Annotated in this window: 45 protein-coding genes and 2 riboswitches; of the genes, 29 read left to right on the top strand and 16 right to left on the bottom strand. The window is 61.6% G+C overall.

The genetic code is table 11. From position 1 onward, the window contains the following. On the top strand, positions 1–745 hold a 745-nt coding region (locus ACQ4WP_RS24830), incomplete at its 5' end, for a methyl-accepting chemotaxis protein (protein WP_436525317.1). Here ACQ4WP_RS24830 and ACQ4WP_RS24825 read toward each other — a convergent pair. From ACQ4WP_RS24825 to mgtA, 3 genes are read right to left on the bottom strand one after another with little or no spacing between them, the layout of a single operon-like run. After that, a complete protein-coding gene (locus tag ACQ4WP_RS24825) occupies positions 742–1,254 on the bottom strand; it encodes a ribonuclease HI family protein (RefSeq protein WP_436525315.1) in 513 nt (170 codons plus the stop codon). The two genes, ACQ4WP_RS24830 and ACQ4WP_RS24825, sit on opposite strands and share 4 nt — an antisense overlap. Further along, positions 1,251–1,604, bottom strand: a complete 354-nt coding sequence (locus ACQ4WP_RS24820) for a hypothetical protein (protein ID WP_436525313.1) — start codon at positions 1,602–1,604, stop codon at positions 1,251–1,253. The genes ACQ4WP_RS24825 and ACQ4WP_RS24820 overlap by 4 nt, the downstream gene beginning before the upstream one ends. 36 nt (positions 1,605–1,640) lie before the next feature. After that, a complete protein-coding gene (gene mgtA / locus ACQ4WP_RS24815; RefSeq protein WP_436525311.1) occupies positions 1,641–4,325 on the bottom strand; it encodes a magnesium-translocating P-type ATPase in 2,685 nt (894 codons plus the stop codon). Positions 4,326–4,844: 519 nt separating this feature from the next. Between mgtA and ACQ4WP_RS24810 the strand changes: the two genes are divergently transcribed. Beyond that, positions 4,845–5,198: a hypothetical protein gene (locus tag ACQ4WP_RS24810; protein WP_436525309.1), complete on the top strand. Its 354-nt coding sequence runs from the start codon at positions 4,845–4,847 to the stop codon at positions 5,196–5,198. Between the two features lie 205 nt (positions 5,199–5,403). After that, the gene (locus ACQ4WP_RS24805; protein WP_436525307.1) at positions 5,404–5,535 is read left to right on the top strand and encodes a hypothetical protein; all 132 of its coding nucleotides are present in this window, start codon (positions 5,404–5,406) and stop codon (positions 5,533–5,535) included. 101 nt (positions 5,536–5,636) lie between these two features. Here ACQ4WP_RS24805 and ACQ4WP_RS24800 read toward each other — a convergent pair whose 3' ends face one another. The 5 genes from ACQ4WP_RS24800 to ACQ4WP_RS24780 form a co-directional block, all read right to left on the bottom strand. Further along, a complete protein-coding gene (locus ACQ4WP_RS24800) occupies positions 5,637–6,731 on the bottom strand; it encodes a S41 family peptidase (RefSeq protein WP_436525305.1) in 1,095 nt (364 codons plus the stop codon). A 69-nt stretch (positions 6,732–6,800) separates the two neighbouring features. Continuing rightward, positions 6,801–7,550, bottom strand: coding sequence for a LytR/AlgR family response regulator transcription factor (locus ACQ4WP_RS24795; RefSeq protein WP_436525303.1), 750 nt, complete (start codon positions 7,548–7,550; stop codon positions 6,801–6,803). After that, on the bottom strand, positions 7,547–8,581 hold the full coding sequence (locus ACQ4WP_RS24790) for a sensor histidine kinase (protein WP_436525301.1): 1,035 nt from the start codon (positions 8,579–8,581) through the stop codon (positions 7,547–7,549). The genes ACQ4WP_RS24795 and ACQ4WP_RS24790 overlap by 4 nt, the downstream gene beginning before the upstream one ends. Before the next feature lie 394 nt (positions 8,582–8,975). Next, positions 8,976–9,587, bottom strand: coding sequence for a TetR/AcrR family transcriptional regulator (locus ACQ4WP_RS24785; RefSeq protein ID WP_436525299.1), 612 nt, complete (start codon positions 9,585–9,587; stop codon positions 8,976–8,978). 22 nt (positions 9,588–9,609) lie between these two features. Then, positions 9,610–10,827, bottom strand: a complete 1,218-nt coding sequence (locus tag ACQ4WP_RS24780; RefSeq protein WP_436525297.1) for a Bcr/CflA family efflux MFS transporter — start codon at positions 10,825–10,827, stop codon at positions 9,610–9,612. 161 nt (positions 10,828–10,988) lie between these two features. Here ACQ4WP_RS24780 and ACQ4WP_RS24775 point away from each other — a divergent pair, with 161 nt between their 5' ends. Further along, a complete protein-coding gene (locus ACQ4WP_RS24775; RefSeq protein WP_436525295.1) occupies positions 10,989–11,147 on the top strand; it encodes a hypothetical protein in 159 nt (52 codons plus the stop codon). A 77-nt stretch (positions 11,148–11,224) separates the two neighbouring features. Here ACQ4WP_RS24775 and gcvP read toward each other — a convergent pair whose 3' ends face one another. The 3 genes from gcvP to gcvT form a co-directional block, all read right to left on the bottom strand. Continuing rightward, on the bottom strand, positions 11,225–14,125 hold the full coding sequence (gene gcvP, locus ACQ4WP_RS24770) for an aminomethyl-transferring glycine dehydrogenase (protein WP_436525293.1): 2,901 nt from the start codon (positions 14,123–14,125) through the stop codon (positions 11,225–11,227). A gap of 101 nt (positions 14,126–14,226) precedes the next feature. Continuing rightward, on the bottom strand, positions 14,227–14,607 hold the full coding sequence (gene gcvH, locus ACQ4WP_RS24765) for a glycine cleavage system protein GcvH (protein ID WP_436525291.1): 381 nt from the start codon (positions 14,605–14,607) through the stop codon (positions 14,227–14,229). Between the two features lie 80 nt (positions 14,608–14,687). Further along, positions 14,688–15,809 carry a glycine cleavage system aminomethyltransferase GcvT gene (gene gcvT, locus ACQ4WP_RS24760; protein WP_436525289.1) on the bottom strand — a complete coding sequence of 374 codons (1,122 nt, stop codon included), beginning with the start codon at positions 15,807–15,809 and terminating at the stop codon, positions 14,688–14,690. 79 nt (positions 15,810–15,888) lie between these two features. After that, positions 15,889–15,994, bottom strand: a riboswitch (glycine riboswitch). 26 nt (positions 15,995–16,020) lie between these two features. Continuing rightward, positions 16,021–16,107: riboswitch (glycine riboswitch) on the bottom strand. 169 nt (positions 16,108–16,276) lie between these two features. Here gcvT and ACQ4WP_RS24755 point away from each other — a divergent pair. The 7 genes from ACQ4WP_RS24755 (at position 16,277) to def (ending at position 26,318) form a co-directional block, all read left to right on the top strand. Continuing rightward, a complete protein-coding gene (locus tag ACQ4WP_RS24755; RefSeq protein WP_436525287.1) occupies positions 16,277–16,849 on the top strand; it encodes an ATP-dependent Clp protease proteolytic subunit in 573 nt (190 codons plus the stop codon). A gap of 146 nt (positions 16,850–16,995) precedes the next feature. Beyond that, positions 16,996–17,631, top strand: a complete 636-nt coding sequence (locus ACQ4WP_RS24750; protein WP_436525285.1) for a phosphatase PAP2 family protein — start codon at positions 16,996–16,998, stop codon at positions 17,629–17,631. A gap of 179 nt (positions 17,632–17,810) precedes the next feature. Continuing rightward, on the top strand, positions 17,811–21,338 hold the full coding sequence (gene smc / locus ACQ4WP_RS24745; RefSeq protein WP_436525283.1) for a chromosome segregation protein SMC: 3,528 nt from the start codon (positions 17,811–17,813) through the stop codon (positions 21,336–21,338). Continuing rightward, positions 21,335–22,501 carry a cell division protein ZipA C-terminal FtsZ-binding domain-containing protein gene (locus ACQ4WP_RS24740; protein ID WP_436525281.1) on the top strand — a complete coding sequence of 389 codons (1,167 nt, stop codon included), beginning with the start codon at positions 21,335–21,337 and terminating at the stop codon, positions 22,499–22,501. Before smc ends, ACQ4WP_RS24740 begins: the two co-directional genes overlap by 4 nt. Before the next feature lie 14 nt (positions 22,502–22,515). Beyond that, complete coding sequence (ligA, locus tag ACQ4WP_RS24735; RefSeq protein WP_436525279.1) at positions 22,516–24,867, top strand: NAD-dependent DNA ligase LigA; 2,352 nt, start codon at positions 22,516–22,518, stop codon at positions 24,865–24,867. 24 nt (positions 24,868–24,891) lie between these two features. After that, the gene (galU, locus tag ACQ4WP_RS24730; protein WP_436525277.1) at positions 24,892–25,785 is read left to right on the top strand and encodes a UTP--glucose-1-phosphate uridylyltransferase GalU; all 894 of its coding nucleotides are present in this window, start codon (positions 24,892–24,894) and stop codon (positions 25,783–25,785) included. After that, a complete protein-coding gene (gene def / locus ACQ4WP_RS24725; RefSeq protein ID WP_436525275.1) occupies positions 25,782–26,318 on the top strand; it encodes a peptide deformylase in 537 nt (178 codons plus the stop codon). The genes galU and def overlap by 4 nt, the downstream gene beginning before the upstream one ends. Before the next feature lie 81 nt (positions 26,319–26,399). Here the strand turns inward: def and ACQ4WP_RS24720 are convergent, their stop codons facing one another. From ACQ4WP_RS24720 to map, 4 genes are all read right to left on the bottom strand, one after another. Then, positions 26,400–27,164 carry a flagellar brake protein gene (locus ACQ4WP_RS24720; RefSeq protein ID WP_436525273.1) on the bottom strand — a complete coding sequence of 255 codons (765 nt, stop codon included), beginning with the start codon at positions 27,162–27,164 and terminating at the stop codon, positions 26,400–26,402. Positions 27,165–27,311: 147 nt separating this feature from the next. After that, positions 27,312–28,061, bottom strand: a complete 750-nt coding sequence (locus ACQ4WP_RS24715) for a pseudouridine synthase (RefSeq protein WP_436525271.1) — start codon at positions 28,059–28,061, stop codon at positions 27,312–27,314. Positions 28,062–28,103: 42 nt separating this feature from the next. After that, positions 28,104–30,671, bottom strand: a complete 2,568-nt coding sequence (locus tag ACQ4WP_RS24710) for a [protein-PII] uridylyltransferase (RefSeq protein ID WP_436525269.1) — start codon at positions 30,669–30,671, stop codon at positions 28,104–28,106. A 45-nt stretch (positions 30,672–30,716) separates the two neighbouring features. Beyond that, on the bottom strand, positions 30,717–31,529 hold the full coding sequence (map, locus tag ACQ4WP_RS24705) for a type I methionyl aminopeptidase (protein ID WP_436525267.1): 813 nt from the start codon (positions 31,527–31,529) through the stop codon (positions 30,717–30,719). Positions 31,530–31,943: 414 nt separating this feature from the next. On the opposite strand from map, the gene rpsB reads away from it, so the two are divergent. The 17 genes from rpsB (at position 31,944) to ACQ4WP_RS24620 (ending at position 48,784) form a co-directional block, all read left to right on the top strand. Beyond that, on the top strand, positions 31,944–32,696 hold the full coding sequence (gene rpsB / locus ACQ4WP_RS24700; protein WP_096235109.1) for a 30S ribosomal protein S2: 753 nt from the start codon (positions 31,944–31,946) through the stop codon (positions 32,694–32,696). A 158-nt stretch (positions 32,697–32,854) separates the two neighbouring features. Next, positions 32,855–33,766: a translation elongation factor Ts gene (gene tsf, locus ACQ4WP_RS24695; RefSeq protein ID WP_332858776.1), complete on the top strand. Its 912-nt coding sequence runs from the start codon at positions 32,855–32,857 to the stop codon at positions 33,764–33,766. Between the two features lie 147 nt (positions 33,767–33,913). Beyond that, on the top strand, positions 33,914–34,630 hold the full coding sequence (pyrH, locus tag ACQ4WP_RS24690) for a UMP kinase (protein ID WP_071077758.1): 717 nt from the start codon (positions 33,914–33,916) through the stop codon (positions 34,628–34,630). Between the two features lie 120 nt (positions 34,631–34,750). After that, entirely contained in the window at positions 34,751–35,311 is a 561-nt protein-coding gene (gene frr, locus ACQ4WP_RS24685) for a ribosome recycling factor (RefSeq protein ID WP_102122155.1), read from the top strand. Positions 35,312–35,409: 98 nt separating this feature from the next. Beyond that, the gene (gene uppS, locus ACQ4WP_RS24680; protein WP_426072878.1) at positions 35,410–36,177 is read left to right on the top strand and encodes a polyprenyl diphosphate synthase; all 768 of its coding nucleotides are present in this window, start codon (positions 35,410–35,412) and stop codon (positions 36,175–36,177) included. Beyond that, the gene (locus ACQ4WP_RS24675) at positions 36,177–37,010 is read left to right on the top strand and encodes a phosphatidate cytidylyltransferase (protein WP_436525263.1); all 834 of its coding nucleotides are present in this window, start codon (positions 36,177–36,179) and stop codon (positions 37,008–37,010) included. The genes uppS and ACQ4WP_RS24675 overlap by 1 nt, the downstream gene beginning before the upstream one ends. A gap of 8 nt (positions 37,011–37,018) precedes the next feature. Next, positions 37,019–38,203, top strand: a complete 1,185-nt coding sequence (gene ispC / locus ACQ4WP_RS24670) for a 1-deoxy-D-xylulose-5-phosphate reductoisomerase (RefSeq protein WP_436525261.1) — start codon at positions 37,019–37,021, stop codon at positions 38,201–38,203. Next, the gene (gene rseP, locus ACQ4WP_RS24665; RefSeq protein WP_436525259.1) at positions 38,200–39,561 is read left to right on the top strand and encodes an RIP metalloprotease RseP; all 1,362 of its coding nucleotides are present in this window, start codon (positions 38,200–38,202) and stop codon (positions 39,559–39,561) included. The genes ispC and rseP overlap by 4 nt, the downstream gene beginning before the upstream one ends. Positions 39,562–39,644: 83 nt before the next feature. Further along, positions 39,645–41,981, top strand: a complete 2,337-nt coding sequence (bamA, locus tag ACQ4WP_RS24660) for an outer membrane protein assembly factor BamA (protein ID WP_436525257.1) — start codon at positions 39,645–39,647, stop codon at positions 41,979–41,981. A gap of 52 nt (positions 41,982–42,033) precedes the next feature. Next, positions 42,034–42,552, top strand: a complete 519-nt coding sequence (locus tag ACQ4WP_RS24655) for an OmpH/Skp family outer membrane protein (RefSeq protein ID WP_219135450.1) — start codon at positions 42,034–42,036, stop codon at positions 42,550–42,552. 25 nt (positions 42,553–42,577) lie between these two features. Then, positions 42,578–43,633 (top strand): UDP-3-O-(3-hydroxymyristoyl)glucosamine N-acyltransferase, encoded by a 1,056-nt coding sequence (gene lpxD / locus ACQ4WP_RS24650; RefSeq protein ID WP_436525255.1) that lies wholly within the window; start codon positions 42,578–42,580, stop codon positions 43,631–43,633. Then, positions 43,630–44,124: a 3-hydroxyacyl-ACP dehydratase FabZ gene (gene fabZ, locus ACQ4WP_RS24645; RefSeq protein ID WP_071324018.1), complete on the top strand. Its 495-nt coding sequence runs from the start codon at positions 43,630–43,632 to the stop codon at positions 44,122–44,124. Before lpxD ends, fabZ begins: the two co-directional genes overlap by 4 nt. Further along, positions 44,124–44,915 carry an acyl-ACP--UDP-N-acetylglucosamine O-acyltransferase gene (gene lpxA / locus ACQ4WP_RS24640; protein ID WP_436525252.1) on the top strand — a complete coding sequence of 264 codons (792 nt, stop codon included), beginning with the start codon at positions 44,124–44,126 and terminating at the stop codon, positions 44,913–44,915. Before fabZ ends, lpxA begins: the two co-directional genes overlap by 1 nt. Beyond that, positions 44,899–46,083, top strand: a complete 1,185-nt coding sequence (gene lpxB, locus ACQ4WP_RS24635) for a lipid-A-disaccharide synthase (protein WP_436525250.1) — start codon at positions 44,899–44,901, stop codon at positions 46,081–46,083. The genes lpxA and lpxB overlap by 17 nt, the downstream gene beginning before the upstream one ends. A gap of 44 nt (positions 46,084–46,127) precedes the next feature. Then, positions 46,128–46,766: a ribonuclease HII gene (gene rnhB, locus ACQ4WP_RS24630; RefSeq protein ID WP_436525248.1), complete on the top strand. Its 639-nt coding sequence runs from the start codon at positions 46,128–46,130 to the stop codon at positions 46,764–46,766. Beyond that, the gene (locus ACQ4WP_RS24625) at positions 46,763–47,548 is read left to right on the top strand and encodes a TrmH family RNA methyltransferase (RefSeq protein ID WP_436525246.1); all 786 of its coding nucleotides are present in this window, start codon (positions 46,763–46,765) and stop codon (positions 47,546–47,548) included. The genes rnhB and ACQ4WP_RS24625 overlap by 4 nt, the downstream gene beginning before the upstream one ends. 21 nt (positions 47,549–47,569) lie before the next feature. Then, the gene (locus ACQ4WP_RS24620; protein WP_436525244.1) at positions 47,570–48,784 is read left to right on the top strand and encodes an aminotransferase class V-fold PLP-dependent enzyme; all 1,215 of its coding nucleotides are present in this window, start codon (positions 47,570–47,572) and stop codon (positions 48,782–48,784) included. Between the two features lie 48 nt (positions 48,785–48,832). Here the strand turns inward: ACQ4WP_RS24620 and ppsR are convergent, their stop codons facing one another. Further along, positions 48,833–49,681: a posphoenolpyruvate synthetase regulatory kinase/phosphorylase PpsR gene (gene ppsR, locus ACQ4WP_RS24615; protein WP_436525242.1), complete on the bottom strand. Its 849-nt coding sequence runs from the start codon at positions 49,679–49,681 to the stop codon at positions 48,833–48,835. A 152-nt stretch (positions 49,682–49,833) separates the two neighbouring features. Between ppsR and ppsA the strand changes: the two genes are divergently transcribed. Then, a complete protein-coding gene (gene ppsA, locus ACQ4WP_RS24610) occupies positions 49,834–52,266 on the top strand; it encodes a phosphoenolpyruvate synthase (RefSeq protein WP_436525240.1) in 2,433 nt (810 codons plus the stop codon). The last annotated feature ends 164 nt before the right edge of the window (positions 52,267–52,430 follow it).

Genomic DNA, 52,430 nt, shown 5'->3' with positions numbered 1-52,430 from the left:
GCTGGAAGAAACAGCCTCCTCGATGGAAGAGCTGACGTCGACCGTGAAACAGAATGCGGACAATGCGCGCCAGGCGAATCAATTGGCCGCGTCGGCGGCGCAAGTGGCCGTCAAGGGTGGCGCCGTGGTGGCGCAGGTGGTGGGCACCATGCAATCGATTAATACGTCCTCGAACAAGATCGTCGACATCATTTCCGTCATCGATGGCATTGCCTTCCAGACCAACATTTTGGCCCTGAATGCGGCCGTGGAAGCGGCGCGCGCGGGCGAGCAGGGCCGCGGCTTTGCCGTCGTGGCGTCCGAAGTGCGCAACCTGGCGCAGCGCTCGGCTTCTGCGGCAAAAGAGATCAAGACCCTGATCGGCGCGTCGGTGGAGCAGGTCAACGCGGGCAGCATGCTGGTGGCGCAAGCCGGCTCGACCATGAACGACATCGTCGACAGCGTGCAGCGCGTGAGCGACATCATCACGGAAATCACGGCAGCGAGCAGCGAGCAAAGCGTGGGCATCGACGAGATCAACCGTGCCATCGGCCAGATGGATGCCGTGACGCAACAAAATGCGGCGCTGGTGGAAGAATCGGCGGCCGCCGCCGAATCCATGCAGCACCAGGCGCACAATCTGGCGCAAGTGGTCAGCGTCTTCAAATTGCATGGACAGCAGGCCACGGTCAGCGGTTTGAAGGGTGTAAAACGTCCGGCAAGCAAGGAAGCCAAGGCTAGCTTGCAGATCGGCCGCGCCGCTTAATCTTCCTCTGTCCAGCCGCTGATCGCCAGCTGCGATAGCCGGTCCGCCTCGCCATTCCTGTGGCGCGGCAGCCAGCGCAAGCTCACATCATTGAATTGTTCCAGCAGGGCTACTACGGTGGCCCTCTGCGTTTCCAGTCCCTTGGCGCCCTGCGGCGTCGTTCCCAGCACGTCATTGATCACCACCTGGCTGTCGCCGTACAGCAGCAGTTGCACGGGCAGCGGGCGTACGCTGAGTGCCGCCTGCAGCACGGCCGTCAGCGCCGCATATTCCGCGTCGCTGCTGCTGCCATGGCCGGCCGCCTGACTCACTTCGATGCGCTCGCCGTCCGGTCCCAGCAGCAGGGCGCCTATGCCCAGCTTGCCCGGGTTCGGATGGGCGGAGCCGTCGAACCAGCCGCGCCAGGCCTGCGGGCCGCCGTGATCCTGGCGCCTGAGCGCTAGCTGGGCGCGGTGCGCCTGCATCTTTGCTTCCTTGCGTGCTTTGCGCGCGTCTGCTTCCGCCGTCATGGCTTGATGAGCAGGGTGTCGATCAGGCTGCCGATCCAGCACGCCACCAGCACGCCCACGGCCACCGTCATGGCGGGGCCGTCATTGGCGGAGAGCCGCTCCACTTTTTCCATGATCAGCTGCACGTCGAGAGGCAGGGCGCCACTGTCGATCTGTGCCATAACTTGCTCCAAGCGTGCCATGATCTGGCGCAATACGAGCACCAGGGCGATTAGGGCTGGCACGAGGAACAGGCAGCCACGTGTCTTGCGTCCGAGCAAGAAATGTCCGCTGCCGGGAAACACCAGCGCCGACAGCAGCAGGGCCTGATGACGTTTGGGTATTGATGAAGATGAGGGGGAGCCGCTCATGCGCGCCTTTTGTAGGGGGAGGAGCGTTTCATCATACTATTGCCAGCCGAATTTGCGCAGGTACACGCGTTTCATGAACGTCGTCAGCACGGTGTAGCAGACCAGGATGCCCAGCAGCCAGGGGAAATAGCCCAAGGGCAAGGCTTGCAGCTTGAAATAGGTCGCCAGCGGTCCCATCGGCAGGAAGACGCCCACGGCCATGATGGCAGTGGTGGCCACCAGCAGGGGCACGGACGCAATGCTGTCGATGAAGGGCAGCTTGGGTGTGCGGATCAGGTGCACGATCAGGGTTTGCGTCAGCAAGCCCACGACGAACCAGCCCGATTGGAACAGGGTCTGCTGTTCCGGTGTATTCGCGCCAAACACATGCCACATCAAGATAAAGGTGCTGATATCGAAGATCGAGCTGATGGGGCCGAAAAACACCATGAAGCGGCCGATGTCGCGCGGGTTCCAGGTCAAAGGCTGCTGGATCAGTTCGGCGTCCACATTGTCGAACGGGATGGCGATCTGCGACACGTCATACAGCAGGTTTTGCACCAGCAAGTGCAGCGGCAGCATCGGTAAAAACGGCAGAAAGGCACTGGCCACCAGCACGGAAAACACATTGCCGAAGTTCGAGCTGGCCGTCATGCGGATGTATTTGAGCATGTTGCTGAAGGTGCGGCGGCCCTCCAGCACGCCTTCTTCCAGCACCATCAGGCTTTTTTCCAGCAGGATGATGTCGGCCGCTTCCTTGGCGATATCGACGGCTGAATCGACGGAAATGCCGATGTCGGCCGCGCGCAGGGCGGGCGCGTCGTTGATGCCGTCGCCCATGAAGCCGACGATATGGCCATTCCCGCGCAGGGCGCGTACCAGGCGCTCCTTGTGCAGAGGGCTGAGCTTGGCAAACACGGTATTGTCTTCGGCTGCTTGCGCCAGGGTGGCGTCGTCCATGTCGTCCAGTTGCGGGCCTTGCAGCACGCCGTGCACGGCCAGACCCACTTCGCGGCAAATCTTCGCCGTCACCAGGTGGTTGTCGCCCGTCAAGACTTTCACGGTGACGCCATGTTCCGCCAGCGCGCGCAGGGCGGGCGCCGTCGATTCCTTTGGCGGGTCGAGAAACGCGACGTAGCCGATCAGGGTCAGCGCCGTTTCATCGGCCACGCCGTACACGGTTTTATGCGGTGGCACTTCCTTGACGGCCACGGCCACCACGCGCAAGCCTTCCGTATTGAGACCATGCGTGGTTTCCAGCACCTTGTCCAGCAGGGTGGTATCGAGCGCAATATTCACGCCGCCCAGGCGCAGGTGGCTGCAGGCGGCGAGGATTTCCTCGACGGCGCCCTTGCAGATCAGTTCATGGTGGTCATTCTTTTCGGAAACGACGACGGACATGCGGCGGCGCACGAAATCGAAGGGGATTTCATCGACTTTGACGTAATCGCGCGCCAGCTGCATTTCCATCTGCAATTCCACATGGTCGAGTACGGCGCGGTCCAGCAGGTTTTTCAAGCCCGTCTGGTAGTGGCTGTTCAGGTAGGCAAATTGCAGCACTTCATCGGAGGGCTGGCCAAACACGTCCGTATGGCGCTCGAGCACGATCTTGTCCTGCGTCAAGGTGCCTGTCTTGTCCGTGCACAGCACATCCATGGCGCCGAAGTTCTGGATGGCATCCAGGCGTTTCACGACGACTTTCTTTTTCGACAGTTTTACGGCACCCTTGGCCAGGGTGCTGGTGACGATCATGGGCAGCATTTCCGGCGTCAGGCCCACGGCCACGGACAGGGCGAACAAAAACGCTTCCATCCAGTCGCCCTTGGTCCAGCCATTGATCAGGAACACCAGCGGCGCCATCACGAGGGCGAAGCGGATCAGCAGCCAGCTGACGCTGTTCACGCCCGCTTCAAAGGCCGTCGGCGTGCGCTCGGTGGCCGTCACGCGCGTGGCGATGGTGCCGAAGTAGGTGCGGTTGCCGGTGGCCAAGACCAGCGCCGTGGCTGCGCCCGAGATCACATTCGTGCCCATGAATAGCAAATTGGCCAGTTCCATGGGGTCTTTGCCATGGGCATCGGCCAGTTCGGCCATCTTTTCCACCGGCAAGGATTCGCCCGTCATGGCCGCCTGGCTGACGAACAGGTCTTTCGCGGAAAGCAAGCGGCAATCGGCGGGGATCATGTCGCCAGCCGACAGCACGATGATGTCGCCCTGCACCAGTTGGCGGATGGGCAGCTCGATCTGCTGGCCATTGCGCAGCACGGTGGCCGTATTGCTGACCATGGCTTTCAGGCGCTCGGCGGCGCGGTTCGAGCGGCCTTCCTGCACGAAGCGCAGCAGGGTCGACAAAATCACCATGGTGCCGATGACGATGGTCGCCTTCGGATCTTCCGTCAGGTAGGAAACAATCGCCAGCACAGTGAGCAGCAGGTTGAACGGATTCTTGTAGCACAGCCACAGGTGCTGGTACCAGGCCAGCGGTTTTTCATGCTCGACTTCATTCGGGCCCGTTTGCGCGCCGATGACTTGCGCCTCGGCATCGCGCAAGCCTTCCAGGCGCGTATGCAGGCGGTTCAGGGCGCTGTCCAGGTCTTCATGGGCGGCGGCCAGCAGCTGGCGCGCCAGATGGTCGGGCACGGGGCGGGCCGTGCTGTTTTCCAGCGGCATGGCGCGGCGGCGGAAATGGCCGGCCGTATGGCGCTTGCGCAGGAACGATTCGAATAAGCGGGTGAAGAGATTCATGCTCTTCCTTTCACGACGAGGTGTTGACGGGCGGCGCAGCCGCAGGCAAGACTTGCGTGCTGCCAACGCGCATGACAAAGCATGGCGCTGGCGGGCAATCCGGGTCAGTAGCCGGTCGCGATCGGAAAGAGGGGGAAGGGCGCGCAGCCAGACTGGCCGCGCGACACACCGCACCTTGCTCAGCAAGGCACGGAGGAAAGGAAGTTCCGCGTTGCTTGCTGTTTAGCTGCCGAGGCAATCACCGATACAAGATCGGCTACTGTCACTAGAACAAGTACCCACGTGGGACTCCGTAAATGAATAATGGGGGCATCTTATGCACGTGCTGCGAGGGTGTCAACTGAAGAAATCTTAGGTTTCCAAAGTGTAATGTGGGCGTGGGCTTTGTTTTGGCCGGACGCGGCCATTCGCGTTGATGTGACAATGTGTGATTCTTTCTGCTTGGCAATCCGTTATGCTCGAGTACGCTGATGGGCTAGAAATTGCCATGGTGAACACTATGCAAATACAGAAAAACACATGTCTATGGAATTCATCGTTGGGGCAGTCATAGCGGGACTTGTTGTCATGCTCTTTGCCGGCAAGCACTTTTCAAAAAAACTGCCCAAAGAGACACATTTCGAATGTGCCCGTTGCGGCACGGTTGCACGCCATACCGATCGAACCATCGAAGCCTGGCGTAACAACAAAACCACATTTTTCTGCCAGTCCTGTCATATCAAATGGGTACGTGCCAGGGCGCCGCGCGAGCGTGAGCGTAGCACTTCTCCTGCAGCGTCCAGATCTGGATCGAAATCAGGATGCCTTGGCGTTGTTGTGCTGTTTGCCGTCGTTCCGCTGGCTGGATTTCTACTGGTGCACGCGTATGCCTGACCCATTTTTGGCGTAGTGGCCTCGCCAAAAACCTCTCCTTCCCTGCCAGCTTCCACGATGCTGCTGCTCCGCCTGTGTAGAAACCCGTGAATGCCTGTTTTACGGCGAGCACTATTGGCAGCGACCGACGTTTTTCGGTCCATTGTGTTGAAAAAATTGAGTGACAACAATTTCGGGAGGTCTCAGACTTCCAGGCAGCCGTGTTGTGACGGCCTTCGTGGGCGACAAAATCGGCGCCTACGTCATGTACTGCACGAACGCCGCGAGCACGCTGCGCGCCTTGCCACAGCTGGCCGTCGTGCACATTCTGAATCGCCTGACCGTGCGCAGCGGCTAGGGCACCGGCGGCGCCCGCGGCGGCTTGGCCGCAGGCGCGCACTGGTCATGATTGTGCTCGGCGCGCAAGGCAGGCGCATCCTGCATGCGCACCGGCTTCGATTAAGGCGCCCCTTCGAGCGTGTAGACCGGCTTCTCGGATTCCCCTTTCTCCACCATAGTAAGCAGGCGCTGTAGTTCCATGCGCTCATTGTCGCCCTTTGTGGATGACACCAGATTGCGCAGGATGGCGACATGCGCCGTCTGCAACGCCTGCGCCGCGGGCACGGCAATGTCCGGTTTCACGCCGACGTGCTCCCAGTTGGTTTTGGTGACGAAATTGGTCATGCGCGCGGTCGGGATCGAGACAATGATGTCCTGCCCCAGGTTGTACCAGCTCACGGGATTGGAGCCGCCGCCGGTGGTTTCTCCGACCAGGGTCCCCCGCTTCTGCGCCTGGAAGCTATAGGCGCAGTCTTCCCCGGCGGAAAACGTGCGGGCCGAGGTCAGTACGTATACGGGCTTGTCGTAACGCTGTACAACCGTCTTCACGGTCCAGAACTGCCGCGTCGTATCGGTCGGGCGATCGTACATGTCGATCAGGTGACGCTCGTCGCCGAGCGGGAAGAAATGGCTCATCCAATAAGCCACGCTGGCCGGGCTCCCGCCGCCGTTGCGGCGCAGGTCGAGGATCAGCGCATCCGTTCCCGCCATGAGCGACATCGCCGCTGTGTACGCCGGGCCGACGAAGTCCAAGCCTCCGAAACCACGCAGCTCGATATAGCCGACGTTGCCGGGAAGACGTTCGATCTTCTCGATGTCATAACCGCGCCGCGCGGTTTGCTCGCGCCATTCTTCCATCTTGGCGCGGCCAGGCAGTTCGGCGGTGCCGCTGCGCTCACGAAGACCTTCATAAAACGCGGCGCCGAAATGCAAGTCGCCGCTCAATTCGCGCAAGTCCTTCGCCAGCGCTGCACTGAACGCCTTCACGTTGGCGGCGCTCGCATAACCTCCTTCCGCATTTTTCCTGGCGATCGCACTGCCGACCCGTTCAGCCACCGCTGGCTCGATGTAGTTCGCGTTCATTTTCGTTATCAGTGTCTGCACGATCGCAGCGCGGGCGGACCCGTTCAACGGAGTGTCCTCCGCCGCAAAGGCGTGAAACGACAACAGCGTGCCCAATACGACTGCCGCGACAAATTTCTTTCTACCTGCCATACATTCCTCCAAGTTGGACTACGAAGCGTTTGATTGTTGTGTGAAAAAATGCGCGTGATGCGCCCTGCATCATTCGGCTTTCTTGTCGAGGTGTTGCAGTGCTTCCGACAGAGCGGGCATATAGGAGCGGCTGGCGCGCAGTACACTGCCGTCGCGCAGGCGCAGCATGGCGTCCCGGTTGGTGAGCGAGCGCAGCTCGGCGATCATGTCCAGCCGTACGATGGACGAGCGGTGCACGCGATGGAACTGGCGCGGATCGAGCTGCATGGCCAGGTTGTGCAGGCGTTCACGCACCAGCCAGGTCTTGCCATTCGCATGCAGGGAGGCGTAGTCGCCGTCGGCCTCGATGCGTTCTATCTCCGCAACCGGCACCAGCACCGTGCGCGATCCGACACGCACGCTGAAAGTGCGCGCTTTCGGCGCCGCCGAAGCTGCGGCACGGCCATGGCCGCGGTAGGGAAAAGCCTGCTGAACACGCTCAAGGGCTTCGTCGAAGCGTTCGTCATCGACGGGCTTGAGCAGGTAATCGAGGGCAGCCAGTTCGAACGCTTGCAGGGCGAAGCCGTCGTAGGCGGTGAGCAGGATCGCCATCGGCCGCTGCGCCGGCGGCAGTGCGGCCAGCACGTCGAGGCCGGACTTGCCCGGCATTTCGACGTCGACGAACACCAGGTCGGGCTTCAGCGCCAGAATACCTTCGTAGGCGCTGGCTCCGTCACCGAATTCGCCAACCAGCGTGAAGGCATCGCGCCGGGCCAGCCTGACTTTGACCGCCAGCCTGGCCAGCGGCTCGTCGTCGATGATAACGACCCGGATGTTCATGTTGCCGCCCTCATACTGTGCAGCGGCATGGCGATGCGCACGTGGAAGCGACCTTCCGTACTCCAACCTGCGTCCACCTCTTGACCCTCGCCGTACAGGTGGCGCAGTCGTTCCCTGACGTTGGCCAGGCCGATCCCGCTTTCTGCGTGCACCCGCTGTTGGCCGTCGTTCTGCACGTCGATGAGCAGGCGCGTCCCGGCGCGCTCGACCAGAATATCGAGCCGCCCGGGAGCGGACAGCGGCGCGATGCCGTGGCGGATCGCATTCTCGACCAGCGGCTGTAGCATGAGGTAGGGCACAACGCTGTCCAGCAGGTCAGGGCCGACCTTCATCGTCAGGCGCAGGCGTTCGCCGAGCCGCGCCTTTTCGATGGCGAGGTAGGCGTCGAGCAGGGCCAATTCATCGGCAAGTGTATGCTCGTGGCGGCCGTCGTGTGCGAGGGTGGCGCGCAGGAAGTCGGACACGCACGCGAGCATGCGGTTGGCTTCACGGTTGTGCTGGGCCGACACCAGCGCGGAGATGGCGTTCAGGGAGTTGAACAGGAAGTGCGGATTGACCTGCAGACGCAGCGCGCGCAGCTCTGCGTCGCGCGCCGCGCTTTGCGCCTGGGCAAGATGCAAGCGGACCTGTTGCAGCGACAGGTAATAGACCCCCACCGCATGGACCGCGCAGAACGCGATCAGCGCCAGCCAGCAACTATCCAGACCCCGTGCGAGAGAGGCCCAGTGGTAGCCCTTCTCCATTCCGAGCGAGATCCCAAGGTGCTGGCCCAGCAAGGCGTTCACGATGGCCATTGCGTAGGTGATCACCAACAGTATCACACCCATCCGCAGCCAGGACCATTCGCGGCGCCACATGGCCCGCTGCAGCAGCGTCAGCGGAACCAGCCACACCAGGCAGGCGACGAAGAAAAGCGTACGAAAGGCAACTATATAGCCATTACTGTAGGCGGGCAGGCCGAGGATGGCCATGCAGGCGCACACCGGCAGTGCGGCCAGCACGGGAACGAGCAATGGGGTTTCGACTTTCATGCTGGGTTTCCAGAAATGCAATTCTGTAATTTTATCGTTTCAGTCACCCATTGAATAGAAAGTAAAACGCGCATGGAAAGTCCCGAGGCAGGAAAGCTTTCACCTTAAGCGCTAGCCGGACTGAGGTCTAGTCAAATGCGCCGACCCGTGCATACCCTGCGACCAGCCGGTTCGAGCTTGAGGTGTGGCTCGCGAGCATATGTAACTGTGGGATGAGCGTGATTGGCGCAACCACCGATTGAATCCGCAGGCGAAAGCGGAACTTCGCATGCGAAAAATCGGGCAGCAAGTCGTACCACATTTGAATGTGGCAAAGCGGTGCTTTCGAAGAGTCGATGGCGGCTAGTGTCAGACCTGTTTGTCGGTTCACAGTGTGGCCGAAAGCTATACCGCATCAGGCCGATTGCTCCATCATCGCCAGCGAATCGGAGAGGATTTGCCACAAGGCCGCGTGGCGCTGCTGCAGCGCGGCGCCGCCCGCGTAGATCAGTTCCACGTGCAGGCTGTCGACGATGCCCAGGTAGGCTTGCGCATACAGGTCGATGCGCTGCGGCGCCAAGGCTGGCGCCAGCCGGCCCAGGCTGGCCATGTAATGCCGCTGCAAGTGATCGAGCAGCGCTTCGTAGCCCGTGCCGACTTCGATGCGCAGGGTGGCGGGCGGCAAATACGCCGTGCGCAGCAAAAAGCGCAAATGGGCCGAATCCCCGTAACGCTGTGCCATGCGGTCGCAGTACAGGGCGCCGGCCTGCTGGCCGCCGGGCGCCGCCAGCGCCGCTTCATCGGCAAAGCAGCCGACCATGAAGGCTTGCTCTTCTTCCAGCGCGTCGGCAAAGACGTCGAGGAAGAGGGCGTCCTTGCCGGCGAAGTGGGAATACAGCGACGCCTTGCGCATGCCCGCTTGCTCGGCGATGTCGCTGAGGGACGAGGCATCGTAGCCATGTTCGGAAAAGTGCACGACGGCGACGGCACAGATGTTATCGGCCGAGGCCGAGCGTTTTTTCATCATTGGGGTGATAGTGGGTGAGGCGTCAGTGCGCTCCCAGGCTGGTGGCGTGTGCCGGATGGACGCGCGCAGTGGCCAGGGTCAGCCATGATACCAGCAGGCCGGCCACGGTCAAGAACAGCAGCCAGGGCAGCGGCCCCCATTCGGACAGGCTGGCCGCCAGCGGCGTGGCCAGCGACGACAAGGTCATCTGGATGGCACCCAGCAAAGCTGCCGTGGAACCGAGCGCGCGCTGCTGCGAACCCATGGCCATGGCCATCAGCGCCGCTTCCGCTATGCCCAGGCCAAACAGGGCCACGAACATGCCCGGCACGACGGCGGCGATGCCGAAGCCCGCCCAGGCGCCCAGCAGGGCCAGCACGGCGCCGCCCAGCATGGCGGCGCTGCCCGCCACGCTCAGGCGCGCCACGCCGTACTTTTCCACCAGGCGGCCGCTGGCCATGGCGCCCAGCAGCACGGCCACTCCCGTGGCGCCGAACACCAGGCCGAAGCTGCCGGCGGACAGGCCGAAATCGCGCTGGTACACGAGCGACGCGCCGCCGATATACGCAAACAGGAAAAAGAACGTGGCCGACAGTGCCAGCGCGGGCAGCAGGAAGGCGCGGTCCAGCGCGATGCGCGCATAGGTACGGTGCAGGCCGCGCGGCGAGACGCGGCGTGCGGGCGGTAGCGTTTCCGGCAGGAACAGTGCGCTATTGAGCAGGGTCAAGGCGCCCAGCGCGGCCAGGGCCAGCATCACGGCGCGCCAGCCGTAGTGCGCGTCGAGCAAGCCGCCGACAGCGGGCGCCAGCACGGGCGCCAGGCCCACGATGGTCATCAAGAGGGCAAACAGCTGCGCCGCTTGCACGCCATCGGCCACGTCGCGCACCATGCTCATCACCACGACCAGGGTCAGCGCCGCGCCCAGGCCCTGCAGCGTCCGCGCCAGCAGCAGGGTGGCCAATTGATCCGCCTGCGCCGCCCACACTGCCGCCACGATGTAAATGGCGATGCCGGCCAGCAGCGGATAGCGCCGGCCCAGCATGTCCGTCAGGGGCCCGCACAGTAGCTGCCCGCCGCCCAGGGCCAGCAGGAAGACGGTCAGGCTCAGCTGCACATTCGCATACGAGGTGTGCAGCTCGCGCGCCATGGCGGGCATCGAGGCCAGGTACATGTCGATGCCTGCCGGGCCCAACACGGCCACCAGGGCCAGGGACGCCGCCAGCCCAAGACTGGCGGCGGGGAGAGTGGTTTGCTGCTGCATTGCGCTTCCTTCGTTCGTTAAAAACGGGGCATGGACGCCGCCGTGTTTTTTATTGTACACTTACTGCCTACCGGTAGGTAGCTTGTTCGATAAATGAAAAGGATGAGAATGATGAAAGAAGAAATAATGACGCGCGCTTGGCATCGGCGAGGAGAACGGGCATGACGGAAGTGGGAATTTCGCTCAGCGGCGTGGCTGTCGCGCTGTTATTTGCCGCGTGGAGCTCGCGCCGCGCCCGCTGCGAGCGGCGCGATGTCATGTTGCTGACGATACTCGGCACTACCCTAGGGCTGCCGGGGGCCGTTCTGCTGGCGCTGTAGGGCGTTCAAAAAAAACGGCAGACCCTGCGGCCTGCCGTTCTGTTTTCCTCTTGCCCGGCTAGCCGGGCAAATGGCGTTTACTCTTCTTCGTACGAGCTGATAGGCGCGCAGCCGCAGAACAGGTTGCGGTCGCCGTACACGTTGTCGGCGCGGCCGACCGGTGGCCAGTATTTGCGCTGGCGCAGGGACGCGACGGGGTAGGCGGCGATTTCGCGGCTGTACTTGCGTTCCCAGCTGTCCGACATCAGCACCTGCGCCGTGTGCGGCGCGTTTTTCAGCGGGTTGTCGTCGTGGTCGAATTCACCGCTGGCGACCTTGGCGATTTCCGCGCGGATGGCGATCATGGCATCGATGAAGCGGTCGATTTCCACTTTCGATTCGCTTTCCGTCGGCTCGATCATCAGGGTGCCCGGCACGGGGAAGCTCATGGTCGGCGCATGGAAACCGAAGTCCATCAAACGCTTGGCCACGTCTTCGTTGCTGATGCCGGTGGCGTCCGTGATCGGGCGCAGGTCCAGGATGCACTCGTGCGCGACCAGGCCGTCATGGCCCGAGTACAACACGGGGTAGTGCGGTGCCAGGCGGCGCGCGATGTAGTTCGCTGCCAGAATCGCCGTCTCGGTCGCTGCCGTCAAGCCTTCCGCGCCCATCATGGCGATATACATCCACGAAATCGGCAGGATGCTGGCCGAGCCGAACGGCGCGGCGCTGACGGCGCCTATGCCGGCCACATCGCGCTGGTAGCCCGACGAACGCTGGTTCGGCAGGAATTTCGCCAGGTGCGCGCCCACGCCGATCGGGCCGACGCCTGGTCCGCCGCCGCCGTGCGGGATGCAGAAGGTCTTGTGCAGGTTCAGGTGAGAGACGTCGCCGCCAAACGAGCCGGGAGCGGCCACGCCGACCAGCGCGTTCATGTTGGCGCCGTCGATGTAGACCTGGCCGCCGTGCGCGTGGATGATTTCGCACAGTTCCTGGATGCCTTCTTCAAACACGCCATGGGTGGATGGGTAGGTGACCATCACGCAGGCCAGGTTGGCGCTGTGCTTTTCCGCTTTCGCTTTCAGGTCGGCCAGGTCCACGTTGCCGTTGGCGTCGCAACTGGTGACGACCACCTGCATGCCGACCATGTTGGCCGAGGCAGGGTTGGTGCCGTGCGCCGAGGATGGAATCAAACAGATGTTGCGGTGGCCTTCGCCGCGCGACTCGTGATACGCCTTGATTACCAGCAGACCCGCGTATTCGCCCTGCGAACCGGCATTCGGCTGCAGCGAGACGGCGGCGTAGCCCGTCAGTGCGCACAGCATCTCTTCCAGCTGCGCGATCATTTCGCGGTAGCCGACCGTTTGCGCATCCGGCGCGAACGGGTGGATGTTCGAGAATTCGGGCCAGGTGACGGGAATCATTTCCGACGTCGCATTCAGCTTCATGGTGCACGAGCCGAGCGGGATCATGGTGCGGTCCAGCGCCAGGTCCTTGTCGGCCAGGCTGCGCAGGTAGCGCAGCATTTCGTGTTCCGAATGGTAGCTGTTGAAGACAGGGTGGGTCAGGTAGGCGCTGGTCCGGCTCAGCTGCGCCGGCAGGGCGCTGGTGACGCCAGCTTCCACGGCGTCCAGGTCAGGGGCGGCAGGCGCATTGGCCAGGCCGTGTGCGAACACCTTCCACAGCAGCGCGATATCGTCGCGCGTGGTGGTTTCATCGAGCGACACGCCGACGTGGGTGCTGTCGATCTTGCGCAGGTTGACGCCGTGGTGCAAGGCCGTCGCGTGCAGCTGCGCCGCATCGGCAACGTTGATGGTCAGGGTGTCGAAGTAGCTCGCGTTGACGACGCCATAACCGAGGGTTTTCAGGTTGGCGGCCAGCACGCCCGTGTAGCGGTGCACGCGTTGGGCGATCTGCAGCAGGCCGGCAGGGCCGTGGTAGACGGCGTACATCGAGGCCATCACGGCCAGCAGCACTTGCGCCGTGCAGATGTTGGATGTCGCTTTTTCGCGGCGGATATGCTGTTCGCGCGTTTGCAGGGCCAGGCGATACGCCTTGTTGCCTTGCGCATCGACGGTCACGCCGACCAGGCGGCCCGACATATTGCGCTTGAATTCATCGCGCGTGGACAAATAGCCCGCGTGCGGGCCGCCGAAACCGAGCGGCACGCCGAAGCGCTGGCTGTTGCCGACGACGACGTCGGCGCCCCATTCGCCCGGTGGCGTCAGCATGGTCAGGGCCAGCAGGTCGGCCGCGACGATGACCATGGCGCCATTCGCGTGCAGTTTTTCCACGCCGGCGCGGTAGTCGCGCACGACGCCGTTCACGCCAGGGTATTGCAGCAGCACGCCGAAGCAGGCGTCCAGCGCTTCGATTTCAGCCGGGTCGAACGAGCGCACCTCGATGCCGATCGGCTGGGCGCGCGTCTGCACCACTTCCAGGGTTTGCGGCAGCACGTCATTGGCCACGTACAGCACGTTCGATTTCGACTTGCCCACGCGCTGGATCAAGGTCATCGCTTCGGCGGCGGCCGTGCCTTCGTCCAGCATCGAGGCGTTCGAGATGCCCATGCCGGTGAGATCCGTGATCACTTGCTGGAAGTTCAGGATCGCTTCCAGGCGGCCTTGCGAAATCTCGGGCTGGTAAGGCGTGTAGGCCGTGTACCAGGCGGGATTTTCAAAGATATTGCGCAACACGACGCCAGGCGTGAAGGTATTGTAATAACCTTGGCCGATCAGGGATTTCAGCACCTGGTTCTTGCCGGCGATGGCTTTCAGCCGTAATAAAGCTTCCTGTTCCGGCATCGGCTGCGAATACGCGCCCAATGGCAGGGCGCCCTTGTTGCGGATGTTGGCCGGCACCAGGGCGTCGATCAGCGCGGCGCGCGATGGATAGCCGAGGGTCGCCAGCATGGCTTGCTGTTCGGTGGAAGAAGGGCCGATGTGGCGGGCGATGAAGGCATCGCGTGCTTCGAGTTGGGTCAGGCTGGTGCGGGTCATGATATAGAGGCCAAAAAAGACTGAAAAACCGGGATGCGGCGCGCGGGCGCTGCTGGAAAAAAGCAAACGGGCCGCAAACGCGGCCCGTGAGTCAAACGCGATTAGGCGCTGGTGGTGGCGCCATAGGCGGCAGCGTCGAGCAAACCGTTCAGGGCCGACACGTCGGCCGGCTTGATCTTGAACAGCCAGTTGGCGTAGGCGTCGGCGTTGATCGATTCAGGCGCATTGACCACGTCGTCGTTGACGGCCACGACTTCGCCGGCGATCGGCGCGTAGATGTCGCTCGCTGCCTTGACCGATTCCACCACGGCGGCGTCGTCGCCGGCGCCGTAGGTATTGCCCACGGTTGGCAGTTCGACGAAGACGATATCGCCCAGGGCGTCCTGCGCGTACTCGGTGATGCCGACGGTGATCGTGCCGTCGCCTTCAAGGCGTACCCATTCGTGGGAAGCGGTGTACTTCAGGTCTGCAGGAATGTTCATGTGTGGCTCCAGATGGTAAGTGTTCGTTATTGATTATGGTTGTACGGTCTTGCGGGCGGTGGCTCTCTATCGCTAATCGCTTACGCGACCAGGATTTTACCGTTACGCACGAAAGGCAGCTTGACGACGGAGGCAGCCAGTTGCTTGCCGCGGATTTCCACGTGCACGGTGTCGCCCACGTTCACGCCATTTGGCACGCGCGCCAGGGCAATCGCTTCCTGCATGGTCGGGCTGAAGGTGCCGCTGGTGATTTCGCCCGTGGCTTCGCTGCCGGCGATGATGACTTTTTGATGGGCGCGCAGCACGCCGCCTTTTTCGCGCAGGATCAGGCCGACGAATTGCGCGTTCTGGCCTTTGGCCAGCAGGGCGGCCTTGCCGATGAAGTCACGCTCGCTGACCAGGTCGATGGTCCAGGCCAGGCCCGCGTCGAGCGGGTTGACGCTTTCATCCATGTCCTGGCCATACAAATTCATGCCCGCTTCCAGGCGCAGGGTGTCGCGCGCGCCCAGGCCGGCCGGCTTGACGCCGGCAGCTGCCAAGGCGTTCCACAGCGCTTCCACCTGGGTCGCGGCCACGCCGATCTCAAAGCCGTCTTCGCCCGTGTAGCCAGTGCGCGCCAGCATGACTTCGCCGAACGCCGTGTCCTTGACGATGACGACGTTGAACGGCTTGATGGTTTCGGAGGCGGCTTGCGTCTCCGGCAGCACTTGCCATACCTTGGTGCGCGCGTTCGGGCCTTGCACGGCCACCAGGGCCATGGCGTCATTGCCGTCGCGGCGCTCGGTGATCGTCAGGCCGCTGTTGGTGGCTGTATTTTGCTGCTGCATCCAGGCCACGTCTTTTTCCGCCGTGCCCGCGTTGACGACCAGGCGGAACCAGTTTTCATTGAAGAAATAGACGATCAAGTCATCGATGACGGTACCTTCGGCATTCAACATGCACGAGTACAGCGCCTTGCCCGACACTTGCAGCTTGTCGACGTTATTGGCCAGCAAGCCGCGCAAAAAGGCGCGCACGTTCGGGCCTTCGATATCGACCACGCACATATGGGACACGTCGAACATGCCGGCATCGCTGCGCACGGCGTTGTGCTCTTCGATTTGCGAGCCGTAGTTGACGGGCATGTCCCAGCCGCCGAAATCGACCATGCGGGCGCCGAGGGCACGGTGGGCGTTGTTGAGTGGGGTCGCTTTGAGCGTCATGGATTCCTCGGGACGAAGGTAAAGGGGAAGTTAACAGAACACGCAATACAGAGAGCCAAAACGGCACTCCATCGTGATCACTGACCCCCCTGTCCTTTGTACCTGAGAGATTACGGGGGCTTGCCCCGTGCGCCCCTTCGGTGGGCCGCCGGCAATAGCCGCGACCGCTCTCCAGAGTTGAGCTGTAGTGTCGCCAAAGCAACAGCTTCAGTCCGCCTGATCGGTCCTTTTGCCTGAGAGTTTTTGGGTAGTGCCCCTTCGGCGGCAACGCTGGGTTGCCCTCTCCCGATCAAGTGTGAGGAATATATGCCAGCAGGGTGTTTCTGTCAATCTGAAAAGACGTTGCCAAATTGCAGCAAAAGCCGCAGTTTGCGGGGCTGGAAGGCGCTGCGCTCCAGCGCAAGAGGGCGCCGTGCCGCGCGCGAATGCGCTATGATGAAATCCTGGCTTTCTTGCGGGTGGCTGCCATGAACAATACGCAAAACGAGACACAAAACAACACCGAGCAGCACGGTTACTTTACCCTCTCGGGCGATGTCAACAGTGACATGGTGCGGCGCGTCTTCAACGCCGTGGCCGACATGACGGAAGATAAGCTCTCCAGCGCGCACATTTTGATCCAATCGAACGGCGGCTATGTCAGCGATGGTATCTGTCTGTACAACTTTCTCAGCAAGTTGCCATTCGACATCATTACCTACAACGCAGGCGCCGTGGCGTCCATCGCCGTCACCCTGTTCCTGGCGGGGCGGCACCGCCATGCCAGCGATACGGCCCGCTTCATGGTGCACAAGTCGCATGCGACAGCCTCGCCCGGTTCGCGGCCCGATGCGCTGAGCATCATCGTCGAGGGCTTGCGCGCCGACGACATGCGAACCGAGCGCATCCTGCGCGGCCAGGTCAACCTGACGGAAGAGCAATGGCAGGTGCATGCGTATTCCGACCTGCACCTGACGGCTGACCAGGCGCTGGAAGTGGGCATGATCGAATCGATCCGCGACTTTGCGCCGCCCAAGGGCAAGCGCCTGACGAATATCTGATGCGCGCCTCGCAATGCCAGGCGGATGGTTTTGCGTGGAAATTTTGTAATCGAATGTAATTCTTCGCTGCAGCACAGCAAAATCCGCCCGGAACAGGGCAGAGTCGTGGCATAGTGCAAGTTGATCATGAGATAAGTGCAGGCGCGATGACTTGGTGGAATGGTATTTCTTTTGCGGCCGACATGGCCGTGATGGGGCCGGCTGGCGTGGCGATTGCCCTGTGGCTGCTCGTCTCGCGCCAGTGGCGCCTGGTGCTCAGCTGGAGCCTGTGGTACGGCGGTGGCCTGGCCCTCGTGGTACTGTCAAAGCTGGCCTTCATGAGCTGGGGTGTGGGCAGCAGCGCGCTCGATTTTACCGGTTTCAGCGGTCATGCCATGCGCGCCGGCGCCGTGTTTCCCGTGCTGATGTACGTGCTGCTGCAGCGCGCCGAACCGCGTTGGCGCCATGCCGGCGTGCTCGTCGGTGTGGCCTTTGCCGTGCTGGTGGCCATTTCCCGCGTCGTCGTGCATGCGCACAGCGTGTCGGAAGCGGTCAGCGGGTGCGTGCTGGGCCTGGCGCTGGCGCTGGGCTTCATGTGGAATGCCCGCGGTGCTGTGAATTTCGCCGTCAGCCATGCGCTGGCCCTGGCCAGCCTGGTGCTGATGGTGGTGCTAAGCTTCAAGGCCGAGCCCATGCCGACCGAGCAGTGGCTGCAAAAACTGGCCATGGTGCTATCCGGTCATGAGCGCGTTTTTTCCCGTGCAGACTGGAAACTGGCGCAGGATGTCCATCCAGCCCGTTAAGATGGCGCTGGCCAGCTCTTGATGCTGCTGTTTTTTGGCCAGAAAAGCATCAGGAAATGGTATGATGAACCACTCTTTGCGGTGAGCGGCCAGGCTGCCATCGCATTGGTGCATCTGAACTGAAATGAACCGGGTCCGCCGATCTCAACCGCCAGCATAGGCCAGGAACTCTAAAACACGTGCGTCTCTCTTCCATCAAGTTGTCGGGATTTAAGTCTTTCGTCGATCCCACCAATTTCCAGGTGCCAGGCCAGCTCGTGGGCGTGGTCGGGCCGAATGGCTGCGGCAAGTCGAATATCATCGATGCCGTGCGCTGGGTGCTGGGCGAATCGAAAGCGTCCGAACTGCGCGGCGAGTCGATGCAGGACGTCATTTTCAACGGTTCCACCCACCGCAAGCCCGCCGGGCGCGCTTCCGTGGAATTGGTGTTCGACAATAACGATGGCAAGGCGTCCGGCCAGTGGGGCCAGTACGCCGAGATCGCCGTCAAGCGCACCCTGACGCGCGACGGTACTTCCACCTATTACATCAACGGCCAGCCCGTGCGCCGGCGCGACATCCAGGATATCTTCCTCGGCACGGGCCTCGGTCCGCGCGCTTACGCCATCATCGGCCAGGGCATGATTTCGCGCATCATCGAATCGCGCCCCGAAGAATTGCGCGTCTTCCTCGAAGAAGCGGCCGGTGTCTCCAAATACAAGGAACGCCGCCGCGAGACGGAAAACCGCCTGCAGGACACGCGCGAGAATTTGCTGCGCGTGGAAGACATCTTGCGCGAACTCAATGCCAACCTGGAAAAACTGGAAGCGCAGGCGGCCGTGGCCACCCGTTTTCACGCCTTGCAGGCGGACCAGGAAGAAAAGCAGAAACTGTTGTGGCTGCTGCGCAAGAACGAGGCGCAAAACGAGCAGACGCGCTATTTCCGCGAAGTCGAGCAGGCGCAGACGGACCTGGAAGAGCAGACGGCCAAGCTGCGCAATGTCGAGCTGACCCTGGAGCAGATGCGCCAGGCGCACTTTGCCGTGGGCGACCGTTTGCACACGGCGCAAGGTCATCTGTACCAGACGAATGCGGAAATTGGCAGCCTGGAAGCGCAGATCAAGTTCGTCATCGAATCGCGCGCCCGCCTGCAAGCCCAGCTGGCCACCCTGACAGCCCAGCGCGACCAATGGAGCAGCCAAGGCGGCGAATACCAGGAACAGATCGAAGAGGCGGAATTCCACCTCGAAGAGCTGGCTGCCAAGGTTGAGCAATCGCAAATGATGGCGGAACAGAAGGGTGAGCAATTGCCCGAACTGGACGCCGCCTGGCGCGCCGCGCAGAACAAGAGCACGGAATCGCGCGCGCGGATTATGCAGGCCCAGCAGCAGCTGGAACTGGAATCGGCGCACCAGCGCAACGCCTCGAACATCCTGGCCAGCCTCCTGACGCGCCGCGAGCGCCTGCAGCAGGAAAAGAACAGCCTGAGCTTGCCCGACAGCAGCCACCTGGAAAACCTGAAACTGCAGCTGGAAGAAAAGCAGCAAACGCTGGAAGAGCAGGGTTTTTACCTGGAAGAGGCGCTGGAGCAGCAACCCAAGCTGGAGCAGGAACGGGCCGAAGCACAGGCGCAGGTCAATGCCGAGACGGCCGCCAACGCCCAGCTGGAAGCGCGTCTTTCCGCTTTGAAACAATTGCAGGAACGGGTACAGACGCAGGGCAAGGTCCAGCCGTGGCTGAAAAAGCACGAGCTCGACACGTTGCCGCGCTTGTGGCAAAAGCTGCAGATCGAAGCGGGCTGGGAAGCGGCCATGGAGTCGATCCTGCGCGAGCGCACGTCGGCCCTGCAGCTGTCGAATATCGACTGGGCCAAGGCTTTCTTTGCCGACGCGCCGCCAGCCAAGCTGGCCCTGTACGCGCCGTCCACCGTGGCGCCGTTGCCCCTGCCGGAAGTGGCGGGCCTGAAGCCGTTCTTGAATTTGTTGAAACTCAACGATCCGGGCTTGCGCGGCTTGCTGCAGGATTGGCTGTACAACGCCTACGCCGTGGAAGACGCGGCCGAGGCCTTGGCCGAGCGTGGCAAGTTGCCACCGGGCGGCTATTTCGTCACGCGGCTTGGACACGTGGTCACGGCGTCCAGCGTGCGCTTCTATGCAGCCGATTCGGAGCAGGAAGGCATGCTGGGGCGCCAGCAGGAAATCGAGAATATCGGCAAGCAGTTGCGCGCCCAGCAATTGCTGGCCGAAGAAGCGCGCGCCCGTTCCGTGCGGGCCGATGCGGCCGTGGGAACCTTGACGCGCAACCTGTCGGACTTGCGCCTGCGCATACAGCAACTGACGTCGTCCGTGCATACCTTGCAACTGGACGTGGTGAAGTTGTCGGAAGTGGAAGCGCGTTTCAACCAGCGCAGCACGCAGATCGGTGCGGACCTGGCCGAAATCGCCGCGCAGGAAGCGGAGCAGATGCAGACCAAGCTGGAATCGGAAGAGAAATTCGAACAGCTGGACATGGAACTGGGCAACTTGCAGGAAGCGCACGAAGACGGTCATACGGACTTCTTGCAGAAGGAGCAGCGCTTGGCCGAAGCGCGCGAAGCCTTGCGTGACCTGGAGCGTGCCGCCAAGGATACGGAATACGCGGAAAAAGCCCACCGTGCGAAGATCGAGGAATTGCGCCGCAATATCGCCACGGCCAGTACGCAGGCCCAGCAAGTGACGGCCAGCTTGCAGGCGGGCGAACTGGAACTGGCCAACCTGGAAAGCGGCGCGGCCGCCGACGGCTTGCAGGACTTGCTCGAGCGCCGCACCACGCAGGAGCGGGCGCTGGCGGACGCGCGCCATGAACTGGACCAGATCACGCAGCAGCTGCGTCTGTCCGAAGATGCGCGCACGCAATCGGAGCGCAGCTTGCAGCCGCAGCGCGACAAGATCATGGAAATGCAGCTCAAGGAACAGGCCGCGCGCCTGAACCAGGAGCAATTCGCCCAGCAATTGCTGGAATCGGGCGCCGATGAAGCGGCGCTCACGGAAAAGTTGCATCCAGACATGCGTCCATCGTATCTGCAGGGCGAAGTGACGCGTTTGACGAATGCCATCACGTCCCTGGGCGCCGTCAACCTGGCCGCACTGGACGAACTGGCGCAGGCATCCGAGCGCAAGAACTTCCTCGACGCCCAGAATGCCGACCTGACGGAAGCGATCAATACGCTGCAAGACGCGATCCACAAGATCGACAAGGAAACGCGCGACTTGCTGCAAGATACTTTCGACAAGGTCAACCACCACTTTTCCGAGCTGTTCCCCATCCTGTTTGGCGGGGGGCAGGCCAAGCTGACCATGACGGGCGACGAGATTCTCGATTCCGGTGTACAAGTCATGGCGCAGCCTCCCGGCAAGAAAAATGCCACCATCCACCTGTTGTCCGGTGGAGAGAAGGCGCTGACCGCGACCGCATTGGTGTTTTCCATGTTCCGCCTGAATCCGGCGCCGTTCTGCCTGCTCGACGAAGTCGATGCACCGCTGGACGATTCGAACACGGAGCGCTTCTGCCGCATGGTCAAGCGCATGTCCGACCAGACCCAATTCCTTTTCATTTCGCATAACAAGATTGCGATGGAAATGGCCCATCAATTGATCGGTGTGACGATGCAGGAGCAGGGCGTATCGCGCATCGTGGCGGTGGACATGGAGTCCGCCGCAAATTTTGCTACCGAGGCACAAGCAGCATGACAGACCTTCAAATTACTTTGTTCGGCGCCGGCGGCGTCTTTATCGTCGGCGTTTTCTCGTACAACAAATGGCAGGAATACAAGGCCAAGAAAAGCGTGGAGCGGGCCTTTTCCACCGACCACGACGACGTGCTGATGCGCGAGGGTGACTCCCCTGTGGCGGATATCCAGGAACCCGTCTTGCGCCAGGAGCCGAGCTTTGACGCCGCGCCCGCCGCCAAGGCCGAACCGTCGTTCGGCGCGCCGCCAGCGGCGCCCGTGCCTGAAGCCCACTTGCATGCGGAACCATCGCTGGGGGATGCCCCTGCCGAGCCGGTCCCTGCACCAGCCGCCGAGCCCGTGCAAGAAGTCAGCGCCGCCAGCGAGCAGGCGACCAGCCTGGTCGACCCGCTGATCGATTGCCTGCTGCCCCTGTCGCTGGAAGCGCCCGTGCGCGGCGACAAGATCCTGCCCGTGCTGCAAACCCTGCGCCTGGTGGGCAACAAGCCCGTCCACTTCATCGGTTTGCACGTGAATGGCGACTGGGAACCGATCACGCATGGCGGTGTCTATACCAAGATGCAGGGCGGCGTGCAGCTGGCCAGCCGCAGCACGGCCTTGAATGAACTCGAATACTCGGAACTGGTCACGCGGCTGCGTGGCGTGGCGGACGAGATCGGCGCCGAGCCGGAAGTGCCCGACATGATGGAAGTGATGGCCGAAGCGCGCAATCTGCACCGCTTTGTCGCCGGCCACGACGCGCAGCTGGGCGTCAATCTGCACACGAACGGCGCGCCGTGGGCCATTTCCACCTTGCTCTTCGCTTTGGAAAAGCAGGGCTTTGATGTGCGTCCGGACGGCCGTTTCGTCATGCCGGACGGCGATGGCAGTTACCTGTTCTCGCTGTCGACGAATGTCACCCTGGCCGAGGAAACCACGCCCCGCCTGACTCTGCTGCTGGACGTGCCCTGCGTGGCGCCCGCGCGCGACGGTTTTGGCGCCATGGTCGCCTGCGCCAAAGCGCTGGTGGGCCGCCTCGACGCCACCATCGTCGACGATTACAACCAGGCCCTGTCGGACGCGGCGCTGGCCGAGATCGCCGGCCAGGTGCAAGAGTTTTACCAGGAAATGGACGCGGCCGACATTCCGGCCGGTTCCACCCGCGCCCTGCGTTTATTTAGCTGAAGAATCCCGCAACAATGACTGATCCGATCAACCAGGACGCCGCCCAACGCGTCCTGGCACTCACTGCCGAACTCAATCGGCATCTGCACGCTTACCACGTGCTCGATAATCCCACCATCCCCGACGCCGAGTACGACAAGCTGTTTGTCGAACTGCAGGCGCTGGAAGCGGCCCATCCTGAGTTGCTTCAGCCAGACTCGCCCACCTTGCGCGTGGGCGCGGCGCCCTTGCCGCAATTCGAACAAGTCACGCACACGGTACCGATGTTGTCGCTGAACAATGGTTTCACCGATGACGATATCGTCAATTTCGACCGCCGCGTGCGTGAAGGCCTGGACCTTGACGGTGCAGAAGTCGACTACGCTGCCGAAGTGAAATTCGATGGCCTGGCCATCAACCTGCGCTATGAAAACGGCCTGTTCGTGCAGGCGGCCACGCGCGGCGATGGCGCCACAGGCGAGGACGTGACGGCGAATATCCGCACCATCGCCGGCATTCCGCTGCGCCTGCAGGGCGAGAAGATTCCGGCCGTGCTCGACGTGCGCGGCGAAGTGATGATGTTCAAGGCCGATTTCGCCCGCCTGAACGAACGCCAGCGTGTAGCAGGGCACAAGGAATTTGCCAATCCCCGCAATGCGGCGGCCGGCAGCCTGCGCCAGCTCGATTCGCGCATCACGGCGCAGCGCAAGCTGCGCTTCTATGCGTATGGCATCGGCGCCCTCGATGGCGCCGCCATGCCTGTTTCACATTCGGCCTTGCTGGACTGGTACGAGACGCTGGGTATCCCCGTGTCGAAGGAGCGCAGGGTGGTGCAGGGCGCCCGGGGCTTGCTTGCATACTACGCTGACATCGGCGCGCGCCGCCCCGCTTTGCCCTATGAAATCGACGGCGTAGTCTACAAGGTGAATGCGACAGAAGACCAGCAGGAGCTGGGCTTTGTGTCGCGCGCGCCGCGTTTTGCCCTGGCGCACAAGTTCCCTGCCGAAGAGGCGCTGACGCAGGTGCTGGGCATCGACATTCAGGTGGGCCGCACGGGCGCCATGACGCCCGTGGCGCGCCTGGCGCCCGTGTCCGTCGGCGGCGTGACGGTGACCAATGCCACCTTGCACAATGAAGACGAAGTGCTGCGCAAGGACGTGCGCGTGGGCGATACCGTCGTCGTGCGCCGTGCCGGCGACGTGATCCCGGAAGTGCTGTCCGTGGTGCTGGACAAGCGCCCTGAGCCGGCGCCGCTGCCGTTCAAGATGCTGGAGCGCTGCCCTGTCTGCGATTCCCACGTGGTGCGCGAAGAGGGCGAGGTCATCGCCCGCTGCTCGGGTGGCCTGTTCTGCTCGGCGCAGCGCAAGGAAGCGTTCCGCCATTTCGCGGGCCGCCGCATGATGGATATCGAAGGCCTGGGAGAACGTTATATCGATACCCTGGTCGAACTGGAATACGTGCATGGGCTGGCTGACCTGTACAGCCTGACCCTGGAGAGATTGCTGGAAATGAAGCTGCGCGCCGACGAGCGCGATGGTTCCACGCCGGAAACAGTGCAACAAGGTAAGATTCCCACCAAATGGGCGGAAAACTTGCTGGCTGGCATAGAAGCGAGCAAGCGCCCGCCGCTCGAGCGTTTTCTGTTTGCGCTGGGCATCCGCCACGTGGGTGAATCGACGGCCAAGACCCTGGCCGAATGGTTGGGTAGCCTGGACTATGTGCGCCGCGCGCCGGCGGCCTTGCTGCGCGTGCTGCCCGACATCGGCGGCACCGTGGCCGTGTCGATTGCCGATTTCTTTGCCGAAGAAAAGAACCAGCAGGCGCTGCAGGCATTGCTGGATGCTGGTGTCACGCCGCAGGGCGAACACGCACCCAGCGCCAAGCTGCGCATGCAACTGGAGCAAACCAGGCTGCTGGCGGCCATCGGCATCCCCAAGCTGACGGAACCGCGCAGCAAGCAGCTGGTGGAGCGGGGCGTGACCCTGGCCAGCCTGGCAGCGCAGGGCGCGAGCTTCCACGCGGGCTTGCCCGCCGCGGTGGCTGAATCGCTGGCGCAATGGCTGGCCAATGACGGCAATGTCAAGCTGCTTGCTCAACTGGACGCCTTGCGAAATGAATTACTGTCACAATTGCCTGAAATGCCAGCCGCTGGCGGCAAGCTGGACGGAAAGACTTTCGTCCTGACGGGCACCTTGCCCAATATGAGCCGCGACGAGGCTGCAGAGCTGATCGAGGCGGCCGGTGGCAAGGTCAGCGGTTCCGTGTCGAAGAAAACCGCTTACGTCGTGGCCGGCTCGGACGCCGGCAGCAAACTGGCCAAGGCGCAGGAACTGGGCGTGGCCATACTCGACGAGGCTGGCCTGCTGGCCTTGCTCGCGCAGGACTAATCATTAAAATATTATAGAAGACCCATGAAAAAAATCAGAAAAGCAGTCTTTCCCGTCGCCGGCCTGGGCAGCCGTTTCTTGCCTGCTACCAAGGCGCAACCGAAGGAGATGCTGCCCATCGTCGACAAGCCATTGATCCAGTATGCGGTGGAAGAAGCGGTGGCGGCGGGCATCACGGAAATGATCTTCATCACGGGTCGCAACAAGCGCGCCATTGAAGACCATTTCGATACGGCCTATGAGCTGGAGTCGGAACTGGAAGCGGCCGGCAAGCGCCAGTTGCTCGACATGGTGCAAAACGTCATTCCCAAACACATCAATTGCATTTACATACGCCAGTCGGCGCCGCTGGGCCTGGGGCATGCCGTGCTGTGCGCCCGTCCCGTAATCGGCGACGAGCCGTTTGCCGTCTTGCTGGCCGACGATTTCATGGATGTGGAAGAAGGCGTGCGCCCCGTGCTGGCGCAGATGACCGATGTCTTCCAGTATGAAAATTGCTCGCTGCTGGCGGTGCAGGATGTGCCGCGCGCGGAAACCAAGCAGTACGGTATTGTGTCGGCAAAGAATTATCAGCCCGACCTGGAACTGGTCTCGGCCATCGTGGAAAAGCCCGCGCCCGAAGAGGCGCCGTCGACCCTGGCCGTGGTGGGCCGTTATGTGTTGACCAGTCGCATTTTTAACCACCTGGAAAATATCGGCACGGGCGCCGGCGGCGAAATCCAGTTGACGGACGGCATCGCCGCCCTGATGCGCGAAGAGCGCGTGCTGGCTTACCGCTATAAGGGACAGCGTTATGATTGCGGCTCCAAGCTTGGCTATCTGAAGGCGACGACGGCGATGGGCATGAAACATCCGGAAACGGGCGCTGCCTTCCGCACTTACCTGCAAGAACTGCAATCGACACTGGAAGCAAAATGACCGTACGCGAGATTCTGAAGATGGGCGATCCGCGCCTGCTGCGCATGGCCGAGCCCGTGCGCGAATTCGATACGCCCGAATTGCATGCCTTGATCGCCGATATGTTCGACACCATGCATGCGGCCAATGGCGCGGGCCTGGCGGCGCCGCAGATCGGCGTCAACCTGCAACTGGTGATCTACGGCTTCAAGCAGAATCTGCGCTATCCCGATGCGCCGCAAGTGCCGGAAACCGTGCTGATCAACCCGGTGCTGACGCCTTTGTCGGAGCGCAAGGAAGAGGGCTTTGAAGGTTGCCTGTCGGTGCCCGGCCTGCGCGGCAGCGTGCCGCGCTGGAGCGAGCTGCACTACGAAGGCGTGGACCAGTTCGGCCAGCCCATCAGCCGCGACTGCGACGGCTTCCATGCGCGCGTGGTGCAGCATGAAGTGGACCACCTGCACGGCATTTTGTATCCGATGCGTATCGTTGATTTTACGCAATTCGGCTATACGGAAGTGATGTTTCCCGAGATGGACCCGAACGACGACGATTAGTCAGCCGACATCCGGGGTCAGACCCCCGGACGTGTTAGCGCAGACCTTTGTGTTAGCGGTGTTGAGAGTCTGACCCCAGTCTCAGCGCACCTTGCGGCTGCTGCCCAGGTTGTCGAGCAAGGCTTTCAATTCATCCTGCATGGCATCCGTCAGGTTCAGGAAGCGGCAGCCGATCTGCACCTGCTCGCCCAGCAGGAAGGAGCGGAAGGTGCGCGACAGGCGGATTTCCAGGTCGGCGATCATGACCTTTTCCGGCCCCAGTTCCAGGCGCACGCGCGACAGCTTGCGCCCCACGTACAGGCCGACCGTATCGCGCGGGTGGGCGCGCATGCCGATGCCGCCGGCCGAGAAATCATACAGCTGCAGTTCATACGGGCGACCCTCAAGCACGAAGGCGGCCAGGTAGTACACACCCAGCGGTGTTTCCAGGCGCGTCGATTCACGCCGTTCCAGCACCAGGCAATGGCTGGGGAAGTTCGTCAGATAGACGTTTGGCCGCTCGGGATAAGCCTCCCATTCGCCATTGATGGTAAATTGCAGTTTGGCGCTTTGCACCCACGACACAAACGTAGCGCCGCCTTCGGGCAGAGTGGCACCTTCATTGAGTTCCAGCACGAATTGCGGCAAGTCGTCGTCGACCGATAATATGCGCGCCATGATGACGTCTTCGCCACCCGTCGGGTAGATGGAAATGGCGTCGCCGTTATCAGCCAGGCTGCACAGGGTTTCGCCGATATCCCACGGATCGCTCATATGGTGCGGCTTGGAGCCTGGCTCCATCGGCTCGGCTACGTCGGCCAGGCTGGGCGCGCCTTTGCGCAGGGGATTGGGGATGGGATCGTTCACGACAGCGTATCTCTTTTATTCTAATGGGGAATAGTGTATAGGTTTAAGGCAATATTTACTAAGTAAATCACAATAATTGATTTTATATCACTATATTCGTTTCTGTAGCCTGGCATGCCTGGGCGCATGCCATCTTGATGCAGTCGCTTAAAACTGTTCGTCCGCGCTCAGATAGCGCCACTGGCCCGTCGGCAAGTCGCCCAGCTTGACCTTGCCGATGCGCACGCGTTTCAGACCCAGCACCTTCAGGCCGACGGCTTCGCACATGCGACGGATCTGGCGTTTCTTGCCTTCGCGCAGGGTAAAGCTCAACTGGTCTTCATTTTGCCAGCGCACCTTGGCCGGCAGCAGCGGCTTGCCGTCGAGCCACAGGCCGTGGTTGAGCTTTTTCAGCTCGCTGTCGGGCAGGGTGTCGCCCTTGGTGTAGCTCACGCGCACCAGGTATTCCTTGTCGATATCGGTATCGTGGCCGATCAGCTGCTTGGCCACGCGTCCATCCTGCGTCAAGACCAGCAAACCGACGGAATCGATGTCCAGGCGTCCGGCTGCCACCAGGCTGCGCAGTTGGGTCGGGTGGAACTGTTCCGGGCTGCGGTCTTCCGCCCAGCGGTTTTCCGCCTTGATCAGGGCAACGGCGGGCGTGTAGCCGTCTTCGGCCTGGCCGCTGACATAGCCCATCGGCTTGTTGATCAGCACGGTAACCCGTTTCGACTGTTCGGCCGCCGCCTGGCGCTCGACGGTGACACGCTGGCTGGGGGTGACTTTGCTGCCCAGTTCGGACACCACCTTGCCATCCACGCGGACCCAGCCGCGCGCGATCCATTCATCGGCTTCACGGCGCGAGCACAGGCCCAGTTCGGACATGCGTTTGGATAAGCGTAATAATTCTTCGGTCATGTTGTTTCAGTTTCAGTAAGGGTGGGCGCTGCGCGGAGGTCATTACACTTTCAGCGCATCGAGTAAATCGGTTTCCAGCAATATCTGGTTGCGGGCATTGTTGAGCGCGGGACCGTCGACGAGGAAGACGTCTTCGACCCGCTCGCCCAGGGTCATGATCTTGGCCGTGTGCAAGTTGATGCGGTACTTGGTCAGCACATTGGCGATGGCATACAGCAGGCCGGTGCGGTCGTTGGCGGCCACCGACAGCAGGTAGTACTGGCCCCTTTCATCGGGCCGCAAATCCACCGTCGGCTGGAAGGGGAAGGTGCGCGACAGGCGCGACAGCCGTCCCTTGCCCGGCGGCGGCAGCGGCGCCTGCGACTGCAGCAGTTCGCCCAGCTCATGCTCGATCAGGCTGATGATGTCGCGGTAGCTCTTGGCAAAGTTCTGCTCGGTGACGAGAAAAGTGTCGAGCGCATAGCCATTCCTGGTCGTGTGGATTTTCGCGTCGAGGATGCTGAAATTCTTGCGGTCGAAATAGCTGCAGATGCGCGCGAACAGGTCGGGCTGGTCGGGAATGTACACGGCCACCTGCAAGCCTTCGCCGATGGGCGCCAGCCGGCATTTTACCACCGGCAACTTGCTGTCGAGCTTGTCATACAGCGAGCGCGTCTGCCAGGCGATGTCGGAGGCGTCGTGGCGCAGGAAATACGCCACGTCCAGCTGCTGCCACAGTTTTAGGTGCGCATCCGGCGGCAAACCGTACAGGCGCAGGGTGGCCAGCGCTTCCTGCTGGCGGTTCTTCAGCTCGCGGTCGGCCGTGTGCGGCTCGCCGCCAAGTACGCGCAGGGTGATTTTGTACAGGTCTTCCAGCAGCTTGCCCTTCCAGGCATTCCACACTTTCGGGCTGGTGCCGCGGATGTCGGCCACCGTCAGCAGGTATAAACCCGTCAGGTGGCGCTCGTCCTTGACCACTTTCGCAAAGGCGGCGATGACGTCGGGGTCGGACAGGTCCTGCTTTTGCGCCACTTGCGACATAGTCAGGTGATTTTCCACCAAGAACGCCACCAGTTCCGTGTCTTCTTCCGACAGGCCGTGGTCCTGGCAGAACTGGGTGGCGTCGGCCACGCCCAGCTTGGAATGGTCGCCGCCGCGGCCCTTGGCGATGTCGTGGAACAGGGCCGCCACGTAGAGCAGCCACGACTGCGAGAAATCGGCCATCAGCTGGCTGCAGAACGGGTATTCGTGCGCGTGTTCGCTCATCGTGAAGCGGCGCATGTTGCGCACCACCATCAAAATATGCTGGTCGACCGTGTACACGTGGAACAGGTCATGCTGCATCTGGCCCACGATGCGGCGGAAATTCGGCAGGTAGCGGCCCAGGATGCTCATCTCGTTCATGCGCCGCAGCGCGTGGATGATGCCCACGGGCGCCCGCATGATGCGCAGGAAGAGGGCGCGGTTGACGGGGGCCTGGCGGAAGGCGGCATCGATCTTGAAGCGCGCGTGCCACAGGGCCCGCGTGGCGCGCGACGTCATGCCCTTCAGGGCCGGGTGCTCCGTCATCAAGACAAAGATTTCCAGCATGGCTGACGGATATTGCTCGAACGTATCGTCGGCGCTGATATCGATCAGGCTGTTGACTTCATTGAAGCGTTCGTTGATGGGCACGGCCACGTCGTCTTGCGGAAACAGCCGCGCCTCGATGTTTTGCAGCAGAATCGTGTTGAGCTGGGTCACGGTCTTGGCGGCCCAGTAATAGCGCTGCATGAGGAATTCGCTGGCGCGGCGCATGTGCGGCCCGCTGCCCGTGGCCTGCAGGCCCAGCGATTCGGCGATCGCCGTCTGCACGTCGAACACCAGGCGGTCTTCGCGCCGGCCCGCATGCAGGTGCAGGCGCACGCGGATATCCTTGAAGGCGCGCTCCTTTTCCATCAGCTGGCGCGCTTCCGTCAGGGTGATCAGGCCGCCTGTGGCGAGGGTGCGCCAGGAATTGGCCAGGCCGGCCGCCTTGGCCACCCACAGGATGACCTGCAGGTCGCGCAGACCGCCCGGGCTTTCCTTGCAATTCGGTTCCAGGCTGAAGGCCGTGTCTTCGTACTTGGCATGGCGCTGGCGCATTTCCGCCGTTTTTGCCTGGAAAAACGCCTGCGGGTCCATTGCTGCCTCGTAGCGCTGCTGCAATTGCGCGAACAAGTCTGCGTTGCCGCACACGAGGCGCGCTTCGAGCAGGCTGGTTTGCACGGTGATGTCGGCTTTCGATTCGACCATGCATTCGTCGACCGTGCGGATACTGTGGCCGATTTCCAGGCCCAGGTCCCACAGCAGTTGCACCAGTTCCTCGAGTTTTTCCTGCGTCGCCGCGTCCGGCGCCTGCTGCAGCAGGATCAGCAGGTCGACGTCGGAATACGGAAACAGCTCGCCTCGGCCGTAGCCGCCCACGCCCACCAGGGTCGTGCCGGGCGGCAGTCCCGCTTCCTGCCAGGCGCGCGCCAGCACCCCATCGATGCTGTGGCGAAGGCTGCGCAGCAGTTTTTCAGGCTTGCCATCGGCCTGGAAGGCCGCAATGACGACCTGGCGGTCGGCTTTCAGTTGCTGTTTCAGCTGTTCCCGAACTTGCTTTTTCATCTGGGCCCTGGGGTGGCGGTGCGTTTGGCTGGCTGGATGGCGGGATCAGGCTTTGTGCGTGATGAAGTCCGGCGGTGGCGGCATGCCGGGCGAGACGGTCAGCACTTCATAACCGGTTTCCGTCACCAGCACCGTGTGTTCCCATTGCGCCGAGTGGCTGCGATCCTTGGTCTTGATGGTCCAGCCATCGTTCATTTCGCGGATTTCGCGGCGGCCGGCGTTGATCATCGGCTCGACCGTGAAGATCATGCCCGCTTCCAGGCGTTCCAGGGTGCCTGGTTTGCCGTAGTGCAACACCTGCGGCTCTTCATGGAAGACCTTGCCGATGCCGTGGCCGCAGAATTCGCGCACCACGCTGTAGCCGGCCTTTTCCGCGTGCTGCTGGATGGCATGGCCGATATCGCCCAGGTGGGCGCCCGGCTTGATCTGGTCGATTCCCAGCCACATGCATTCATAGGTGATTTCCGACAGGCGCTTGGTCAGGATGGTGGGCGTGCCGACCAGGAACATGCGGCTATTGTCGCCGTGGTAGCCATCCTTGATGACGGTGATGTCGAGGTTGACGGTATCGCCGCTCTTGAGTACCTTGTCGCCGGGAATGCCATGGCAGATGACGTCGTTGACGGAGGTGCAGATGGCCTTCGGGTAGGGCGTGTAGCCGGGTGGGCAATAGTTCAGCGGAGCAGGGATGGTGCCCTGCACATTGACCATGTATTCGTGGCACAGGCGGTCCAGTTCGCCAGTCGTGACGCCGACCTTGACGAAGGGAGTGATGTAGTCGAGTACTTCGGCGCCGAGCTTGCCGGCAACGCGCATGCCTTCGATGTCGGCGGCGCTATTGATACGGATGGTGGGCATGGTGTAATTCGCAATCTGCAAGATAGTCGGCTGAAAAGCACGGGTGAAAAGCACAGACGAGTCCTGCGGTACGGGGAAAAGTCTGCAAATATGTTGAAATTATAAACGAGGTGCCCTGAATCCGCCGCCTCCTTCCTATAGCCGGGCAGGCATTTGTGGGGGAAATGGGGATGAAGCGGTGGCGCGGCCACGCCTTGCACCAACGTGTTGCGCCGGGCGTTTCCGCAGGGCGGGCGATTTGCAGTGCGGACTTGATGCGGCGGTCATTTCGGTGTAGAATCCCGGGTTGCTTGAATTCTCTTTTAAGCAATGCAGTAAAACAGTGTCTTTAATTTAAATAAACACGCGAATCCGGTCGACAAGGGTGCCTGTATGGTGACTGATCGGATTCCAGACCCAACCCTGGAGTTAATAATGTCCGTAACAATGCGCGAAATGCTGGAAGCCGGTGTCCACTTTGGTCACCAAACCCGTTTTTGGAATCCAAAAATGGCACCGTTCATCTTCGGCCATCGCAACAAGATCCACATCATCAACCTGGAAAAAACCATGGCGATGTACCAGGACGCAATGAAGCACGTGCGTCAACTGGCTGCAAACCGTGGCACCATCCTGATGGTTGGCACCAAGCGTCAAGCTCGCGAAATCATCGCTGCTGAAGCACAACGCGCTGGCGTGCCTTTCGTTGATCAACGTTGGTTGGGCGGCATGCTGACCAACTTCAAAACGATCAAAACCTCGATCAAGCGTCTGAAAGACATGGAAGTTATGGTCGAAGACGGTTCGATCGAGAAGCTGTCGAAAAAAGAAGCGCTGATGTTCTCCCGCGAAATGATCAAGCTGCAAAAATCGATCGGCGGCATCAAGGACATGGGCGGCATTCCTGACGCAATCTTCGTCGTGGACGTCGGTTACCACAAAGGTGCGATCACCGAAGCAGCTAAACTGGGTATCCCGGTCATCGGCGTGGTCGATACCAACCACTCCCCAGAAGGCGTGAACTTCGTGATCCCAGGTAACGATGACTCCTCGAAAGCCATCATGTTGTACGCTCGCGGTGTTGCTGATGCAATCATCGAAGGCCGTGCAGCTGCCGGTAACGAAATTGTTGAAATGGTTAAGGCAGCCGCTGGCGACGAATTCGTCGAAGTAAACGAACAGGCTTAATGGCCAGGCTATCGCGAGATAGCCGTTTGTAAGCGCAGCAGTAAGGGAAAAGGGGTGGCAGCAGCTCCCCCTTTTTTTTAACAAAAAAACGATAGGGACCGCTGGCGAGGCATGCATGCCCGGCCGCGACTATCGACTCACCGAATCAGGAGAAACACATGGCAGCGATTACAGCAGCGATGGTAGGCGAATTGCGCGGCAAAACCGACGCACCAATGATGGAATGCAAAAAAGCACTGACCGAAGCCGAAGGCGACATGGCGCGTGCGGAAGAGATCCTGCGCGTCAAACTGGGCGGCAAGGCATCGAAAGCATCGGCACGCATCACCGCTGAAGGCGTCGTGGCAACCTACATCGCCAATGGCGTAGGCGCCCTGGTCGAAGTGAACTCGGAAACCGACTTCGTTGCGAAAAATGACGATTTCCTGGCACTGGCCAACAACGCTGCCCGTCTGGTAGCAGAACACAACCCGGCTGACGTAGCTGCCCTGCTGGCCCTGCCACTCGATGGCAAGACCCTGGACGAAGTGCGCGCTGCCCTGATCGGCAAAATCGGCGAAAACATGACCATCCGCCGCTTCCAACGTTTCGAAACCAGCAACAAGCTGGCGTCGTACCTGCACGGTGCGCGTATTGGCGTGATCGTCGAATTCGACGGCGCCGATGAGCAAGTAGGCAAAGACGTGGCCATGCACATCGCTGCCATGAAGCCAGTGTCGCTGTCTTCGAACGAAGTTCCAGCGGAACTGATCGAAAAAGAGCGTTCGGTTGCACAACTGAAAGCCGAAGAAGACGCAGCCAAAGCGGCCGCCGAAGGCAAGCCAGCGCAATCGCCGGAGATCCTGGCCAAGCGCCTGGAAGGTTCCGTACAAAAGTTCCTGAAAGAAGTTTCCCTGCTGAACCAGGCTTTCGTGAAAAACGACAAGCTGTCGGTTGAGCAAATGCTGAAGGCGGCTAACACCAGCGTCAAAGGTTTCGCCATGTACGTAGTGGGCGAGGGCATCGAGAAGAAGCAAGACGACTTCGCAGCAGAAGTCGCAGCACAGATGGCTGCCTCCCAGGGAGCGTAAGTAAAGCGGGCCGAGAGGCCCGTTTTTTTGGCCCGCCCGCACCTGTTGTGCCGGGCGGCGGCATGGGCAGCCCCGCGCGCCTATCCGGCGCTGCAAGGCGCTGTGCCATGTCATACTCGAATAACCTCATTTATGGAGCCCCAGCTCATGTCAAAACCAGCCTACAAGCGCGTCCTCCTCAAGTTGTCCGGCGAAGCCCTGATGGGAGATGATCCCTACGGCATCAACCGCGCCACGATCGAGCGCATGGTGGCCGATGTGGCCGAGGTGGCGAAGTTGGGTGTGGAACTGGCAATCGTGATTGGCGGCGGCAATATCTTCCGCGGCGTCGCGCCTGGCGCGCAAGGCATGGACCGTGCCACTGCCGACTACATGGGCATGCTTGCCACCGTGATGAATGCACTGGCCCTGGCCGATGCCATGCGCCACGTCGGCATCGTCGCGCGCGTCATGTCGGCCATCGGCATCGAGCAAGTCGTCGAGCCGTACGTTCGTCCGAAAGCCCTGCAATACCTGGAAGAAGGCAAAGTGGTTGTCTTCGCCGCCGGCACCGGCAATCCGTTCTTCACCACCGACACGGCAGCCGCCCTGCGCGGTTCCGAGATCAGTGCCGAGATCGTCCTGAAGGCCACCAAGGTCGACGGCGTCTACACGGCCGATCCGAAGAAGGATCCGAACGCTACCCTGTTCCACACGATTACGTTCGACGACGCCATCGCCAAGCACCTGCAAGTGATGGATGCCACCGCATTCGCCCTGTGCCGCGATCAGAAACTGCCAATCAAGGTGTTTTCGATCACGAAACCAGGCGCCCTCATGCGCGTGATTATGGGCGAAGACGAAGGCACGTTAGTGCACGTTTAAGGCGATATGGAAGCCATCCAGGATAGTCTTGGGCGGCTTTCAATCCTCCCGACTGCGCGAACATTTACACTGCAGTAAATAATTGTAATACCCATTTATTATCAAGATATAGGAGGGCGTATGTCCTTAGCTGACGTTAAAAAGAACACCCAGGAACGCATGACGAAGTCGCTGGAAACACTGCGGGCCGACCTGGCCAAAGTGCGTACCGGCCGCGCCCATACGGGTATCCTGGACCACGTGATGGTCGATTACTACGGTTCGCCGACGGCGCTGACACAGGTCGCCAACGTGACCCTGATCGACGCGCGCACCATCGGTGTGCAGCCGTACGAAAAAAAGATGGCCAACACCATCGAAAAAGCCATCCGCGACGCCGACCTGGGCTTGAATCCATCGGCGCAGGGCGACCTGATCCGCGTCCCGACGCCGCCGCTGACGGAAGAGCGGCGCAAGGAAATGGTCAAGCTGGTCAAGACCGAAGCGGAAGACGCGAAGATTGCCGTGCGTAACATCCGCCGCGATGCGAACGAGTCGCTGAAGAAACTGGTCAAGGAAAAAGCCTGCTCCGAGGACGATGAGCGCCGCTCGTCGGAAGAAGTGCAGAAGCTGACGGACAAGTTTATTGCCGACATCGACAAGATGGTGGTCGACAAAGAAAAAGAAGTGCTGACGGTCTAGTTTTCAGTCCTCTGACGCTGCCCGGGAAAGCATGGCTTTTCCGGGCAGTGCTATTTGGCGCATAATAGTTATCTTTTATTTTTGGTATTCTTGTTTTCATGATCTATTCGAGTTCGACAACGGCAGTACCCGAGGTGGGCACGGTGCCGCGCCATGTGGCAATCATTATGGATGGCAATGGCCGCTGGGCAACCAAACGCTTCCTGCCGCGCGTGGCTGGCCACGTCAAGGGCGCTGACGCCGTGCGCGGTGTCGTCGAGACCTGCCTCGAACGGGGCGTCGAGTATCTGACGCTGTTTGCCTTCAGCTCGGAAAACTGGCGCCGCCCGGAAGAAGAGGTGTCGATGCTGATGCGCCTGTTTGTCACCATGCTGGAACGCGAAGTGGTCAAGATGCATGCCAACGACATCCGCCTGAAGGTGGTGGGCGATCTGTCGCGCTTCAATGACCAGCTGCAAACCCTGATCGCCAATGCGGAACGCAAGACGGCGCGCAATACGCGTCTGACGGTGACGATCTGCGCCAATTACGGCGGCCGCTGGGACATCATGCAGGCAGTCAACAAAATGACGGTCGAGGCTGCCGCTAACGGCCAGCCTGCCGGACAGGCTTACACGGAAGAACAACTGGCGCCGCACCTGGCCATGGCCTATGCACCCGAGCCTGACCTGTTCATCCGCACGGGCGGCGAGCAGCGCATTTCCAATTTCCTGCTGTGGCAACTGGCGTACACTGAGCTGTTTTTTACCGAGACTTTCTGGCCCGACTTCAATGACGAGTGCCTCGACGCGGCAATCGCGTCTTACCAGCAGCGCGAACGGCGCTTTGGCCGTACCAGCGCGCAATTAACTGAAAAGACAAACTGATGCTGAAAACACGGATAATCACCGCCCTGGTCCTCTTGGCGGTCTTGCTGCCGGTTCTGTATCTAAATTATTTCCCCGCCTTCGCCGTGATCGCCACGGCGTTCTTCGGCGCCGCCGTCTGGGAAAGCTTCCGCATTTTCAAAAATCGCCAGGCGCTGCTGATTGCTGCCGTCTGGACTGCCGCCTTCGCGTATACGTTTTTTGTCGGTAACGGCATGGCGCAGCTCAATTTCTGGTTTGCCCTGTGCGTGGCCATCTGGCTGATCCGTTTCGTCCCTTCGCTGGCGACGGGCTTGCCGCCTACCGAAGGCCTGGGCAATACCTTGCTCAGCTTGGTGTACCCGGTGACCATCGTTGGTTGCTTCGTCGCCATCATCGCCTTGTTCCTGCATAGCCCGCTTTACCTGCTGTCCGTCATGGCGCTGGTATGGATCGCCGATATCGGCGCGTATTTCTCGGGCAAGGCTTTCGGCAAGCGCAAGCTGGCGCCAAGTATTTCCCCTGGGAAATCCTGGGAAGGTGCCATCGGCGGCGGGATTGCCGTGCTGCTCATCGCCGCCATCACCATCGTTGCCGCGCCATCGCTGCCAGTCCTGCAAGACACCTTCGCCGTGCAGCTGCAATTGCGCCGCGGGTCGCTGGTGGCCTTGCTGGTGCTGCTGCTGATCGTCGCTGCCAGCATCGTCGGCGACCTGTTCGAATCCCAACTGAAGCGCCGCGCCGGCATCAAGGACAGCAGCAAGCTGCTGCCAGGCCATGGCGGCGTACTCGACCGTATCGACGCGCTGATCCCGGTCCTGCCATTTGCCGCCCTCGTGGCCAGCTGGCTTTAAGGAAATACATGCAATACATCACCATCCTTGGCGCGACCGGCTCGATCGGCGTGTCCACCCTGGACGTGCTCGCGCGTCATCCCGAGCAATACAGCGTGTATGCGCTGAGCGCGCATAGCCGCGTGGCCGAACTGGCCGCGCAGTGCCTGCAGTTCCGTCCGCAGCGCGCCGTCGTCGGCACGGCAGACGCCGCCCTTGAGCTGACGCGTTTGCTGCGCGGGCAGGGCATCGATACGCAAGTCGAGTACGGCGTGGAAGCCCTGTGCGCCATCGCCAGCGCGCCGCAAGTGACGGGCGTGATGGCGGCCATCGTCGGTGCGGCCGGCCTGGCGCCCACCCTGGCGGCGGCGCGTGCCGGCAAGAAAGTATTGCTGGCCAATAAAGAAGCGCTGGTCATGTCCGGCCAGCTGTTCATGGATGCCGTGCACGATAACGGCGCCGTGCTGTTGCCCATCGACAGTGAGCATAATGCCATCTTCCAATGCCTGCCGCATGCCCATGGCCGCGCGCCTGGCGCCGCCGGCGTGGCGAAAATCGTGCTGACGGCGTCAGGCGGCCCCTTCCTCACGCGCGACGTCGAGTCACTCGACGCGGTCACGCCGGACCAGGCCTGCAAGCATCCGACCTGGGCCATGGGACGCAAGATTTCCGTCGATTCGGCCACCATGATGAACAAGGGCCTGGAAGTGATCGAGGCGCACTGGCTGTTCGGCGCCCCTGCCGAGCAGATCGAAGTGCTGATCCATCCACAAAGCGTGATCCATTCGATGGTGTCGTATGTCGACGGTTCCGTGCTGGCCCAGCTGGGCAATCCGGACATGCGCACGCCGATCGCGCATGCGCTGGCCTATCCGCAGCGTATCGCTTCCGGCGTGGCGCAGCTTGATTTGGCACAAGTGGCCACCTTGCAGTTCGAACGTCCTGACTTCCGCCGTTTCCCCTGTCTGGCGCTGGCGTTCGACGCCTTGCGCGCGGGCGGCACGGCGCCGGCCTTGCTGAACGCGGCCAATGAAGTGGCCGTGCAAGCCTTCCTCGACGAACAGATCGGCTTCCGCCAGATCGACCGGGTCATCGCGCATGTGATCGAGACGGTGCCGCACGGCGCCGCTTCCAGCATCGAGGCCGTGATGGAGCAGGACCGCCTGGCCAGATCGGCCGCGCACGCGTACATCGCCCAAAGGCTGGCCGCATGACGCTCATCACCACCTTGCTGGCCTTTATCGTCGCGCTCGGCTCACTGATTACCCTGCACGAGCTGGGTCACTATCTGGTGGCGCGCTGGTGCGGCGTGAAAGTGCTGCGTTTCTCGATCGGCATGGGAAAAGTGGTGTATTCGCGCAAGTTTGGCAAGGACCAGACGGAATGGGCGATTTCCGCGCTGCCGCTGGGCGGCTATGTCAGCATGCTCGACAGCCGTGCGCAAGACCTCAGCGACTTGCCCGAAAGCGAATTGCGCCGCGAATTCACGCGCCAGAGCGTCTGGCGCCGCATCGCCATCGTGGCCGCCGGCCCGCTGGCCAATTTCCTCGTCGCCATCGTGCTGTACGCTGGTCTGTTCATGCATGGCATCGAAGAGCCGTCGAGCAAGCTCGGTCCCGTGGCCGAGCAGACGGCTGCCTATGCGGCCGGCTTGCGCAGCGGCGATACGATTGAAACGGTGAATGGCAAGGCCGTGGCCAGCTGGTCCGAGCTGCGCTGGGAACTGATCCAGGCCACCCTCGACAAACAGCCGGCGCGCATCGAAGTGCGCCGGCCCGACCGCGGCCAGCAGGAAGCGACCTTGCCGACGGCCAGCCTGACAGAAACGGACCTGGAAGGCGATGTGCTGGGCAAGCTGGGCCTGACCCTGGCCCGTTCCGCGCCCACCCTGATGGAAATCATGCCCGGTGGCGCCGCCGCGCGCGCCGGCCTGCAGAAAAACGACCAGATCCTGGCCATCGACGAACAACCCGTGCACGATGTGACGGCCGTCATCGCCACCCTGAGCCAGGCGCCTGGCCGGACCTTGCAATTGCAACTGTTGCGCCAGGGCCAGGACCTGACCTTGCCCATTACGCCGGACGCCGTGCCGGGCGCTGGGGCAGAGGGAGCTGTAACAGTTGGTAAGATCCAGGCGAAGCTGGGGCAGGTGCCGGATATGATCACCGTGGCATCGGGTCCGTTCGCCGCCGTGGGCAAGGCCACTACCAAGGTATGGGATACCAGCGTGATGAGCCTGAAAATGCTGGGTAAAATGATCACCGGCCAGGTTTCGCTGAAAAATGTGACGGGGCCCATTACCATCGCCGATTACGCGGGCCAGACGGCGCGCATCGGCCTGGTAAGCTACCTGAGCTTCATCGCCTTCATCAGTATCAGTCTGGGCGTGATGAATTTGCTACCCATTCCTGTTCTGGACGGCGGGCATTTGCTGTATTATTCGCTGGAAGTTTTGACCGGACGCCCCTTGCCGGAGCGCGTAGGCGAGATTGCCCAGCGCCTGGGGATCGGTTTGTTGCTGACCTTGATGGTGCTTGCCGTCTTTAATGACGTGTTGCGATTGCTGAATTAGGGCGGTGGTTGATGCCATTGCGTGAGTCGCACAAGCAATCTTTTGTGTATGTTGTCCATTGATTTACCCATTGAATAACCCCAATGAAATTACATTCTGCTCGTTTTGCCTTGCCTTCCTTTCGTCGCAGCCTGATCGGCGCTGCCGTCATGGCCTTGTGTGCCGGCCATGCGCTGGCCGTCCAGCCATTTACTGTCAAGGATATCCGGGTCGAAGGGATCCAGCGTACTGAAGCGGGTACTGTTTTCAGCTACCTGCCGGTGCGCGTCGGCGAAACGTTCTCCGACGAGAAGAGTATCGCCGCCATCAAAGCCCTGTACGCGACGGGTTTTTTCAAGGATGTGCGCCTGGAAGTCGATGGCGACGTGCTGGTGGTGCTGGTCGAGGAGCGCCCGGCCATCGCTGCCGTGGAATTCACGGGCACCAAGGAATTTGAAAAAGATGTGCTGGTCAAGGCATTGAAGGAAATCGGCGTGGGCGAAGCCAAGATTTTCGACAAGGCTTCGGTCGACCGCGCGGAACAGGAGCTCAAGCGCCAGTACCTGTCGCATGGCCTGTACGGCGTGAAGATCACCACCACCGTCACGCCGATCGAGCGTAACCGCGTCAACGTGGTGTTCGCCGTCGACGAGGGCGACGTGGCCCGCATCAAACAGATCAACATCGTTGGCAACAAGGCCTTCAACGACAAGGAACTGCGCGAGCAGCTGGCCCTGAACACGGGCGGCTGGTTCAGCTGGTACACCAAAGCCGATCAGTATTCGAAGACCAAGCTGACGGGCGACATCGAGGCGCTCAAGTCCTACTACCTGGACCGCGGCTATATCGAGATGCAGGTCGACTCCACGCAAGTGTCGATCACGCCCGATAAAAAAGATATCTACCTGACGATCAATATCACCGAAGGTGAAAAGTACAAGATCGCCGGCACCAAGTTCGAAGGCGAGATGTTCGGCCGCGAAGAAGAACTGAAGGCCCTGAACCTGATGCGCGAAGGTGAGATTTACTCTGGCGCGCGCCTGACGGCCACGAATAAACGCATTCAGGACCGCCTGGCCACGTTCGGCTATGCCTTCGCCAACGTCAATGCCAATCCGGAAATCAACCGTGAAAAGCATGAAGTGGGTTTCACTTTCTTCATCGATCCGGGCAAGCGCGTGTACGTGCGCCACATGAATATCGCCGGCAACACCACCACGCGCGATGAAGTCATCCGCCGTGAATTCCGCCAGTTCGAATCGTCCTGGTATGACAGCAACAAGATCAAACTGTCGCGCGACCGCGTCGACCGCCTAGGCTACTTCAAGGATGTGACCATCGACACGCCGGAAGCGCAGGGCACGACCGACCAGGTCGACGTCAACGTGACGGTGGTGGAAAAACCAACGGGTAACTTCCTGATCGGTGGCGCCTTCTCGCAATCGGAGAAGTTCACCCTGTCGGCATCGATTTCGCAGGCCAACTTCGCCGGTAGCGGCAACACGGTCGGCATCGAGCTCAATACCAGTCATTACAGCCGCACGATTGCGTTTTCGCAAACCAATCCGTACTTTACGGATGATGGCATTTCGCGCAGCTTTGAAATCTACCTGCGTACGACGGAACCGCCGGCGCTGAACATCGGCAGCTACAAGATCAAGCAAACCGGTGGCCGCGTCAGTTTCGGTGTGCCCTTCTCGGAAGTCGACACTGTCTTCTTCGGCATCGGCGCCGAGCGCTCACGCATCGAAACCGACATCACCAGCCCGGTCCGCTTCAAGCAGTATGTGGTCGACAATGGCGGCCCGTCGGACGGTATCGGTTCGGCCACCACGAACTCCATCCCGCTGACGGCGGCATGGCAACGCGACAGCCGCGACAGCGCCCTGACGCCATCGATAGGCCGCTACCAGCGCATCAACCTGGAAGCGGACGTGATCGGCGACCAGAAATACTTCCGTGCCATCTATGAGCACCAGTATTTCCGTCCGCTGTTCAGCAAGGTCACCCTGGCGTTGAAGGGCGAGATCGATTACGGCCACGGCATCGGCAAGCACGTGTATCCAGTCTTCAAGAACTTCTACGGTGGCGGCATCGGCTCGGTGCGCGGCTACCTGAGTTCCTCGCTGGGCGCGGTCGAACCGAGCACCAACGATGCGCTGGGCGGTGCTTCGCGCCTGATCGGTAACGCCGAACTGCAGATGCCCTTCCCCGGTTCGGGCAATGACCGCAGCTTGCGCTGGTTCGGTTTCCTTGACGGCGGCCAGGTCTACCAGGAAGGCGAAAAAATGCGGATCTCGCAATTGCGCTATTCTGCTGGTTTGGGCATCAGCTGGATTTCACCGGTGGGTCCGCTCAAGCTGAGCTATGCCAAGCCGCTGAACGCCAAGCCGACTGACCGCCTGGAGCGCTTCCAGTTCCAGATGGGCACCGGTTTCTAACCGGCCATCTGAACCGGGGCGACAGCTTTTACCTTTTTGACCATGGAGTATCATGAACACCGCATCCGCTACCCTGCCCAAGTCCCTTGCCGTGATCGCATTGTGCTGGAGTTCGCTGTTGCCGGTGCAGGCGCAGGCTCAGGAGTCGAAGATCGCCTGGATCAGCAGCGAACGTATTTATAACGAATCGAAGCTGGCCAAAGCGGCCAGCGCCAAGCTGGCCGAAGAGTTCCGCTCGCGCGAAAAAGCCGTGCAGGAACTGGGCAGCCGCTTCAAGGTGGCCAACGAAGCCCTGGAAAAGGACATGCCCACCCTGAGCGAGGCCGAGCGCGCCAAGCGCCAGCGCGAGTTTTTCGAGCTGGACAAGGAGCTGCAACGCCGCCAGCGCGAATTTCGCGAAGACTTGAGCCAGCGCACGAACGAAGAGCGCAGCGCCATCGCGGAAAAAGCCAACACCATCATCCAGCAGATGGCGCATATCGAAGGATATGACATCGTGCTGCAGGAAGCCCTGTGGGCCAGCCCGCGCATCGACATTACCGACAAGGTCTTGAAGGCGCTGGACAAGTAACAGTAACAAAATAAGGGTTATCAAGATGGGCACTCGACTAGGAGATTTGGTCGAACGCTTCGGTGGACAGTTGGCGGGCGAGCCCAACCTGGAAGTCACAGGGATCGCACCGCTGGCCGATGCCGGCGCTTCGCACATCAGTTTTCTCAGTAATAGCAAATTCCGCGCACAGGCGGCGCAGAGCGGCGCTGCCGCGCTGATACTTACGCCGGCTGACGATGCGCTGATCGGTGTCGAGTATGCCGGTGCGCGCATCGTCACTCCGAATCCCTATGTCTATTTCGCGCGCGCGGCGCAGTATTTCGCCGCCCTGCATGAGATCAAGGCACCAATCGGCATCCATCCGCGCGCCTTTGTCGACGCCAGCGCGCAGGTCGACGCCAGCGCCTCTGTCGGCGTGCATGCGGTGATCGAAGCGGGCGCCGTGATTGGCGCCGGCTGCGTCATCGGCCCTGGCTGCGTGGTGGGGCGCGATGCCATCATCGGCGCGGGTACCCAGCTGCTCGCCAACGTGACCTTCCACGCGCGCTGCGTGATCGGCCAGCGCGGCATCATCCATTCGGGCGCCGTGATCGGCACCGACGGATTCGGCTTCGCCAACGAAGGTGGCGTGTACATCAAGATTCCGCAGACGGGCAGGGTGGTGATCGGTGACGATGTCGATATTGGCGCCAATACCACCATCGACCGTGGCGCACTGGCCGACACCATCATCGAAGATGGCGTCAAGCTCGATAACCAGATCCAGATCGGCCACAACTGCCATATCGGCGCGCATACGGCCATGGCCGGCTGCGTCGGCGTGGCTGGCAGCGCCATCATCGGCAAGTACTGCACCTTTGGCGGCGCCGCCATGGTGCTGGGCCATTTGACGATCGCCGACCGCGTTCATGTCGGCTCGGGCAGCATGGTCTCGCGCTCGATTCTGGAAGCGGGCCAGTACACGGGTTTTTATCCGCTGGCCAAGAATGCCGACTGGGAAAAGAGCGCCGCCATCGTGCGCAACCTGTCAAGCATGCGCGAGAAGATCCGCACGCTTGAAAAAACAATTAAAACACTGACCACGCAAGACGAAAAATGACTACTGAAAAAAAGACCCTCGACATCCTGGCCATCAAATCGCTGCTGCCGCACCGCTACCCGCTGCTGCTGGTTGACCGCGTGCTGGACTGGGAAGCGAACAAATCCATCACCGCCATCAAGAACGTGACGGTCAACGAAGAGTTCTTCCAGGGGCATTTCCCGCACAAACCGGTCATGCCCGGCGTGCTGATGATCGAAGCGCTGGCGCAGACGGCGGCCTTGCTGTCGTTCCTGACGATGGGCGTGAAACCCGATGAAAATTCGGTGGTGTACTTTGTCGGCATCGATAATGCGCGCTTCAAGCGTCCTGTCGAACCGGGCGACCAGCTGAAGATGGATGTGGAAATCCTGCGCGTCTCGCGCGGCATCTGGAAATACAAGGCAGTCGGCTCGGTCGACGGCAAAGTGGCGCTGGAAGCGGAACTGATGTGCACCATCCGCAGCGCGCAGGATGCGAGCCAGTCTGCGAGCCAGCCAGCGGGGCAGTGATGGCGGCCATCCACTCTACGGCAGTGATTGAGCCGAGGGCCGAGCTCGACAGCTCGGTCGAGGTGGGTCCGTACACCATCATCGGTCCGCACGTGCGCATCGGCGCTGGCACCAGGGTCGGTCCGCATGTGGTCATCGACGGCCACACGACGATTGGCAGCGACAATCACCTGTTCCAGTTTTCCTCCATCGGCGCACAGCCGCAGGATAAAAAATGGGCGGGCGAGGCGACGCGCCTGGAAATCGGCGACCGCAACACCATCCGCGAATTCTGCACCTTCAATACGGGCACCGTGCAAGGTGGCGGCGTGACGCGCCTGGGCAACGACAACTGGATTTCGGCGTATGTGCACCTGGCGCACGACTGCCTGGTGGGCAACAACACGATCTTTTCGAACAATGCCCAACTGGCGGGCCACGTGGAGATCGGCGACTGGGTCATCATGAGCGGTTTCGCCAATGTGCACCAGTTCTGCAAGATTGGCGCGCATGCCTTTGTCGGCATGAGCACCAGCCTGACGCAGGACGTGCCTCCTTTCGTGCTCCTGAACGGGAATCCGGCGCAGGCGCATGGCGTGAATATCGAGGGTTTGAAACGCCGCGGCTTTACGCGCGAGCAGATCAACGGCATCCGCACCGCGTATAAACTCATCTATCGCTCCGGACTGACCCTGGAAGAATCCAAGGCAGCCCTGTTCGAAGAAGAAGCGGCGTCGTCGCCCGAGGTGGCGGAACACATTCGCGCCATGCGTGAATTTTTGGGCGTGGCGTCGCGTGGCATCGTCCGCTGACCAGGCCAGCGGCCTGTCGGTCGCCAATGTCGCCATCGTCGCCGGCGAGGTGTCGGGCGACCTGTTGGCCAGCCGGCTGCTGTCCGGCCTCGTGCCGCAGCTGCCCGGCGCGCGCTTCCACGGCATCGGTGGCGAGCACATGGCCAAACAGGGTTTCGTCTCCGACTGGCCGCTCGACAAGCTGACAGTGCGTGGCCTGTTCGAGATCATTCCCCGCTACCGCGAAATCAAGGGTATCCAGAACGCGCTGCGCGACCAGTTGCTGGCCGAGCGTCCCGCCGTCTTCATCGGCGCCGACTATCCCGGCTTCAACCTGGGGCTGGAACAGCAGTTGAAGGAGGGGGGCATCCCCACCGTGCATTACATCGGGCCGCAGATCTGGGCCTGGCGCGGTGGCCGCATCAAGAAAATCATCAAGGCTGTTTCGCACATGCTGGTGATCTTCCCGTTCGAGGAAGAGATCTACCGCAAGGCGGGCGTGCCCGTCACCTATGTCGGCCATCCGCTGGCCGAAATGATTCCCCTGCAGCCCGACGAAGCGGCCGCGCGCCGCACCCTGGGCTTGCCGGAAGACGCGAATGTCGTGACCCTGATGCCGGGCAGCCGCATGGGTGAACTCAAATACAATGCGGTGGCGTTCGTGGCCGCCTGCAAATTGCTACTGGCGCGCGACCGCTCGCTGCGCTTTGTCGCGCCCATGGCCGGCGAAAAGCAGCGCCAGTACTTCCTGCAGCTGATCCGCGAAGCGGGTTTGCAGGACGTCGAGATACTGCTCACCGATGGCGGTTCGCACACGGCCATCTGCGCCGCCGATGCGGTGCTGGTGGCGTCGGGCACGGCGTCGCTGGAAGTGGCGCTGTACAAGAAGCCCATGGTCATCGCCTACAAGATGATGCGCGCGTCGTGGGAAATCATGCGCCACATGGGTTATCAGCCGTGGATTGGTTTGCCAAATATCCTGGCGCGCGACTACCTGGTGCCCGAGCTGCTGCAAAACGCGGCCAGCCCGGAAGCGCTGGCCGACGCCATGTGGCAGCAGCTGAGCGACGTGCCGGGCCGTCTGCGTCTGGTGCAGCGCTTTACGGACATGCACCACAGCCTGCTGCGCGACAGCGCGCGCGAGAGCGCCAACGCCGTCATGCAGGTCATCGCCAGCAACCGGAAATAAATCCCGATCACCGCTTCAACCGTAGTACCAACCAAAGATTCAACGTGAAAAATATCTATCCCGGCCTGTTTGACGACTTGCCATTCTCGCTCGATGAAATCATCTGCGGCGTCGACGAGGCAGGCCGCGGTCCGCTGGCCGGCCCTGTGTTCGCCGCCGCCGTGATTCTCGACCCGCAGCAGCCGATCGACGGCTTGCGCGACTCGAAAAAACTCACCGAGGCCAAGCGTGACCTCCTGGCACCGCAGATCAAGGCCAAGGCCCTGGCCTGGGCCATCGCCGAAGCGTCGGAAGAGGAAATCGACCGCCTGAACATTTTGCAGGCGTCGATGCTGGCCATGCGCCGCGCCGTCGAGGCTTTGGCCACTGTGCCGACCCTGGCCCTGATCGACGGCAACCGCTGCCCCGTGATGCCGATACGCGGCATGGCCATCATCGGCGGCGACGACAAGGTCGATTCGATTTCCGCCGCCTCGATCCTGGCCAAGACGGCGCGCGACGCGGCCCTGGTGCACTTGCATTCGGCCTATCCCGAGTACTGCTTCGACCAGCACAAGGGCTACGGCACCAAATTGCACCTGGAGCGCTTGCACTTGCACGGCGCCTCGCCCGTGCACCGCCGTTCGTTCGCACCCGTGCGCAATGTGATCGCCCTGTTCGGCGCGCAGGAGGTGGTGGCATGAAGACGATTACCTCGCGCGACAATGCGCAATACAAGGATTTGCTGAAGCTGGCGGGCAGTTCACAGGCGCGCCGCAAGTCGGGCCGTACATTGCTCGATGGCGTGCACCTGTGCGTGTCCTACCTGCAGCTGCGCGGCATGCCGGAGCAGTGCATCGTCAGCGAAAGCGCCTTGCAAAACGGGGAAGTGGCGGACATCGTCGGCCAGCTGGAAAGCCAGCGCGCGCATGTTCTGGGCTTGCCCGACGCGCTGTACAACGCGGTGAGCCAGGTCGAGCATGGCGTGGGAGTGATGTTCCTCGTCGAGACGCCGGAACGGGCCGTCACGGCACCGCTGAGCGTGTCGGCCGTGCTGCTCGACAATCTGCAGGACCCGGGCAACGTGGGCTCCATCCTGCGCAGCGCCGCCGCTGCCGGCATCACGCAGGTGTACTGCAGCGCCGGCACGGCCTTCTGCTGGTCGCCGAAGGTGCTGCGCGCGGCCATGGGTGCGCACTTCGTGCTCGACATCTTTGAGAACGTCGACCTGGCGGCGCTCGTTGCCGGCGCCAAGGTGGCCACTCTCGCCACCAGCGGCTACGCCACGCAGCGCCTGTACGACGTCGACCTGCGCCAGCCGGTCGCCTGGCTGTTTGGCCATGAAGGGCAGGGCGTGGCCGGCGACTTGCTGTCGATGGCGACGCACCAGGTGGTCATTCCCCACCTGGGCCAGATCGAATCGCTGAATGTGGCCGCCTGCGCCGCCGTGTGCTTTTTCGAACAGCTGCGCCAGGGCCAGTCCTGACACTTCCAACCAAAGCCCGCCATGCCTGATCAACCAGTTCTGCCTTTGCTCGCCGACGGTGCTGCACGTGACGAGGCCTGGTGGCGCCAGGTCGCCGCCTTTTATCCCGCGCCGCCGGACGCCATCGTCAATCTTGAGCATGGCTATTTCGGCGCCATGGCCGCGCCCGTGCAAGCCGCCTTCGAGCAGGCCGTGCGCTACACGAATGAACAGCTGAGTCCTTTCGTGCGCGGCGAGTTCACGCGCACGCATGTGGATATTGTGCGCCAGCGCGTCGCTGCGCTGATCCAGGCGGAGCCGCACGAGATCCTGCTCACGCGCAGCGGCACCGAGGCTATGCAGGTGCTGATCACGCAATACCACGGCCTGGCGCCCGGTGATACCGTGCTGTGGAGTAATCTCGACTATCCGGCCATGCGCACGGCCATGCGCTGGCTGGCGCAGCGCCGTGGCGTCACCAGTACGCAAGTCACATTGCGCTTGCCCATCGGCGATGACGAGATCATCGCCCGTTACGCGCAAGCCATGCGCCGGGCCGTCAAGCCCAAATTGCTGCTGCTGTCGCAGGTAACGCCAGCCAACGGTCAGCAACTGCCGGTGACGGACATCATGGCGCTGGCGCGCGAACATGGCATCGACGTGCTGCTCGACAGCGCCCATGCGCTGGGGCAGGTCGACGTGGACGTGCAGACCATGGGCGTCGATTTCGCCGGTTTCAATCTGCACAAATGGCTGGGCGCGCCGGCGGGACTGGGTGTCGTGTATATCCGCGCGTCGCAGTTGCACAAGATCGAGCCGCATTTTGGCGACGATGATTATCCGCCAGGGGATATCCGCAGCCGCCTGCACATGGGTATGCCACCGATCGGCGCCATCCTGGCCGCGCCTGCCGCGCTTGACTTTCATGAGCGCCTGGGCGGCACGCCGGCCAAGACTGAACGCCTGGCCTGGCTGCGCAATTACTGGGTCAGCCGCGCCGCGCAACTGCCCGGCGTGCGCCTGCTGTCGCCACTGGACGCAAAGCGCGGCACGGCGCTGGTGGCCTTTGCCGTCGATGGCATGGAGGCACGCGCGCTGCAGCAGGCCTTGCTGCAGCGCTTTGGCGTATTTACCGTGCAGCGCAATATCGGCGATACCGATATCGTGCGCGCCACGGTGGCCGTCACGACGCAGACCAGCGAACTCGATCAGCTGGTGGCGGCGCTGACGGTGCTTTCCAAAGAAACGAACACCTGACAAAACCGTAGCGAGCGGACGCGCAGCAGGTCTGGTCCGGCGTTTTTCCTAGTAATCGCGGCGGTTCGGCTTAATCTCTTGCAAGATCGTCGTGGAGATCTCCTCGATCGACTTGGTGGTCGATGAGAGCCAGCGGATACCTTCGCGTTTCATCATTTTTTCCGCCTCGTTGACCTCGTAACGGCAATTTTCGATGGCCGCATACTTGCTTCCAGCGCGTCTTTCGTTGCGTATTTCCGACAAACGTTCGGGCGTAATGCTCAATCCGAAAATTTTATTCTTAAATTCCAGTAAGGCGGATGGTAGCTTGTCGCGCTCGAAATCATCGGGAATCAGCGGATAATTGGCCGCCTTGATGCCGTACTGCATGGCCAGATACAGGCTGGTCGGAGTTTTGCCAGAGCGCGAAACACCCACCAGAATGACATCGGCCGAGGACAGGTTCTTGTGCGACTGGCCATCGTCGTGCGCCAGCGAATAGTTGATTGCCTCGATGCGGTTCTTGTATTCCTCGCTGTCGACGATGTTGTGCGAGCGCCCGATGGTATGGGTCGACATCACGCCCAGTTCCTGCTCCAGCGGGGCGACAAAGGTCTGGATCAGGTCCATGTGCATGCCGCTGGACTTGCGGATCACGGCCGACAGGTCGTTCTTCACCAAGGTGGAGAAAATGATCGGGCGCTGGCCATCGGTGGCGAAGGCCTCGTTGATCTTGCGCGCCGCCTCGTAGGCCTTGTCCATGGTGTCGATGAAGGGCAGGCGGATCTGGCGGAAACGCAGATCGAACTGCGTCAGCACCGAGTGGCCGAACGTCTCGGCGGTGATGCCGGTGCCGTCGGAAACGAAGAAGACGGTGCGGGCCGCGGAGGGCAGAGGGGGGCGTGGATCTTGTGTCATGGGTTTTCGGATCAAGATTGTGCGTCGTCAATTTGCGCCGCACAAGGTAAAATGGCTGCAACGGTATGATTGTGCTGCACGACGCCAAGAATAACAAGAAGACTGTCTGTGCGCCGCGCGTAAAGATTTCTATCATCAGTAAGGGTGTCATTATGACCAACGCAGTATCGCAACAGCAGGAAGACAAGGACGCGGTGTATGTTGCCTCGTTCGAGCATTTGCGCATGACGGATGTTGAATCTGTCGGCGGCAAGAACGCCTCCCTGGGCGAAATGATCAGCCAGCTGGCGGAAGCCGGCGTGCGCGTGCCCGGTGGCTTTGCCACCACGGCGCAGGCATTCCGCGATTTCCTGTCGTATAGCGCCAACGGCGGCTTGCCGCTGGCCGAACGCATCGCCCAGCGCCTCGAAGGCCTTGACATCGATGACGTGCGCTCGCTGGCGCAAGCCGGTGCCGAGATCCGGCTATGGATCGTGGAAACCCCATTCCAGCCACGCCTGACCGCCGAAATCGACCAGTTCTATGCCAAGCTGGTGGCTGATTCCGATACCGAAATGTCGTTTGCCGTGCGTTCTTCGGCCACGGCGGAAGACTTGCCGGACGCGTCTTTTGCTGGTCAGCAAGAAACCTTCCTGAACGTGGTCGGCATCGACAACGTGCTCGACGCCATGAAACAGGTGTTCGCGTCGCTGTACAACGACCGCGCCATCTCGTACCGCGTGCACAAGGGTTTTACGCACGCTGAAGTGGCCTTGTCGGCCGGCGTGCAGCGCATGGTGCGTTCCGACCTGGGTGCGGCCGGCGTGATGTTTACCATCGATACCGAGTCGGGCTTCAAGGATGTGGTGTTCGTCACCTCCAGCTATGGCCTGGGCGAAACCGTGGTGCAGGGCGCCGTCAATCCCGACGAATTCTATGTGCACAAGCCGATGCTGGAAAAAGGCAAGTCGCCTGTGATCCGCCGCAATATCGGCTCGAAACTGCTGAAGATGGAATTTACGAACGAAGCGAAAGCCGGCCGTTCCGTGAAAACCGTCGACGTGCCCGTCGAAATGCGCAATCGCTACTCGCTGAACGACAGCGAAGTGGTGGAACTGGCCAAATACGCCGTCATCATCGAAAACCATTACGGCCGTCCCATGGACATCGAGTGGGGCAAGGATGGCCGCGACGGCAAGCTGTACATCCTGCAGGCGCGTCCTGAAACCGTCAAGTCGCAGCAAAAGGCGACCGACGTGCAGGAACGCTTCAAGCTGAAAAGCACGGGCACCGTGCTGACGTCCGGCCGCGCCATCGGCCAGAAGATCGGCGCCGGCCCTGTGCGCGTGATCCACGACCCGGCCGACATGGAGCGCGTGCAGCCAGGCGACGTGCTCGTGGCCGACATGACGGACCCGAACTGGGAACCGGTCATGAAGCGCGCGGCGGCCATCGTCACCAACCGTGGCGGCCGTACTTGCCACGCTGCAATTATTGCGCGTGAGCTGGGCGTGCCAGCCGTCGTCGGCTGCGGCAATGCCACCGACGTGCTGAAAGACGGCACCTTCGTCACCGTGGTGTGCTCCGAAGGCGACGAAGGCAAGATCTACGACGGCTTGCTGGAAACGGAAGTGTCGGAAGTGTCGCGCGGCGAATTGCCGAAGCTCGACACCAAGATCATGCTCAACGTGGGCAACCCGCAACTGGCGTTCGACTTCCAGTCCGTGCCGAATGCCGGCGTGGGCCTGGCGCGCCTGGAATTCATCATCAATAACAATATTGGTGTGCATCCGCGCGCGATCCTGGAATACCCGAACATCGACGCCGACCTGAAAAAGGCCGTGGAATCGGTGGCGCGTGGCCATGCCTCGCCGAAAGCGTTTTATATCGACAAGCTGGCTGAAGGCATCGCCACCATCGCTGCCGCATTCTGGCCGAAAAAAGTCATCGTGCGCCTGTCCGACTTCAAGTCGAACGAGTACAAAAAGCTGATCGGCGGTTCGCGCTACGAGCCGGACGAGGAAAACCCGATGCTGGGCTTCCGCGGCGCGGCGCGCTACCTGTCGGCCGACTTCTCCGAAGCGTTCAACATGGAATGCGAAGCGATGAAGCGCGTACGCAACGACATGGGCCTGACGAACGTGGAAATCATGGTGCCATTCGTGCGCACCCTGGGCCAGGCCGAGAAAGTCATCGACCTGCTGGCGAAAAATGGCTTGAAGCGCGGTGAAAACGACTTGCGCGTCATCATGATGTGCGAAGTGCCGTCGAACGCCATCCTGGCCGACCAGTTCCTCGACCATTTCGACGGTTTCTCGATCGGTTCGAACGACCTGACCCAGCTGACCCTGGGCCTGGACCGCGATTCCGGCATGGAATTGCTGGCCGCCGACTTCGACGAGCGCGATCCCGCCGTGAAAGCACTGTTGTCGCTGGCCATCAAGGCTTGCCTGGCGCGCGGCAAGTACATCGGCATTTGCGGCCAGGGTCCTTCCGACCATCCGGACTTTGCCGTCTGGCTGATGGAGCAGGGCATCGAATCGATGTCCCTGAATCCCGACTCGGTGATCGACACCTGGCAAAAGCTTGCTGCGCTGAAAGCGTAAGCATCTTTCCACCCTCTGGAAACCCGCTGCCGCTCACCCGGCAGCGGGTTTTTTTTATGGTGCGCCCGGCAGGGCGCACTTACTTGGAGGTGCAAGTCCTCTACTCGCCCGACAAGGGGAAGAGTTAGCCGAACGGCAAGGGTGTCGCGGGCGACTGCGAATCT

Source organism: Janthinobacterium lyxosi (assembly GCF_051380665.1).
In the GTDB taxonomy this organism is placed as follows: domain Bacteria; phylum Pseudomonadota; class Gammaproteobacteria; order Burkholderiales; family Burkholderiaceae_D; genus Janthinobacterium.
This window is presented reverse-complemented; position numbering and strand designations above follow the sequence as displayed.

Excerpts from the sequence above, each read along its gene's own strand:
- ACQ4WP_RS24655 (WP_219135450.1), top strand. The coding sequence starts at position 42,034 with ATGAACACCGCATCCGCTACCCTGCCCAAGTCCCTTGCCGTGATCGCA.
- ACQ4WP_RS24775 (WP_436525295.1), top strand. The coding sequence starts at position 10,989 with ATGACGGAAGTGGGAATTTCGCTCAGCGGCGTGGCTGTCGCGCTGTTA.
- ACQ4WP_RS24800 (WP_436525305.1), bottom strand. The coding sequence starts at position 6,731 with ATGGCAGGTAGAAAGAAATTTGTCGCGGCAGTCGTATTGGGCACGCTG.
- ACQ4WP_RS24785 (WP_436525299.1), bottom strand. The coding sequence starts at position 9,587 with ATGATGAAAAAACGCTCGGCCTCGGCCGATAACATCTGTGCCGTCGCC.
- uppS (WP_426072878.1), top strand. The coding sequence starts at position 35,410 with ATGATCTATTCGAGTTCGACAACGGCAGTACCCGAGGTGGGCACGGTG.
- ACQ4WP_RS24810 (WP_436525309.1), top strand. The coding sequence starts at position 4,845 with ATGTCTATGGAATTCATCGTTGGGGCAGTCATAGCGGGACTTGTTGTC.
- ligA (WP_436525279.1), top strand. The coding sequence starts at position 22,516 with ATGACTGATCCGATCAACCAGGACGCCGCCCAACGCGTCCTGGCACTC.
- ACQ4WP_RS24790 (WP_436525301.1), bottom strand. The coding sequence starts at position 8,581 with ATGAAAGTCGAAACCCCATTGCTCGTTCCCGTGCTGGCCGCACTGCCG.
- frr (WP_102122155.1), top strand. The coding sequence starts at position 34,751 with ATGTCCTTAGCTGACGTTAAAAAGAACACCCAGGAACGCATGACGAAG.
- ACQ4WP_RS24620 (WP_436525244.1), top strand. The coding sequence starts at position 47,570 with ATGCCTGATCAACCAGTTCTGCCTTTGCTCGCCGACGGTGCTGCACGT.
- galU (WP_436525277.1), top strand. The coding sequence starts at position 24,892 with ATGAAAAAAATCAGAAAAGCAGTCTTTCCCGTCGCCGGCCTGGGCAGC.
- ACQ4WP_RS24780 (WP_436525297.1), bottom strand. The coding sequence starts at position 10,827 with ATGCAGCAGCAAACCACTCTCCCCGCCGCCAGTCTTGGGCTGGCGGCG.
- ACQ4WP_RS24750 (WP_436525285.1), top strand. The coding sequence starts at position 16,996 with ATGACTTGGTGGAATGGTATTTCTTTTGCGGCCGACATGGCCGTGATG.
- ACQ4WP_RS24625 (WP_436525246.1), top strand. The coding sequence starts at position 46,763 with ATGAAGACGATTACCTCGCGCGACAATGCGCAATACAAGGATTTGCTG.
- ACQ4WP_RS24795 (WP_436525303.1), bottom strand. The coding sequence starts at position 7,550 with ATGAACATCCGGGTCGTTATCATCGACGACGAGCCGCTGGCCAGGCTG.
- ispC (WP_436525261.1), top strand. The coding sequence starts at position 37,019 with ATGCAATACATCACCATCCTTGGCGCGACCGGCTCGATCGGCGTGTCC.
- ACQ4WP_RS24715 (WP_436525271.1), bottom strand. The coding sequence starts at position 28,061 with ATGACCGAAGAATTATTACGCTTATCCAAACGCATGTCCGAACTGGGC.
- pyrH (WP_071077758.1), top strand. The coding sequence starts at position 33,914 with ATGTCAAAACCAGCCTACAAGCGCGTCCTCCTCAAGTTGTCCGGCGAA.
- mgtA (WP_436525311.1), bottom strand. The coding sequence starts at position 4,325 with ATGAATCTCTTCACCCGCTTATTCGAATCGTTCCTGCGCAAGCGCCAT.
- ppsA (WP_436525240.1), top strand. The coding sequence starts at position 49,834 with ATGACCAACGCAGTATCGCAACAGCAGGAAGACAAGGACGCGGTGTAT.
- rseP (WP_436525259.1), top strand. The coding sequence starts at position 38,200 with ATGACGCTCATCACCACCTTGCTGGCCTTTATCGTCGCGCTCGGCTCA.
- lpxD (WP_436525255.1), top strand. The coding sequence starts at position 42,578 with ATGGGCACTCGACTAGGAGATTTGGTCGAACGCTTCGGTGGACAGTTG.
- rpsB (WP_096235109.1), top strand. The coding sequence starts at position 31,944 with ATGTCCGTAACAATGCGCGAAATGCTGGAAGCCGGTGTCCACTTTGGT.
- gcvP (WP_436525293.1), bottom strand. The coding sequence starts at position 14,125 with ATGACCCGCACCAGCCTGACCCAACTCGAAGCACGCGATGCCTTCATC.
- bamA (WP_436525257.1), top strand. The coding sequence starts at position 39,645 with ATGAAATTACATTCTGCTCGTTTTGCCTTGCCTTCCTTTCGTCGCAGC.
- ACQ4WP_RS24710 (WP_436525269.1), bottom strand. The coding sequence starts at position 30,671 with ATGAAAAAGCAAGTTCGGGAACAGCTGAAACAGCAACTGAAAGCCGAC.
- ACQ4WP_RS24675 (WP_436525263.1), top strand. The coding sequence starts at position 36,177 with ATGCTGAAAACACGGATAATCACCGCCCTGGTCCTCTTGGCGGTCTTG.
- ACQ4WP_RS24755 (WP_436525287.1), top strand. The coding sequence starts at position 16,277 with ATGAACAATACGCAAAACGAGACACAAAACAACACCGAGCAGCACGGT.
- lpxA (WP_436525252.1), top strand. The coding sequence starts at position 44,124 with ATGGCGGCCATCCACTCTACGGCAGTGATTGAGCCGAGGGCCGAGCTC.
- gcvH (WP_436525291.1), bottom strand. The coding sequence starts at position 14,607 with ATGAACATTCCTGCAGACCTGAAGTACACCGCTTCCCACGAATGGGTA.
- tsf (WP_332858776.1), top strand. The coding sequence starts at position 32,855 with ATGGCAGCGATTACAGCAGCGATGGTAGGCGAATTGCGCGGCAAAACC.
- gcvT (WP_436525289.1), bottom strand. The coding sequence starts at position 15,809 with ATGACGCTCAAAGCGACCCCACTCAACAACGCCCACCGTGCCCTCGGC.
- ACQ4WP_RS24825 (WP_436525315.1), bottom strand. The coding sequence starts at position 1,254 with ATGACGGCGGAAGCAGACGCGCGCAAAGCACGCAAGGAAGCAAAGATG.
- ACQ4WP_RS24820 (WP_436525313.1), bottom strand. The coding sequence starts at position 1,604 with ATGAGCGGCTCCCCCTCATCTTCATCAATACCCAAACGTCATCAGGCC.
- ppsR (WP_436525242.1), bottom strand. The coding sequence starts at position 49,681 with ATGACACAAGATCCACGCCCCCCTCTGCCCTCCGCGGCCCGCACCGTC.
- ACQ4WP_RS24740 (WP_436525281.1), top strand. The coding sequence starts at position 21,335 with ATGACAGACCTTCAAATTACTTTGTTCGGCGCCGGCGGCGTCTTTATC.
- def (WP_436525275.1), top strand. The coding sequence starts at position 25,782 with ATGACCGTACGCGAGATTCTGAAGATGGGCGATCCGCGCCTGCTGCGC.
- map (WP_436525267.1), bottom strand. The coding sequence starts at position 31,529 with ATGCCCACCATCCGTATCAATAGCGCCGCCGACATCGAAGGCATGCGC.
- fabZ (WP_071324018.1), top strand. The coding sequence starts at position 43,630 with ATGACTACTGAAAAAAAGACCCTCGACATCCTGGCCATCAAATCGCTG.